The sequence below is a fragment of the Grimontia sp. THUN1695 genome, from assembly GCF_059704325.2.
In genome coordinates this window covers 403,701-461,371 of record NZ_AP046577.1, presented here as the reverse complement: position 1 = coordinate 461,371, position 57,671 = coordinate 403,701, and the positions used below count along the sequence as shown (strand labels likewise).

General features: G+C 50.2%; 51 protein-coding genes, 2 tRNA genes and 3 rRNA genes (1 of these 56 only partly in view). 25 read left to right on the top strand and 31 right to left on the bottom strand.

Features of this window, described 5'->3' with window-relative positions; genetic code table 11:
• Positions 1–6 precede the first annotated feature (6 nt).
• From cysK to crr, 4 genes are all read left to right on the top strand, one after another.
• Positions 7–975 carry a cysteine synthase A gene (cysK, locus tag AC6IB1_RS05635; RefSeq protein ID WP_497568166.1) on the top strand — a complete coding sequence of 323 codons (969 nt, stop codon included), beginning with the start codon at positions 7–9 and terminating at the stop codon, positions 973–975.
• Between the two features lie 318 nt (positions 976–1,293).
• Positions 1,294–1,551 carry an HPr family phosphocarrier protein gene (locus AC6IB1_RS05630; RefSeq protein WP_005506715.1) on the top strand — a complete coding sequence of 86 codons (258 nt, stop codon included), beginning with the start codon at positions 1,294–1,296 and terminating at the stop codon, positions 1,549–1,551.
• Between the two features lie 54 nt (positions 1,552–1,605).
• The gene (gene ptsI, locus AC6IB1_RS05625; RefSeq protein WP_497568165.1) at positions 1,606–3,333 is read left to right on the top strand and encodes a phosphoenolpyruvate-protein phosphotransferase PtsI; all 1,728 of its coding nucleotides are present in this window, start codon (positions 1,606–1,608) and stop codon (positions 3,331–3,333) included.
• A 42-nt stretch (positions 3,334–3,375) separates the two neighbouring features.
• Positions 3,376–3,885, top strand: a complete 510-nt coding sequence (gene crr / locus AC6IB1_RS05620) for a PTS glucose transporter subunit IIA (protein ID WP_005506717.1) — start codon at positions 3,376–3,378, stop codon at positions 3,883–3,885.
• Between the two features lie 88 nt (positions 3,886–3,973).
• On the opposite strand, the gene AC6IB1_RS05615 is transcribed toward crr, so the two are convergent.
• The 5 genes from AC6IB1_RS05615 to AC6IB1_RS05595 form a co-directional block, all read right to left on the bottom strand.
• Positions 3,974–6,415, bottom strand: a complete 2,442-nt coding sequence (locus AC6IB1_RS05615) for a beta-mannosidase (protein ID WP_497568164.1) — start codon at positions 6,413–6,415, stop codon at positions 3,974–3,976.
• Between the two features lie 293 nt (positions 6,416–6,708).
• Complete coding sequence (locus AC6IB1_RS05610; RefSeq protein ID WP_497568163.1) at positions 6,709–7,605, bottom strand: Dyp-type peroxidase; 897 nt, start codon at positions 7,603–7,605, stop codon at positions 6,709–6,711.
• Between the two features lie 108 nt (positions 7,606–7,713).
• Positions 7,714–8,109, bottom strand: a complete 396-nt coding sequence (locus tag AC6IB1_RS05605) for a hypothetical protein (protein ID WP_497568162.1) — start codon at positions 8,107–8,109, stop codon at positions 7,714–7,716.
• The gene (locus AC6IB1_RS05600) at positions 8,102–8,587 is read right to left on the bottom strand and encodes a DUF2919 domain-containing protein (protein ID WP_497568161.1); all 486 of its coding nucleotides are present in this window, start codon (positions 8,585–8,587) and stop codon (positions 8,102–8,104) included. The genes AC6IB1_RS05605 and AC6IB1_RS05600 overlap by 8 nt, the downstream gene beginning before the upstream one ends.
• Before the next feature lie 181 nt (positions 8,588–8,768).
• Complete coding sequence (locus AC6IB1_RS05595; RefSeq protein WP_497568160.1) at positions 8,769–9,089, bottom strand: heavy metal-binding domain-containing protein; 321 nt, start codon at positions 9,087–9,089, stop codon at positions 8,769–8,771.
• A gap of 122 nt (positions 9,090–9,211) precedes the next feature.
• Between AC6IB1_RS05595 and AC6IB1_RS05590 the strand changes: the two genes are divergently transcribed.
• The 3 genes from AC6IB1_RS05590 to AC6IB1_RS05580 are packed head-to-tail and all read left to right on the top strand — an operon-like array spanning position 9,212 to position 10,358.
• Positions 9,212–9,547 carry a DUF2956 domain-containing protein gene (locus AC6IB1_RS05590; protein WP_497568159.1) on the top strand — a complete coding sequence of 112 codons (336 nt, stop codon included), beginning with the start codon at positions 9,212–9,214 and terminating at the stop codon, positions 9,545–9,547.
• Positions 9,548–9,560: 13 nt separating this feature from the next.
• Positions 9,561–9,998: a DUF1499 domain-containing protein gene (locus AC6IB1_RS05585; RefSeq protein WP_497568158.1), complete on the top strand. Its 438-nt coding sequence runs from the start codon at positions 9,561–9,563 to the stop codon at positions 9,996–9,998.
• A complete protein-coding gene (locus tag AC6IB1_RS05580) occupies positions 9,999–10,358 on the top strand; it encodes an MmcQ/YjbR family DNA-binding protein (RefSeq protein WP_497568157.1) in 360 nt (119 codons plus the stop codon).
• 37 nt (positions 10,359–10,395) lie between these two features.
• Here the strand turns inward: AC6IB1_RS05580 and AC6IB1_RS05575 are convergent, their stop codons facing one another.
• The 4 genes from AC6IB1_RS05575 to AC6IB1_RS05560 all read right to left on the bottom strand — a co-directional run bounded on the left by AC6IB1_RS05575 (position 10,396) and on the right by AC6IB1_RS05560 (position 15,522).
• Positions 10,396–10,677 (bottom strand): winged helix-turn-helix domain-containing protein, encoded by a 282-nt coding sequence (locus AC6IB1_RS05575; RefSeq protein WP_005506730.1) that lies wholly within the window; start codon positions 10,675–10,677, stop codon positions 10,396–10,398.
• An 82-nt stretch (positions 10,678–10,759) separates the two neighbouring features.
• On the bottom strand, positions 10,760–11,821 hold the full coding sequence (locus AC6IB1_RS05570) for an efflux RND transporter periplasmic adaptor subunit (protein WP_497568156.1): 1,062 nt from the start codon (positions 11,819–11,821) through the stop codon (positions 10,760–10,762).
• Positions 11,818–15,165: an efflux RND transporter permease subunit gene (locus AC6IB1_RS05565; protein WP_497568155.1), complete on the bottom strand. Its 3,348-nt coding sequence runs from the start codon at positions 15,163–15,165 to the stop codon at positions 11,818–11,820. Before AC6IB1_RS05565 ends, AC6IB1_RS05570 begins: the two co-directional genes overlap by 4 nt.
• 51 nt (positions 15,166–15,216) lie before the next feature.
• Positions 15,217–15,522, bottom strand: coding sequence for an ArsR/SmtB family transcription factor (locus AC6IB1_RS05560; protein ID WP_497568154.1), 306 nt, complete (start codon positions 15,520–15,522; stop codon positions 15,217–15,219).
• 214 nt (positions 15,523–15,736) lie between these two features.
• Between AC6IB1_RS05560 and AC6IB1_RS05555 the strand changes: the two genes are divergently transcribed.
• The 5 genes from AC6IB1_RS05555 (at position 15,737) to AC6IB1_RS05535 (ending at position 19,468) form a co-directional block, all read left to right on the top strand.
• Complete coding sequence (locus AC6IB1_RS05555) at positions 15,737–16,087, top strand: ArsC family reductase (RefSeq protein WP_497568153.1); 351 nt, start codon at positions 15,737–15,739, stop codon at positions 16,085–16,087.
• A gap of 43 nt (positions 16,088–16,130) precedes the next feature.
• Positions 16,131–17,267 (top strand): succinyl-diaminopimelate desuccinylase, encoded by a 1,137-nt coding sequence (gene dapE / locus AC6IB1_RS05550; RefSeq protein ID WP_497568152.1) that lies wholly within the window; start codon positions 16,131–16,133, stop codon positions 17,265–17,267.
• On the top strand, positions 17,264–17,938 hold the full coding sequence (locus AC6IB1_RS05545) for a M15 family metallopeptidase (protein ID WP_497568151.1): 675 nt from the start codon (positions 17,264–17,266) through the stop codon (positions 17,936–17,938). Before dapE ends, AC6IB1_RS05545 begins: the two co-directional genes overlap by 4 nt.
• A gap of 2 nt (positions 17,939–17,940) precedes the next feature.
• On the top strand, positions 17,941–18,150 hold the full coding sequence (locus AC6IB1_RS05540) for a DUF2897 family protein (RefSeq protein ID WP_497568150.1): 210 nt from the start codon (positions 17,941–17,943) through the stop codon (positions 18,148–18,150).
• 214 nt (positions 18,151–18,364) lie between these two features.
• Positions 18,365–19,468, top strand: coding sequence for a phosphoribosylaminoimidazolesuccinocarboxamide synthase (locus AC6IB1_RS05535; RefSeq protein WP_497568149.1), 1,104 nt, complete (start codon positions 18,365–18,367; stop codon positions 19,466–19,468).
• A 64-nt stretch (positions 19,469–19,532) separates the two neighbouring features.
• Here the strand turns inward: AC6IB1_RS05535 and bamC are convergent, their stop codons facing one another.
• Together bamC and dapA are read right to left on the bottom strand one after the other, a co-directional pair.
• Positions 19,533–20,558 (bottom strand): NlpB/DapX family lipoprotein, encoded by a 1,026-nt coding sequence (gene bamC / locus AC6IB1_RS05530; protein WP_497568148.1) that lies wholly within the window; start codon positions 20,556–20,558, stop codon positions 19,533–19,535.
• Between the two features lie 18 nt (positions 20,559–20,576).
• Positions 20,577–21,455 carry a 4-hydroxy-tetrahydrodipicolinate synthase gene (gene dapA / locus AC6IB1_RS05525; RefSeq protein WP_497568147.1) on the bottom strand — a complete coding sequence of 293 codons (879 nt, stop codon included), beginning with the start codon at positions 21,453–21,455 and terminating at the stop codon, positions 20,577–20,579.
• A gap of 209 nt (positions 21,456–21,664) precedes the next feature.
• Between dapA and bcp the strand changes: the two genes are divergently transcribed.
• Positions 21,665–22,135 (top strand): thioredoxin-dependent thiol peroxidase, encoded by a 471-nt coding sequence (gene bcp / locus AC6IB1_RS05520; protein WP_497568146.1) that lies wholly within the window; start codon positions 21,665–21,667, stop codon positions 22,133–22,135.
• Positions 22,136–22,170: 35 nt separating this feature from the next.
• Here the strand turns inward: bcp and AC6IB1_RS05515 are convergent, their stop codons facing one another.
• From AC6IB1_RS05515 to AC6IB1_RS05505, 3 genes are all read right to left on the bottom strand, one after another.
• Complete coding sequence (locus AC6IB1_RS05515) at positions 22,171–23,667, bottom strand: FAD-dependent oxidoreductase (protein ID WP_497568145.1); 1,497 nt, start codon at positions 23,665–23,667, stop codon at positions 22,171–22,173.
• 108 nt (positions 23,668–23,775) lie between these two features.
• Positions 23,776–24,858: an AI-2E family transporter gene (locus AC6IB1_RS05510; protein ID WP_497568144.1), complete on the bottom strand. Its 1,083-nt coding sequence runs from the start codon at positions 24,856–24,858 to the stop codon at positions 23,776–23,778.
• A gap of 12 nt (positions 24,859–24,870) precedes the next feature.
• Entirely contained in the window at positions 24,871–25,092 is a 222-nt protein-coding gene (locus AC6IB1_RS05505; RefSeq protein WP_497568143.1) for a sulfurtransferase TusA family protein, read from the bottom strand.
• A 171-nt stretch (positions 25,093–25,263) separates the two neighbouring features.
• On the opposite strand from AC6IB1_RS05505, the gene bepA reads away from it, so the two are divergent.
• Genes bepA through AC6IB1_RS05485 form a run of 4 tightly spaced genes read left to right on the top strand, consistent with a single transcriptional unit; the run spans position 25,264 to position 28,113 of the window.
• A complete protein-coding gene (bepA, locus tag AC6IB1_RS05500) occupies positions 25,264–26,721 on the top strand; it encodes a beta-barrel assembly-enhancing protease (protein WP_497568142.1) in 1,458 nt (485 codons plus the stop codon).
• A gap of 36 nt (positions 26,722–26,757) precedes the next feature.
• The gene (gene arsC / locus AC6IB1_RS05495) at positions 26,758–27,102 is read left to right on the top strand and encodes an arsenate reductase (glutaredoxin) (protein ID WP_497568141.1); all 345 of its coding nucleotides are present in this window, start codon (positions 26,758–26,760) and stop codon (positions 27,100–27,102) included.
• Entirely contained in the window at positions 27,102–27,683 is a 582-nt protein-coding gene (gene wrbA, locus AC6IB1_RS05490; protein ID WP_497568140.1) for an NAD(P)H:quinone oxidoreductase, read from the top strand. Before arsC ends, wrbA begins: the two co-directional genes overlap by 1 nt.
• A 16-nt stretch (positions 27,684–27,699) precedes the next feature.
• Complete coding sequence (locus tag AC6IB1_RS05485; RefSeq protein WP_497568139.1) at positions 27,700–28,113, top strand: DUF2069 domain-containing protein; 414 nt, start codon at positions 27,700–27,702, stop codon at positions 28,111–28,113.
• A gap of 92 nt (positions 28,114–28,205) precedes the next feature.
• On the opposite strand, the gene AC6IB1_RS05480 is transcribed toward AC6IB1_RS05485, so the two are convergent.
• Positions 28,206–29,315, bottom strand: coding sequence for a DUF8605 domain-containing protein (locus tag AC6IB1_RS05480; protein ID WP_497568138.1), 1,110 nt, complete (start codon positions 29,313–29,315; stop codon positions 28,206–28,208).
• 265 nt (positions 29,316–29,580) lie between these two features.
• On the opposite strand from AC6IB1_RS05480, the gene AC6IB1_RS05475 reads away from it, so the two are divergent.
• The gene (locus tag AC6IB1_RS05475; protein WP_497568137.1) at positions 29,581–30,822 is read left to right on the top strand and encodes a uracil-xanthine permease family protein; all 1,242 of its coding nucleotides are present in this window, start codon (positions 29,581–29,583) and stop codon (positions 30,820–30,822) included.
• Between the two features lie 62 nt (positions 30,823–30,884).
• On the opposite strand, the gene upp is transcribed toward AC6IB1_RS05475, so the two are convergent.
• Positions 30,885–31,511, bottom strand: coding sequence for a uracil phosphoribosyltransferase (upp, locus tag AC6IB1_RS05470; RefSeq protein WP_005506791.1), 627 nt, complete (start codon positions 31,509–31,511; stop codon positions 30,885–30,887).
• Positions 31,512–31,702: 191 nt separating this feature from the next.
• Between upp and purM the strand changes: the two genes are divergently transcribed.
• Positions 31,703–32,746 carry a phosphoribosylformylglycinamidine cyclo-ligase gene (gene purM / locus AC6IB1_RS05465; RefSeq protein ID WP_497568136.1) on the top strand — a complete coding sequence of 348 codons (1,044 nt, stop codon included), beginning with the start codon at positions 31,703–31,705 and terminating at the stop codon, positions 32,744–32,746.
• A gap of 2 nt (positions 32,747–32,748) precedes the next feature.
• Positions 32,749–33,384: a phosphoribosylglycinamide formyltransferase gene (gene purN / locus AC6IB1_RS05460; RefSeq protein ID WP_497568135.1), complete on the top strand. Its 636-nt coding sequence runs from the start codon at positions 32,749–32,751 to the stop codon at positions 33,382–33,384.
• Between the two features lie 83 nt (positions 33,385–33,467).
• Here the strand turns inward: purN and AC6IB1_RS05455 are convergent, their stop codons facing one another.
• Complete coding sequence (locus AC6IB1_RS05455) at positions 33,468–34,289, bottom strand: class II glutamine amidotransferase (protein ID WP_497568134.1); 822 nt, start codon at positions 34,287–34,289, stop codon at positions 33,468–33,470.
• 9 nt (positions 34,290–34,298) lie between these two features.
• Positions 34,299–34,883: a D-sedoheptulose 7-phosphate isomerase gene (gene lpcA / locus AC6IB1_RS05450; protein WP_005506804.1), complete on the bottom strand. Its 585-nt coding sequence runs from the start codon at positions 34,881–34,883 to the stop codon at positions 34,299–34,301.
• A 324-nt stretch (positions 34,884–35,207) separates the two neighbouring features.
• Between lpcA and fadE the strand changes: the two genes are divergently transcribed.
• Entirely contained in the window at positions 35,208–37,658 is a 2,451-nt protein-coding gene (fadE, locus tag AC6IB1_RS05445) for an acyl-CoA dehydrogenase FadE (protein WP_497568133.1), read from the top strand.
• A gap of 69 nt (positions 37,659–37,727) precedes the next feature.
• On the opposite strand, the gene AC6IB1_RS05440 is transcribed toward fadE, so the two are convergent.
• Both AC6IB1_RS05440 and dnaQ read right to left on the bottom strand, forming a co-directional pair.
• Positions 37,728–39,011, bottom strand: a complete 1,284-nt coding sequence (locus AC6IB1_RS05440; RefSeq protein ID WP_497568132.1) for a TIGR03503 family protein — start codon at positions 39,009–39,011, stop codon at positions 37,728–37,730.
• Positions 39,008–39,751 (bottom strand): DNA polymerase III subunit epsilon, encoded by a 744-nt coding sequence (gene dnaQ / locus AC6IB1_RS05435; protein WP_497568131.1) that lies wholly within the window; start codon positions 39,749–39,751, stop codon positions 39,008–39,010. The genes AC6IB1_RS05440 and dnaQ overlap by 4 nt, the downstream gene beginning before the upstream one ends.
• Before the next feature lie 51 nt (positions 39,752–39,802).
• On the opposite strand from dnaQ, the gene rnhA reads away from it, so the two are divergent.
• Positions 39,803–40,270 (top strand): ribonuclease HI, encoded by a 468-nt coding sequence (gene rnhA, locus AC6IB1_RS05430; protein WP_497568130.1) that lies wholly within the window; start codon positions 39,803–39,805, stop codon positions 40,268–40,270.
• A 28-nt stretch (positions 40,271–40,298) separates the two neighbouring features.
• Here the strand turns inward: rnhA and AC6IB1_RS05425 are convergent, their stop codons facing one another.
• Positions 40,299–41,027 (bottom strand): methyltransferase domain-containing protein, encoded by a 729-nt coding sequence (locus tag AC6IB1_RS05425; protein WP_497568129.1) that lies wholly within the window; start codon positions 41,025–41,027, stop codon positions 40,299–40,301.
• A 32-nt stretch (positions 41,028–41,059) separates the two neighbouring features.
• On the opposite strand from AC6IB1_RS05425, the gene gloB reads away from it, so the two are divergent.
• The gene (gloB, locus tag AC6IB1_RS05420; protein WP_497568128.1) at positions 41,060–41,818 is read left to right on the top strand and encodes a hydroxyacylglutathione hydrolase; all 759 of its coding nucleotides are present in this window, start codon (positions 41,060–41,062) and stop codon (positions 41,816–41,818) included.
• 73 nt (positions 41,819–41,891) lie between these two features.
• Positions 41,892–43,463 carry a LysM peptidoglycan-binding domain-containing protein gene (locus tag AC6IB1_RS05415; protein ID WP_497568127.1) on the top strand — a complete coding sequence of 524 codons (1,572 nt, stop codon included), beginning with the start codon at positions 41,892–41,894 and terminating at the stop codon, positions 43,461–43,463.
• Positions 43,464–43,522: 59 nt separating this feature from the next.
• Here the strand turns inward: AC6IB1_RS05415 and AC6IB1_RS05410 are convergent, their stop codons facing one another.
• Complete coding sequence (locus AC6IB1_RS05410; protein ID WP_040529334.1) at positions 43,523–44,428, bottom strand: LysR substrate-binding domain-containing protein; 906 nt, start codon at positions 44,426–44,428, stop codon at positions 43,523–43,525.
• 219 nt (positions 44,429–44,647) lie between these two features.
• On the opposite strand from AC6IB1_RS05410, the gene focA reads away from it, so the two are divergent.
• Positions 44,648–46,105: a formate transporter FocA gene (gene focA / locus AC6IB1_RS05405; RefSeq protein WP_497568126.1), complete on the top strand. Its 1,458-nt coding sequence runs from the start codon at positions 44,648–44,650 to the stop codon at positions 46,103–46,105.
• A 39-nt stretch (positions 46,106–46,144) separates the two neighbouring features.
• Here the strand turns inward: focA and AC6IB1_RS05400 are convergent, their stop codons facing one another.
• From AC6IB1_RS05400 to purL, 9 genes are all read right to left on the bottom strand, one after another.
• Positions 46,145–46,984, bottom strand: coding sequence for an endonuclease/exonuclease/phosphatase family protein (locus tag AC6IB1_RS05400; RefSeq protein ID WP_497568125.1), 840 nt, complete (start codon positions 46,982–46,984; stop codon positions 46,145–46,147).
• 190 nt (positions 46,985–47,174) lie between these two features.
• A 5S ribosomal RNA gene (gene rrf / locus AC6IB1_RS05395) occupies positions 47,175–47,290 on the bottom strand.
• Between the two features lie 162 nt (positions 47,291–47,452).
• Positions 47,453–50,444: ribosomal RNA gene (locus AC6IB1_RS05390) — 23S ribosomal RNA — on the bottom strand.
• A gap of 254 nt (positions 50,445–50,698) precedes the next feature.
• Positions 50,699–50,774 (bottom strand) — tRNA-Ala (locus tag AC6IB1_RS05385).
• 104 nt (positions 50,775–50,878) lie between these two features.
• Positions 50,879–50,955: transfer RNA gene (locus AC6IB1_RS05380), tRNA-Ile, on the bottom strand.
• Between the two features lie 68 nt (positions 50,956–51,023).
• A 16S ribosomal RNA gene (locus tag AC6IB1_RS05375) occupies positions 51,024–52,575 on the bottom strand.
• The 16S, 23S and 5S rRNA genes sit together here with 2 tRNA genes alongside, the layout of an rRNA operon.
• 593 nt (positions 52,576–53,168) lie before the next feature.
• A complete protein-coding gene (gene glnB / locus AC6IB1_RS05370; RefSeq protein WP_005506829.1) occupies positions 53,169–53,507 on the bottom strand; it encodes a nitrogen regulatory protein P-II in 339 nt (112 codons plus the stop codon).
• Between the two features lie 92 nt (positions 53,508–53,599).
• A complete protein-coding gene (locus AC6IB1_RS05365) occupies positions 53,600–54,037 on the bottom strand; it encodes a GNAT family N-acetyltransferase (RefSeq protein ID WP_497568124.1) in 438 nt (145 codons plus the stop codon).
• A gap of 127 nt (positions 54,038–54,164) precedes the next feature.
• On the bottom strand, positions 54,165–57,671 hold the 3' portion of the coding sequence (gene purL / locus AC6IB1_RS05360; RefSeq protein WP_497568123.1) for a phosphoribosylformylglycinamidine synthase. Its footprint extends 402 nt past the window's final position; only the last 3,507 of its 3,909 coding nucleotides appear in the window; its start codon lies off the right edge, out of view; the stop codon is at positions 54,165–54,167.

The following is a 57,671-nucleotide window of genomic DNA, read 5'->3' as shown; positions in this document are numbered from 1 at the left end:
GAGAAGATGGGTAAAATTTACGAAGATAATTCAACCACCATCGGCAACACGCCGCTGGTGAGGCTAAACCGTGTATCTAACGGCAAAGTGCTGGCAAAAATTGAAGCACGCAACCCGAGCTTTAGCGTTAAATGCCGTATCGGCGCAAACATGATTTGGGATGCAGAAAAAAGCGGCAAACTGAAACCGGGGGTTGAGCTGGTTGAACCAACCAGTGGTAACACCGGTATTGCGCTGGCGTATGTTGCGGCAGCACGGGGTTACAAGCTGACACTGACCATGCCTGAGTCAATGAGCCTTGAGCGTCGTAAGCTGCTGAAAGCGTTGGGGGCAAACCTGGTACTGACTGAAGCTGCGAAAGGCATGAAGGGGGCCATTGCCAAAGCAGAAGAGATTGTCGCTACCGACCCAGCAAAATTCCTGATGTTGCAACAGTTCAACAATCCGGCAAACCCGGAAATTCATGAAAAGACCACAGGTCCGGAAATCTGGGAAGACACAGAAGGCGAAATCGACGTGTTTGTTGCTGGTGTGGGTACAGGCGGTACCCTGACCGGTGTAAGCCGTTACATCAAAAAAACCAAAGGGAAGGCCATCACCACCGTGGCTGTTGAACCTGCAGAATCACCCGTCATTACCCAAACAGTTAACGGTGAAGACGTGCAGCCTGCCCCACACAAAATCCAAGGTATCGGCGCAGGCTTTGTACCGGGTAACCTGGATTTGTCACTGGTAGACAAAACTATACTGGTCACATCAGATGAAGCAATCGCAATGGCACGTCGCCTGATGGAAGAAGAAGGCATTCTGGCAGGTATCTCTTCTGGTGCTGCCGTTGTGGCTGCTAACAAGATTGCAGCTTTGCCTGAATTCGCAGACAAAAACATTGTCACCATCCTGCCAAGTTCTGGTGAACGTTATCTGAGTACAGCCCTGTTTGCCGGCATCTTCACAGAGCTCGAAAACCAGCAATAACAGCTATCGGGCACCTAGACCCAATCATATGATTGACAACGATAAAGCCCCCTTTGGGGCTTTTTTGTTTGATTTTTTAAGCTTGCTCTAGTAAAAATTCCTCGCCCTTTATTTTTGGGCTCAAAAATAATGAGCGCCTCATCTGTAAGTCAGGTGTCGCTTTGATCGAAAATGTCACAGAAGTTTGACTTGGATTAAGCTAGGGCACTCAAATCTTGGTTAGTTTATCGTCCATCGATAGCCAAAACTGACCAATCAGTTTAAGCTAACCGAATATTTAATACATAAACCTAAATAAATAATGTATCGGGGTAAAACATGTATCAAAAGCAAGTAGAAATCACTGCTGAAAACGGTCTGCACACTCGTCCTGCGGCTCAGTTTGTTAAAGAAGCCAAGAGCTTTGATGCAAAAATCACTGTAGAATCTGGCGGTAAAGAAGCTAGCGCTACCAGCCTGTTCAAGCTGCAAACTCTAGGGCTGACCAAGGGTACTGTTGTTACTATCAAAGCGGAAGGTGCACAAGCTCAAGAAGCCGTTGATCACCTGGTTAAGCTGATGGACGAGCTGGAATAATCCAGCTCTATTTCTATCCATTAGTATTTCAATTGATCAATGTAGGATAAGGCTATGATTTCAGGTATCCTGGCATCTCCTGGTATTGCTTTTGGTAAAGCGCTGCTACTCCAAGAAGACGACATCGTCATCAACAAAAATCCAGTTCCAGCTGACCAGCTAGACGCAGAAATCGCACGTTTATACGACGCACGCGAAAAATCTAAACAGCAACTTGAAGTGATTAAAAACAAAGCACGCGAAACTTTCGGTGAAGAGAAAGAAGCGATCTTTGAAGGTCACATCATGTTGCTTGAAGATGAAGAGCTAGAAGAAGAAATCATAGCTTTCATTAAGGACAACAATGCTGCTGCTGAATACGCAATCTATAGCGTCATCGAAGAGCAAGCCACTACCCTAGAGTCTTTGGACGACGAATACCTGAAAGAGCGTGCAACTGACATCCGTGACATCGGCTCACGCTTTATCAAAAACGCACTGGGTATCAACATCGTTTCACTGAGCGCCATCAATGAAGAAGTGATCCTGGTTGCTAACGACCTGACACCGTCTGAAACCGCACAAATCAATCTGGACTATGTGCTGGGCTTTATTACTGATATCGGTGGTCGTACATCACACACGTCAATCATGGCCCGTTCTCTGGAATTGCCGGCGATCGTGGGCACCAACGACATCACTAAACGTGTGAAAAATGGTGACATGCTGGTGCTTGATGCCATCAATAACCAGATTGTGATCAACCCAAGTGAAGAAGAACTAAACAAATTCAAAGCGATCCGTGACACTTTCTTGGCTGAGAAAGAAGAGCTGGCAAAACTGAAAGATTTGCCAGCTATCACCTTGGATGGTCACCAAGTCGAAGTCTGCGGTAACATCGGCACAGTGAAAGACTGTGACGGTGTAAACCGTAACGGAGGGGAGGGCGTTGGCCTTTACCGTACTGAGTTCCTGTTCATGGACCGCGATGCGCTGCCTACTGAAGAAGAACAATACAGGGCGTATAAAGAAGTGGCAGAAGCTATGCATGGCCACCCTGTGATCATCCGTACGATGGACATTGGTGGTGACAAAGACTTGCCATACATGGACTTGCCAAAAGAAATGAACCCTTTCCTGGGCTGGCGTGCGGTTCGCATCAGCCTGGATCGTCGTGAAATTCTTCGTGACCAGCTGCGTGCCATCTTGCGTGCGTCGGCACACGGTAAACTCCGCGTGATGTTCCCAATGATCATCTCTGTCGAAGAAATCCGTGAGCTGAAAAAAGCGATTGAAGAATACAAAGCAGAACTGCGTGCTGAAGGTCTGGCATTCGACGAAAACATCGAAATCGGTGTCATGGTTGAAACACCTGCTGCTGCTGCAATCGCTCACCACCTTGCAAAAGAAGTTGACTTCTTTAGCATTGGTACAAACGACTTAACCCAGTATACTCTTGCGGTTGACCGTGGTAATGAGCTGATCTCTCACCTTTACAACCCACTGTCGCCAGCGGTACTGACCGTTATCAAGCAAGTTATTGACGCTTCTCATAAAGAAGGGAAATGGACAGGCATGTGCGGTGAACTCGCCGGCGATGAGCGCGCAACTCTGCTGCTGATGGGTATGGGTCTTGATGAGTTCAGCATGAGTGGTATCTCTATCCCACGCATCAAGAAGATCATCCGTAATGCTAACTTTGCTGATGTTAAAGCAATGGCGGAAGAAGCACTGGCAATGCCTACAGCAGAAGAAATCGCTGCTCACGTAGAAAAATTCATTGCCGAGAACACTGTCTGCTAAGATAGAGCAGCAAAGTATTGATAACGCTTAGGAGCAAACACTATGGGTCTGTTTGACAAACTGAAGAAGCTGGTTTCCGATGACAGCAACGATGCTGGCGCAATTGAAATTATCGCACCACTGTCTGGTGAAATCGTAAACATCGAAGACGTGCCAGACGTTGTTTTCGCGGAGAAAATCGTGGGTGATGGTATCGCGATCAAACCAGCTGGCGACAAAATGGTTGCACCAGTAAACGGTACCATTGGTAAGATTTTCGAAACTAACCACGCATTCTCTATCGAATCTGAAGACGGCATCGAGCTGTTTGTTCACTTTGGTATTGATACCGTTGAGTTGAAAGGTGAAGGCTTCAAACGTATTGCTGAGGAAGGTCAGACTGTGAAAGTTGGCGACCCAATCATCGAGTTTGATCTGGCGATGCTGGAAGAGAAAGCGAAGTCTACTCTGACTCCTGTTGTTATCTCTAACATGGACGAAATCAAAGAGCTAAACAAGCTTTCTGGTACAGTTTCTGTTGGTGAAACACCAGTACTGCGTATCAAGAAGTAACGCTTGTTGTGCAAGAAAAAGCGCAGCCCTCCCGGCTGCGCTTTTTTGTATCCAACAGTTGGGGGAACATCAACAGCCCAATCAGTTATCAGTATGAACCGGCCAACTGATATACATGAAGGCCAGCGTTCAACGCATCAATATCTGCACTGCCGATATAACTCACCGTCACTGGAGAACAAGGCATCAGGGTGAAGCTGCTGTCACTGAAACGCCCTTCTCCTTCATACTCAAGGTGGACAAAGAAAGCAGGCAGATCGCTTGTTAGTGTCACCAACAAACTGCCATCACACTCTGCCACATCCACGGTAATATCAGCCTTTGGTAACGGTAAGCGCTTGTAGATATCATCAAACCAGGTATTGGCAAAACGGGTGCCTTCCACGTCAATCTCGACATAGAAAAAGCCCTGATATTGGCGCTCGTTGATCACGTTGCGGTCACACTGCCACACCATCTGGTTGTCGTCTTCGCCCAAACACGCCTCTACCGGCCAGGTATCAATCACCTCACCCAGCCAGTCATACCAAGTCACCTGACCATTCACTTCACAACGGCGATGCTCATCGTTTATGAGGTGTAAATGCAGTGCATTGTCTTCTTCCACAAACACGGCAGCCTGTGGGGCAAAGAAACGCTTGGCATGGTAGTGAAGCTGTTTCCAGCGGCCGGTGTATTCGATGCTTGACCAGGAACTGACCGGCCAACAATCGTTAAGTTGCCAATAGAGAATGCCCCGGCATACCGGCTTATTGGCACGCCAGTACTCACTGGCGGTTTTGATTGCCAGCGCCTGTTGCACTTGGCTGAGATACAGCATTTGCGCAAAGTTTTTCGGAAAACGGAAGTAGCGGGTGAACATTTCGGTGATGATACTGTTGCCACGGCCGTTTTTCTGGTGTTGCTCAAATGTTGGCGATGTAACATTCCAATCTTCTTGCGGAGCAAAGATTTTCACTGTTGGCAGTGATGGCCAGGACTGATAACCAAACTCGCTGCAAAAACGTGGCTTGATGTTATGGTAGGCATCGAAGGATTTGCCGGAATGCCACACATCCCAGAAGTGCATGTCGCCTTTATTGTCATCATGCCAGGCATCACCGAAGTCTAGCTCGCCATTGCATGGCGAACTTGCCCAAAATCGGCGCGATGGATCTTCCCGCTCCACCACATCCTGCAACACGCGGTTGAGGCGATCGTAGTTAACAACGTATTTTTCACGGTTGGATTTTGATTCTGGATACCAGCCAATCGCACCAATCACTTCGTTGTCGCCGCACCACAGAGCCAGTGAAGGATGATCACTCAGGCGACGTACCTGATACACCACTTCCTGCTCAACATCTTTGATAAAATCAGGTGTGGAAGGATACAGGGCACAGGCAAACATCAGATCCTGCCAGACCATCAGCCCAAGCTCGTCGCAAAGCTCATAGAAACAATCACGCTCGTACATGCCGCCGCCCCAGATACGGATCATATTCATGTTGGTAGCTTTGGCATCTTCCAGCAAGCGGCGGTAACGCGTCGGCGTCTGTTTGCCCGGCATCGCATCCAGTGGGATCCAGTTGGCCCCTTTCGCCATGATGGCTTTCCCGTTTACCACAAAGGTCATCGCCGAGCCGGACTCATCCTGTGTGGTATCAAGGTGTAGTTCTCTTAAGCCTATATGTTTGGAGATCTGCTGACCATCCACCGACACAATAAGTGTGTAGAGCGGCTGGTTACCATAGCCTGCCGGCCACCATAACTCTGGATCAGCTATGGAAAACGTACATGCTGTCGTACCACGGGTAACATTCAAAAACTGTGTCCATCGCTCTCCGGAAGGCGAGATAAGCTCACAGGCTGTACTAACAGCATTAGAGGTCAGGGAGGAACAGTCGACAGACACTGCCAAATCGCACTGGCCATTGCTGTGCCATTGTTGGGAAGTCCTGATGTGATTCAACCGCACCTGATTCACAGGCTGAAGCCGAACTGAATCATAGATACCGCTAGCCAAAAGGCATATTCCCCAATCCCATCCTGCATGGCACTGGGTTTTACGCAGCGTATTCATATGGGGGATCTGATTATTGCCTTCAGCCCACGGCACAGGAAAAGGAAGACGTCCAGCACGCGCCTTGGCTTCAAGATCGGCGCGCTTTAGCGTCACCGTCAGGGTATTGATACCTTCATGGAGGTGATGACGAATATCTGTGCGGTACTCACGAAACATATTACTGCACAGCAGGACCACTTCTCCATTGATGGCAACAGAGGCCACTATATCAACCATGCTCAGGATAAGATCAACCCCGGACACTGCCAATAATCCGGTCTCCAGATTAAATGATGTTTCCAATTGCCAGTCGTGCTCACTGACCCATTGGACCAGACTTTCATTGCAGCCATAATAAGGATCGGGAATTCTCCCTGCCGCCAACAAAGCACTGTGAATATCTCCGGGGATTTGGATAGGAACAGAAATCTCCCCGTCCGTTAGGGATGTCAGGCGCCATTCACCATTAAGCAATATTTGGGTCACGCTATTTCTCCGCACGCAGTAAAAGAGAGCGCACGAAACGTTATGTTCTGGAGATGACAATCAGGGAGATTTCCCATCCAACGACTCTCTAAAAGGAAGAATAAGGCAGAGAACACCATAGAAGCGGTTATCCGTCGAGAGAAAACAGCAAGCCATGACGGGCAATTATTGATTCCAAACGCTGGCTCAAAGAATCGAAAAACGCGGTTTAAGCAAGGTCACAAATTGACAAAGAAAAAGCACCGGCCTGCAGTGCTTTCATTGTTATCAATACTTATCAAGACATTGAAATATCATATTTTTTCTAGCACATCCATTGGTGGAGCATAGAAGTAAGCGCCCGTTACCGGCGTGGTGAATCTAAGCAGCATATCGGTTTTGCCATCACGCTCACCAAACATGCTCTCCAACAGGGTTTTATGTACGTGTTGTGTGCGGCAATACGCCAGGAACAGCAAACCGTGCTCACCGGAAACAGAACCATAAGGCAGGCTGTGACGGACCATTTTCAAGCCTTTACCGTTTTCTTTGATATCAACACGGCCGACATGCGATTGGGCTGGCACATCGTCAAGCTCGACAGAATCCGCTTTGGTCCGACCAATCACTTTTTCCTGCTGCTCGACAGACATCGGTTCCCAGGCAGCCAGTTTGTGCACATACCGTTGCATCATGACCACGCTGCCACCGGCACATTCACCCTCTGCGATAATGGCCACATCACGACGCGCCTCTTCGCCTTCTGGATTTTCAGTGCCATCAATAAAGCCTGTCATATCCCGGGAGTCGAGGTAACGGTAACCATAGGTTTCATCTACTACATCCACCTGTGAAGCAATTGGCGACAGGAATTTACGAAGCAGAAAGAAGTTAAGATCATGGCGGGTGGAATGCGCATGCAAGAAGATATCGCAATCAGTGGCTGGTGCATAAGTATCACCCTCACCAAGCGGTCGAAATTCAGTAAAGTTTTCCGGTGTGGCAATCTTATTTGCCGCACAGAATGCAGGTGAGAAAGAAACGGCCGCTTTCAGATCTGCGCCAGGCTGCTGCGCATTGATCTCATCAACAAGAGTGTGAAGTGTACGACACTGTGCCAGGACATCAGTAATAGCGCCCGTCACTTTTAATACTGTATAGAGTGCAAAAGGCCCTGTTTCAGCGACAATTGCCGGTTGGGAAACCGCCATGTGTTACCTCCAAAAAACTATTTGTTCTCATTTTAGTGATAAGAAATAGCATATCACTGGTGAGAGTCAGAGGCTTTGTTTTAGATCGGGAAAGTAGGCTTTGTGTTCTTATACCGACATAATTTCAATCTTCAGAGAGGCAAACTCATCTAATTGCTCGTTACTTTGCTTGATGGAAGCGGGCGTATTTAACCCAGCGCTCACCACGGGGGACATGATGGTACGCCATCCACCATCATCACACTGCTCCTGAACCAAAAGGGAAATTTTTACTTCATCAGCCGTCACTTCCAGTAATTCAGCTTTCCCTACAATCGCCCTTGTCTCTTCACCATTGTCAAACAACACTGTTTCTTCACCCGGCACTAAAGAGACTGACGTCTGCGCACGGTGCTGTTTTCCTGCTCTATCCATCTCAAAGTTCACATCAACTTGCCAATCAGCGATGGCCAGCGGGCTTAGCATTGCACTGAACAGGACAAGCCCTTTTTTCCACTCATTCATTTTTTTCTACTCTTGATATCGGGGCTTTAAACAAAAACTGCATGCGGCGACTCCTTAGCAAATAAAAAAACAGCCAAGCCGCTATCAGTAACATCAGCGCGCCATGCCAGTGAAAGGCCCAATGTTCTACCATCAGGTGCTTTACCTGAAGTATCAGATCACCGGACAACGCCGCTAAAAGTATGATCTTCCCAGCCCGCCAAATCCGCCCGAAAAAAGGCGGATAACGGTGAAGGTTCCCTGCCACCAGCATGAGTGCAACCGCCGGAAAACCCAGTGCCAATCCGACATAGAGTACGTCATGGCTGGGATAAAACAGTGCGAGCAAATCCTTGCCTTGCTCACGACTGACTCCGGCAACCACAAACACCAGCCAGGATCTTGCCAGAAAAAAGCAAGTCAGCCAGAACATCAGGTTCGGCTTGGCATTGCCGTGTTTGTCATAGTCGTCTGGAGAGGGGTACAAAAGCGTGTTCATCAACTTATTGTCTTTAGGGTTATTGTCTGTGGCACCTGATGGTGACCAGATGCATTTAAAAAACAGTGTTCATAACCCTCCATGGCACTTTGTCAGTAATTGATAGGACAGCAAAGCCCTGGCTTATTATTTTGCGGAGTGGCGCAACAATTTTCAGCCAAGGTTTTTATCTTGCTCCCATTTATCTAATGGTGACGGCAGTGCCGCTGACACTCACTATCAGCATCCCACCATTCGGGCCGACGACCTCATAATCCAGATCGATACCCACAACGGCATTGCCGCCGACTTCCCGCGCCCGTTCACGCAACTCCTGAAACGCAATCTCACGGGCTTTTGCCAGCTCTTGTTCATAAGCAGCAGAGCGGCCGCCGACAATGTCGCGGATGCTGGCAAAAATATCTTTAAACAAATTGGCGCCAAGAATAGCTTCTCCTACCACTACGCCATGATACTGTGTGATTTCCCGCCCCTGCACTGTCGGTGTTGTCGTTAAAATCACTTATGCTTCTCCTTTTTAACTGGGTTATCGCTTTGACACGATTCTCAGATTTTGGTTTCGTGACAAACCGTTATCATCGGTATAATCCTTCACTACGTACTGCAACAAAAGATAAATTTACGATGAGTAATGCGTCGCCATCGCCGGAAACACAACAAGAAGCCATGAAAATTGCCAAGGCCACCCAAAAACCGGGGCAAACCAAAGAGCAGACCAAACTTATTGCCCAAGGCATTGAGAAAGGCATTGCGTTATACAAAAAACAACAAAAAGCCAAAGCGCGGGAACGTGATAAAGAACGGAAAAAACAGCGCAAACAGAAGCAATCTATTGTTGAGCCCGGCTATGATGTGAAAGACACCGAACACGCTTCGCCGACGTCACGCCACCTCCTACCATGGGCACTGCTGGTGCTCAGTTGGGCGGGATTTGCCATATTCGTATTGAGCAACCAATAACAGGGACATCGCCATGAAAAAAACGCTCTCTACCGCTATTGCCGGTGCCACACTCTTATTGATAGTTGGATGCGCACAAGGAGATGAAAGCGTGACTGATAAATCCCGAACCCCTTGCGGCGACAAGCCTAATTGTGTGTCAACACTGGATACCCGAGATGCATTTCGTGTCGAGCCCTTTGAACTGAAACAAGGAATGTCACTGGCACCGGTACTGGAGGTCGCCCTCAGCATGCCGGGCATCCGTCTGGGAACCCAGGAACCAGGTTACGCGCGTGTAGAGAGTGTCAGTAAGATCATGCGCTTTGTTGACGATTTGGAACTGCGCATTGATGGCAACCAGCTTATTGTGCGTTCTGAATCCCGCGTCGGGTATTCAGATTTTGGTGTAAACCGCAAACGTGTTGAAACCCTGCGAACGGCATTGAAAGAAAAAGGGCTTATCAAGTAAATGGATATCCCGGCACTCAAGTCCCATTGTGACTCATTGGTCGGTATCCGGCACGATGTCAAATGGGGCGGCGTTGATGTTTACAGCGTGCACCAGACCAAAATGGTATGTATCTTTTACGATGGTGGGAAAATGGCCTGCAAGGTGCCGGAAGATTTATTCATTATGATGGCAGGGATCCCAGGTTGTCGGCCTGCGCCACACCTGGCAAGGGCGGGATGGATAGAATTTGGCGAACACTGTCCCTTGCCAACCGACGAGTTACAAAACATCATCTCCCGTTCGTGGCATTTGGTAGTCAACAAGCTACCCAAGTATGTTCAAAACGCACTGAGGTCCGGAACACTCGACGCATCGTAAACGAGAAAACGCAGGCTTTCGTTACTGCGCTTTTGTTTCACACCGTCAGCGTGCCCATGATCTCCTGCTTGCGCTCCTCAACCCATTCGCGCTTGAATGGCCCCCAATCAGTCAGGCGATAATAACCATCATTATGGCGGCGTCCATCCTGAATAAAAGAGAGTTCAATACCTAACCCGGCCAGCGATTTGATCACATCTTGTATTGTACGGCGCGGCCAACCTGTGGCTTCAATTAAACGCGGAACGTTAGGACGTTCCATCTCTTCAACCAAAAAAGCGAGATACAGTCTTCTTGCAAAAACCGGATTCAGTTCCATTGAGACCTCCTAAATATGACTGTTTCCCATTATTCAATGAATTGCAAAGGAGATATTGCGCTTGATCAAACTGAATGCGCATTCATCTGGGCACGTGAATCCATTCTCCTTTATTCAAGCCAGAAAGAATTGTCACCCAATCAATATTCTCAAAGGTGAAACGCTCCCCAAGCCGCACAATCCGGCGTTCAAGAGCCTTACCATTGTCGGGTTTGACATTCACATAGCGAAGTTGACCACGGGAAACTACCGCGCTTTCAGGTACGGCCAGCACTGGCATCGGTGTCAGGGGAATGGCCACGCGGCCAAACATCCCGGGATAAAGACCGGACTTGTCCTCGAAACCAAACTTCACTGTAAAGCTTCTTGATGCGGCATCGGCTGCAGGCTCTATTTCCAGCGCTTGCGCTTTCCGGATCCATCCGTTGGCGTCCAGCACCACATCAAATACCTCAGATGCCTGAACAAAAGAAAGTACGGATTCACTGATTGCCGCTTCTAACCGCAGCGTGTTCGGGTTGTAAATAGACACCAGACTGGCCCCCACCGTAGCAATATCCCCCTGATCCACGTCCCGACTGCGAATGACGCCATCAAACGGTGCCGTAATAACGCTGTATTCCCGTGTCACTTCCGCCTCAGACAAGGACGCCCGTCGACCAGCCAGATCAGCATTTGCAGTCTCAAGTCGCATTTTGGCCGCATCACGTTCTGCAACGGGGAGCAATCCCCTTTCCACCAATTTTCTGACCCTCTCATCATTAAGCCGGGCATCATTGACGGTTGCCTGCGCTGACGCCAATGCCTGTTGCTGCTGGATCACCCTGGCACTCAAATCTTCATTCTCGAGCCGGATCAGGATATCACCGGCTTTTACCGAGTCACCGGCATCGACCAACACATCCGCGACCCGGGCATTAATGCGGGCGGAAAGGGCCGCAGACTGGTGCGCCTGCACCGTACCGCTGAACACCCGCTGTTGTGGCATAGACACCAGCGACACCTCGACATACCCCTCTTCGGGTAGTGGCACCACTTCGGCTTTCTGTTGTGGCAAGTCAGGCGCAAATACACCGGCCATGTAAGCAAATACTCCGGCCATAACAACGAGCGACAGGGTCAATGCGATAGCTTTTCGGATCATGGCGATACTCCTTGTTCGTCAGCCTCTGGCGCATGCTGCTTTCCGGAAGAATGAGAGGGATGGATCATGAAATACACCACCGGCACCACCAGCAGCGTAAAGATGGTTGAGGCGAGAATGCCAAAAATGATTGCCCAGGCCAGCCCACTGAAAATGGGATCTAAGGTGATCACAATGTTCCCCAGCATCGTGGTTCCTGCGGTCAGCAAAATAGGGCGCATCCTGACGGCTCCTGCCTGATAGAGCGCCTCTTTCAGTTCGGCACCTTCCGCCAGCGCCTGATGGATAAATTCAATCAGTACCAGGGCGTTACGCACCACAATGCCAGCGAGGGCAATCATGCCTATCATGGCGGTCGCAGTGAAAAGCACAGGATTGGGAATACCGTTAATGTCAGAGGTAAACACATTGAGCAGCCAGAAACCGGGCATAATGCCAATCATAGTCAGTGGAATCGCCAGCATGATCACCCCTGAAACGCCGGGTAGTCCGGTCTGAATCACCAACACGGCATACACACCCAGCAGGGCGACGGCAAAGGCGATACCGAGATCGCGAAAAACATCCAGAGTTATCTTCCACTCCCCTTCCCCACTCCATACCACGTTCAGGTCGGCAGGTAACCGCCAGCCAAGTCCTGCACCGTTTGAGAAGTAATGGCGCGATGACAAATCACGCCATTCGCCGGGGTCCTCGCCAAAGTCCACCATCATGTCGGCAATCGCCTCAGCGGGTACACGACCGGTTGTCTGCCCGTAGACATACACCACCGGCTTGAGGTTTTTGTGGAAAATGGTGTGTTCGACCGGTGCGTTAACAAACTGTCCCAGCTCACTGAGCTGTACAAGAGGACGCGGGGCCGCTTCAATACCGTGTTCAGTCAGTACCTGAGCAATGCCTTCCCTTCCACGCACATACAGCGAAAGTATCTGGTTCAGGCTGTCACGCTGACCGGCAGGTAATCGCATCGATATGGGCAGAGGTGACACTTCATCTGCCAATTGCATTTCACCGATTACAATGCCTTGAGTGGCAGCCAGAATGGTGTGGTTAATATCCGACACCGCAATGCCGGACAACGCGGCTTTTTCTCGGTCGACCTCAAACCGCCAGACCTCATGGGGATCCGTAGAGGATGTGGCCACCTCGGTCACAAAAGCCTCCTGGCGCATCCGCGCTGCCACCACATCTCCTGCGGCTTCAAGCGAGGCATACGGGGTAAAGGCATCACCATAAATTTCAGCTACCAAGGTGGCTATCACCGGAGGGCCGGGCGGAACTTCAACCAGCTGGATATCAGCCTGATGCTGTTTTGCAATGGCCTCCAAACCGTCACGCCAGCGGGTGATCATTTCATTCGATTGCTCGCGGCGCAGGGTCTTATCCAGCAACACAACGCGAAGCTCACTCTGGTGCGGTTCTGCTCGAAGGAAGTAATGACGCACCATGCCGTTAAAATCCATCGGGGAAGCCAACCCAACAAAGTGGGAAACCGACACCACCTCTGGCTGTTCCAGCAAATAGCCAGCCAGCGCGTGGCTCACGCCCGCAGAAGATTCAAGTGCCTGCCCTTGCGGTAAATCAATCACCACCTGAAACTCGTTTTTATTGTCATGGGGCAGCAATTTCAGAGGCACCATACGCAAGGCCGGCAAGGAGACAGCCAGACCAAACAGTACTGCGATCGCTACCAAAAACGAGACCCGCCGGCCCCGGGTTGCCAGTATGGCTGACAGTACGTTTTTGTAACCGCGATACATCAGGGTGGATTCCAAGTGGTAGTGTCCTTTGTCTGATGCCGTTTTCAGTAGCTTGAGCGCCAGCCATGGCGTAATAAAAAACGCCACAACGGTTGAGAACATCACCGCAACTGGCACGTTGAATGCCATAGGCGCCATATAGGGTCCCATCATGCCGGTGATAAAAAACATCGGCAGGAAAACAATCACAATGGCGACTGTCGACATCAACAGGGCGCTGCGGATCTCAGCCATCGCCAGCGATATTGCCTTCGTGCGTGACAGACCTTTACGGCGAAGGTAGCGATCAATGTTGTCAATCGAGGCAATAGGGTCATCGACAATCAAACCAAGCGCCAGGATCAGCGCAAACAGGGTCACCCGATTGATGGTGTAGCCGAAAAGGAGGTCGAGAAGCAGTGTCGCGCCATAACTGACCGGAATGGCAAGCGCCACCACCAGCGCAGCGCGCCAGTTAAGGAACAGCCCGACAAACACCACTACCGTCAACACAGCCAGACCCAGGCTCGACACAAGGTTGGTGACTTTGTCATCTGCGGTCTGGCCATAATTACGAATCACATCGATGTAAACACCCTGAGGCAGCCATTCAGCCTCAATGTCTTCAAACGCCGCCAGTACATCTTCAGCTACCCACACCGCGTTGGCACCTTTGCGTTTAGCAACAGAAACAAACACGGCTGGCCAGCTTGCACCGGGTTCTGCGTCAGGATGCGCCAATCCGGGAGAGTACAGGGTGTAACTGGAAGGGATCTCCGGGCCATCGGTAATGTCAGCGACATCCCTGAGGTAAACCGGTTTGCCATTCACCACATTGACAACCAGTGTTTCCAGCTCATTCGCCGACTGGAAGAACCGACCTGACTCCACGGTATACACCCGGCCGGATTCGTTAACCTGCCCCGCTTTTTGGTGAACATTGGTCACTGACAGCGCCCAGCGGACATCATCAACGGTGGTTTGGTAAGCGGCTAATGCGGTTGCATCAAATGCCACCTGAATATTGCGAGGAAGTCCCCCTGTCACCGTCACCTGATGAGTTTGGTCTATAGCTTTTAGCGACTGCGTCATCTCTTCCGCAAGGCGGCGCAAGGCGTAACTGTCAGTGGTGTCGGGGTTGGTCGAATAGAGCACGCCAACCACAATTGGCACATGATCAATTTCAATCGGCTTGACCACCCAGCTTTCTACGGAGCCGGGCAACATATCCTGGTTGGCATACAGCTTGGTGTAAAGCTTGGTCAGGCTGTCTTCGCGGTTCTCACCGACATGGAAGCGGACAATCACCACCGCTTTCCCTTTCATCGATTGCGAGTAGACATACTCCACCCCATCGATTTGCGATAATAACTGCTCAGCAGGTTCAGTGATCTGGTTTTCAATCTGTCGGGGGGACAGCCCCGGCGCAGAAATAATCACGTCTGCCATCGGGACAACAATCTGAGGATCTTCTTCCCGCGGTGTCATCATCAGTGCTACCGCTCCAGCAATCAGCGCCAGCAACATCAACACCGGTGCAAAACCGGTTTGCATAAACCAGCCCACAATGCCAGAAGGTGTATTGTTGTCCTTGTCTGCAATCATCCTTTACTCCCCTGTGCTGTCATCACGCTTTCTGCTGTCCTGCACCGTTTTTCAGGTGCTGGAAACATCACCACACCAGGCGCCCTGAATAGCGTTCACCAGCCCTTCGACACGGCTGTCACCAATGCGGTAATACACCGACTGGGATTCTTTGCGGGTAGCAACCAAACCAGCCTGTCTCAGCACAGTCAAGTGCTGGGAAAACGCTGACTGGCTCAAGGTGCTGTTTTGCAGCATCTGGGAAACATTCTTCTCCCCGTCACGCAATTGGCACAACACCATTAACCGTTCCGGGTGAGCTAGAATTCTCAGCACCTTAGCTGCTTCTGTTGCCTGTTCCTGAAGATTTTGCGCCATGTTCAATTCCCCCTGACCTGCACACCTTTACATTAGAGTTAACTAAACAAATAAATATTAGTCAAATCTAATACAGAATGTTTTGAATTATGCTTTCAGGATTCAGGCGACCTGCACCAAACCATTGTTGCTGACAACACCGCTGTGCCTTGCTTTCAGCACAGTGCAATGTCAATCTAGCAGCCTCAATGAAACGCGACTGAGGAAACAGTGAATGACCACAAAGGTTTACGGGATAAAGAACTGCGACACGATCAAAAAAGCGCTGAAATGGCTGGATGCAGAAGGCAAACCGTATACATTCCATGATTACCGTAAAGACGGTATCGACCAGGAAATGCTCAAGCAATTTGTGGAGAAACTGGGCTGGGAAGCGCTGGTGAACAAGCGTGGCACCACGTTCCGCGGACTTTCTGAAGAACAAAAAAACAACCTGGACGAATCAAACGCGATAGCATTGATGCTGGTGCATCCAGCCATGATCAAACGTCCACTGTTGGTGCACAACGACACCTATCACCTTGGTTTTAACGCCGAGGAATACAACGCCATTTTTAACCAATAACCCCGGGCCGATTGACCCGAAATAAGAAAGGATACGCGACACAATGACAGACAGTGCAGTATTGTCTCTGGCCAAGGAGCTGATAGGCCGTCCATCCGTCACCCCAGAAGATGCTGGGTGTCAGGAACTGATGATTAAGCGCCTCGAAGCGCTGGGGTTTAAGATTGAGCGCATGGTGTTTGAAGACACCACCAACCTCTGGGCTCGCCGGGGAACGGAAGCGCCGCTATTTGCCTTTGCCGGCCACACAGATGTTGTGCCTGCTGGGCCCGCAGACCAATGGCACACACCGCCGTTTGAGCCTACCGTGATTGATGGCTATCTGCATGGCCGCGGGGCTGCTGACATGAAAGGTTCACTGGCAGCAATGGTGGTGGCGACAGAGCGTTTTATCGCGGAACACCCTGATCACAAAGGTTCGCTGGCGTTTCTGATCACTTCTGACGAAGAAGGGCCTTTTATCAATGGTACTACCCGTGTTGTTGATACCCTGATGGCGCGAAACGAAATCATTGATATGTGTATCGTCGGTGAGCCAAGCAGCACCCATGCCGTGGGAGATGTGGTCAAAAACGGCCGCCGGGGCTCTATCACCGGAGACCTTACTGTGAAAGGGGTTCAGGGACATGTTGCGTACCCACACCTGGCCAATAACCCGGTTCATCAGGCACTGCCTGCACTGGCAGAGCTCACGGCGATGCAGTGGGATCAAGGAAATGAGTACTTCCCTCCCACCAGTTTCCAGATCCCGAATGTGGCAGCCGGCACCGGAGCCAGTAATGTTATTCCGGGGGAATTCCACGTTCAGTTCAACCTGCGTTACAGCACCGAGCTGACGGATGAAGATATCCAGCGTCTCACCCATTCGGTACTGGATGCACATGGTCTGGACTACGATATTAAGTGGACGTTTAACGGCAAACCGTTTTTAACCGATGCCGGATCTTTGCTGGATGCGGTGGTGGAAGCGGTGGATGAAGTTAACCACGAAAAGCCCCAACTGTTGACCACTGGCGGCACATCAGATGGCCGCTTTATCGCACAGATGGGCGGACAGGTGATAGAGCTTGGCCCGGTCAATGCCACCATTCACAAAGTGAACGAGTGCGTCAACGTGGCCGATCTCGAAAAGCTGACTGACATGTATCAGAAGGTACTGGAGAAAATACTGGCAAAATGAGTTGGACCCTTTCCTCCCTGACCGGACAAACCCAGAACCATCTGCTTTCACTGGCAGATGGCCTGTTGGTGCACCGCAATGTAAAAGCCGATTTCCTCAAACTGCAAACCGCAGCAGAAAACGCTGGTTTTGCATTAACCATAGCCAGCAGTTTCCGGGATTTTGCCCGCCAGCAGATGATTTGGGACAACAAGTTTCACGGTCTGCGGCCCATCCTTGACAGCGAGGGCCAGCCACTTGACACCACTCCACTCAGTGAGGAACAAAAGGTGCGTGCGATTTTGCGCTGGTCTGCCCTGCCCGGCGCCAGCCGTCACCATTGGGGCACGGATATCGATATCTATGCCTCAAACCTCTTGCCTGAGGGCGTAAATATCCAGCTGGAACCCAGGGAATATCTCTCTGGACACCAACGGCCTTTTTTTGAGTGGCTGACAGCCAACATGAAACATTTCGGCTTCTACCTTCCCTACCGGGAAGATCGGGGAGGCGTGGCTTTCGAGCCCTGGCACATCAGCCATGTTGCCACCACACAGGGCGCACTTGGCATTCTAACACCGGATGCACTGCGCACCGTGATCGCATCTTCAGACATCGCCGGGCGGGAAACTGTCCTTCACGCGCTGGATTGGATATATTCACAATACGTCTCCAACGTGTGCGAGGTCTGATCATGGACATCCTAACCAACCCGTATGTGATCATCTTTATTGTGGTCGCTGTCGTGGTCAGCAATATCATGGCGCTCAAATATACGGCCAACGCCAAATTCGGGATGAAACAGAAGCCCAAACCCAAAGATGAAGATCAGAATGGCGAGCAGAAAAAAGAGCGAAAACCTTATGACGATAAAGACAATGATGACAAATCTTCCTTCTGGTAATTCCTTCAAGGGTGACTGACTGCCGCCCTTCATCTATCCAGACTCCCAAAAAGAAAAAATTAAGCAAACGTTTGCGTTTTCGATAACAGGCCCGTTCGAGTTCTGGTATTATGCATGCGTTTGGAGGGTGAGAGTCAGGAGTCGCCGCTCTCACCGCATTGCAGTCATGCCCGTGACGACCTCCGTCCGGCAGCTTTTAGATAGGAATGCCTCAATGAGCCTTGCGGATCAAGTTCTCGCCATTAACGACGATCTTCCCATTCGTACCCATCAGCCCGTTCACAGCGGTAAAGTACGCTCTGTATATTGGCTGACCGAAGAAGACAGCAAACGTCTGATCCAGGAAAAGAAGTATGACGTAGCCCCAGACGCGCCGCTGGCTATCATGGTGATCAGTGACCGCATCTCTGCATTTGACTGCATCTGGCACGCGGAGGGAGGATTAAAAGGTGTACCGGGTAAAGGTGCTGCACTCAACGCTATCTCCAACCATTGGTTCAAGCTGTTTAAAGAGCATGGACTGGCCGACAGCCACATTCTTGATATTCCTCACCCTTTTGTTTGGATCGTGCAAAAAGCCAAGCCTGTCAAAATTGAGGCGATTTGCCGAAAATACCTCACTGGCTCGATGTGGCGCGCTTATGCCAAAGGTGAGCGTGAATTCTGTGGTATCGAACTGCCGGAAGGACTGGAAAAAGACAAAGCGTTACCAGAAATCCTGATCACCCCCTCCACCAAAGGCATCCTGAAAGGTATTCCGGGCGTGCCGGAAGCGGACGACGTGAACATTACCCGCAAGAACATTGAAGATAACTTTGCTGCGTTCAATTTCTCATCTGCCGATGATATCAGCCGCTATGAAACCCTGTTGAAAGAGGGGTTTGACGTGATCAGCCAGGCGCTGGAGGCCGTCGGACAGATCTTCGTTGATACCAAGTTTGAGTTTGGTTATGTCACCGATGCACAAGGCCGGGAAAAACTGATCTACATGGATGAGGTCGGCACACCAGATTCATCACGCATCTGGGATGCCAGTGAATACAACGCAGGTAATATCGTTGAAAACTCGAAAGAAGGGTTCCGCCAGTTCCTGCTGAACTACTTCCCTGACCCGGATATTCTGCTGAATAAAGACCGAATGCCTGAACGCGAAGCGCTGGCACGTGATAACGCCCTGCCCGTGGACGCCTTGATGGATATTTCCCGCACTTACATTGATATTGCAGAAACAATCACCGGTAAACCGGTACACCTCAGTGCCAATCCAAAGCAGGAAATTATCACTATCCTGAGAGAAGAATACGGCCTCATCGATTGATTGTTGCTGAAAGGAAAGACAAGAAGAGGACGCCTGAACGTCCTCTTTTTACATCCTACTGAACTTACTCATTGTTCAGACGTTCAATTGCTGCAGTAAATGCTGGTACCATCCCCGCCAGAACGTCTTCCTCCACAGGTTTGCCTGTGTTATCAGTCACGTTGATAGAGGTACGGTTCCCCAAATCCCCGAGCAGGATGTTGTATTTTTTCTGGTCAAGCTGCAACGGCAATACGCCTGTTTCTTCCCAGAACTCATCATCGGGCGATGTGAAATTCACACTCAATGTGCCTTGGGAACGGTTGCGTTCTTCAACAGTGAAACCCAGTTCATTAAGCATCTCAGGGAAACGCTCCCAGAATACGTCATAAGATGCACGAGCGATGATGACCGGCGAACCGCCACGGTCTTTGCCCAGACTGATTGGAATGTTTTTCACTAATTCAAGCGCACGTAAACGCGCTTCTTCGCGGAGGTCTTCGTCATAACGTGAGGTGATCATATTGATCATCTGCACATTGTAACGGTCGCGGGAAGCTTGAGTTAGATTGTCCGACGAACCGTTACGTTTCCATTCCACCATCTCAATATGAAACCCTGAGCGCCCACGCACCTGCACCGGTTTCACCACGTAGCGGCTCTCAATCACTTCTTCATCTTCATCAATAGCCCAGCGCAGCCAATCTGTCTCGATACCTTCAGGCGAAGAAGTGCGTACCGGAATGTGCGATTGGGCAACCATATCATCGATGGTTTGCCACAAACGCGCAGTCTGCTCTTCACGCGGCACCCAAACCGTTATGCCTTCAGCACTGCGCTCGTAACGCGCCCCCGGGATCAGCTCAAGAATTTGCTGCGGTGGACGGATATCAATATCCCGGCCCACTGGCCCCTGAAAATCTTTGGCTGGGATATGGTAGGCGTTGGAAAAGTCCGGTTGTTGATCTGGCAGGCTTTTCCAATCGGACAGTGGCGCTGCTTCAAGATATTTAAAATTACTCGACGCCTGGCGGCGCGAGTCAGCGCCCGAACAGGCCACCAGCATGGTAACCATCACAGCACTCAAGCCGAGCTTAAAAACAGGTTTCATTTAATCTCCAAAGAAGCGTTACAGCACGCCTGCATCCAACAGGGCCTGTCTTACTTTCGGCTGCAGCTTCGCATCCAAAGTGATCAGCGGCAGACGTAAAGTTCCATCCGCAATCAAGCCCATTTCATGCAGTGCCCATTTTACAGGGATGGGATTGACTTCGACAAAAAGATCTTTGTGCAGCGGCATCAACTTCTCATTGATCGAACGGGCTTCATCCATCTCACCTGCCAGCGCCAACTTGACCATTTTCGCCATCTGCGCCGCAGCAATATTATTGGTAACAGAAATCACACCATGGCCACCCGCTGCAATGAAATCCAGGCCGGTTAAATCGTCACCACTGAGTAAGATAAACTCTTCACCACAAAGTTCACGGTGAAGGCGAACACGATCTAAATCACCCGTTGCATCTTTGATACCGACGATGTTGTCGAGCTCGGCAAGACGCGCGACTGTTTCCGGCAATATATCTGTCACGGTGCGACTCGGCACGTTATACAGAATTTGCGGCAGTTCGCTGGATTCAGAAATCGCTTTAAAATGCTGGTACAGCCCTTCCTGAGACGGCTTGTTATAATAAGGCACCACACTTAAGCATCCTGCAATGCCTGAACCGGCAAACATTTTGCTGAAGGTGATCGCTTCATGCGTCGCATTGCCCCCTGTCCCGGCAATCACCGGTATACGGCCATCAGCGAATTCGAGAGTCTTCAGAACAATCTTGATGTGCTCTTCAACGGTGACAGTGGCTGACTCGCCTGTCGTCCCGACAGAGACGATAGCGTCAGTGCCAGCATCAACATGAAAATCAACAAGATTTTTCAAACTGGTGTAATCAACTTCACCAGAGCTATCCATCGGTGTGACCAATGCCACGATACTTCCTGAAAACATATCCATCTCCAAAAACGCGTTTTGTTCCATGGTACTTTTGGCGAGGGTCAAAAACAAGCTTGCTGACGGGGCTTATCTCCTGCGTTTGCACGGTTGATCACCGAGAAAATGAACGATATTGTTCCCGTGAACGTATTGTCTCTCGCAACAATGATTTATTACCACAAAGCGTGCACATCTGTTGCAACACAGAATCAAAAGGAAGAAACATGCAAACGCTCGAAGCTGGTGCACCAGCACCTGAATTTTCGCTGCCAGATCAAAACGGAAACACTGTCTCCCTGAGCCAGTTCAAAGGCAAAAACAAGGTACTGGTTTACTTCTACCCGAAAGCGATGACGCCGGGGTGCACCACCCAGGCTTGCTCGCTGCGTGACAGCAAGGCAGAGCTTGATGCATTAAACACCGTGGTGCTGGGTATCAGCCCGGATCCGGTGAAAAAGCTGAAAGGCTTTGAAGAAAAGAAAGATCTGAACTTCACCTTGCTCAGTGATGAAGACCACGCCGTGGCTGACGCTTTCGGCGTCTGGGGCCCCAAGAAATTTATGGGTAAAGAATACGACGGCATTCACCGCCTGAGCTTTTTGGTGGATGAAAACGGCCATATTGAACATGTGTTCAACAAGTTTAAAACCAAAGACCATCACAACGTGGTCATCAACTACCTGAAAGGCGAGTAACCGCCAGTAAAAGTTAAAGGCCGTCAGCTGATGGCCTATTGTGTTTTCAGGGGATTATTTTCCGGAAATGGAATGGCGAACGCCTCTGGGTATCCGCGTAATGCGGTTAGTTGCTTGGCCTTTTCCACCACGTTGTTTTCAGTCAGCGATGCCGTCAGGCTCAGTGATGGCCTATCCCAACCCTCTGGCAGTGTTACCCATCCCTGTTTCTCGAAATGTGCCAGGATCCGGTTTGCCGCCTGTAATGCCGACGAGGCTTTGACCAGCTCAATCCGCGCATAACGTTCACCTTCAAACGACGCATCAGCAGCGCGAAGGCTGGGATCATCACCTGGGATCTGCTGTGCACCGCACAGTGGCTTTCCACCCACTTCAGCTCGCTCAAACGCCGGCAGCCATCGACTGACATGGGCAATAGCACGTTCGGTACGCTCGCGGACTTCCGACCACGCCCAGCCACCATCAGCTTTAACAATCATATTCTCAGGCAAGGGTGGAAAGGCTGAAAACACATCGCTTTTCACCAAGCCGCCCTCAAACAGGGTAATGTCCTGTGTCATGCCATGCAGTTGGATAAAACCCTGCGGATAGGGGGTCAGTTGTGCCATTCCTTGAGGCGTACCACGCTCACCATGAACAATGACTTCCGGCCACTGCCCAGGTTGTGACGGCCAATGGGCGATATATGCAGCTTTGTATTCCACCCAGCGCTGTCTCGGTAATGAGGCCATATCATCAAGCTTGCCAGAGCGAAAACCCGCAGCATTGATAACAAAGTCAACCCGGTATGAGACCACCTCGCCATTGTCGTCAACCGCTTCAATCAACCAGCCATCTTGCACAGAGATCAGGTTGGTCACCTTGTGCCCAAATTTGATTTCACAATGTGCAGACTGTTCCAGCCCCAATGCCGCTGTTGCCGCCAAACGGAATACACTCAGACCATATTCCTGTACCACCACCAGCGGGTATTTGAAGCTGTCGTGTGGCATATAGTGCGCCACCGGGATCATCCATTCTTCCGGTGTTTGCGGGAAGGATGGCAAGGGAAGGCTAGCAAGCCGTTCCATGTCCTCTCGGCTGAACAGCGTGTAGTAATCGTCCGGTGATCCCAATACAGCATTATTTGGGTCTTGTTCGACAAGCAAACGGTAGTGCTCAGTGAGCACATCGAGGCGGTTTAGGAGGGTTTCCGGTTCACCGGGGTCACTGACAGGCACCGCGATAACAGTAGGACGCCGGTTGACCGAGTGAGGATACGCACGGACAGTCGCGATGGATTGTTCAAGCAGGGCAATGCATTGCTGCTCAGAAATTTCCCGGTACAGGTTACCACCGGCATGAAGGTGGCAGATAGGCGGGCCACTGACAAGGCTTTCACCAGCTTCAAACAACAGGGTTTGGATCCCCATGTCAGCAAGTTTCAATGCCGTCGTTGAGCCAGCAACTCCACCACCCACGATGCCAACGGTGAAGATTTTGTTTGATGCCAACACACGACCTTCAGCACACAAATCGACTCTATCTTTCATTCTAATCGCTTAACCACCACAGCCAGTCAAATGAACGCTGGCGGAAAATAAAGAGAGACCTACATTCAGGTCTCTAACAATACTTATTTTATCACGACCAAGATCATTTTAGTTGTTCGTTTCCGCCGTCACTTCCCCGTCAGGATCGTGAGACGGTAAAGCATGCCAAACCGCTTTCACCAGTGTCGCCAAGGGGATTGCAAAGAACACGCCCCAAAATCCCCATAGTCCACCAAACACCAGCACCGCGACAATAATAGCGACCGGATGGAGGTTGACCGCCTCTGAAAACAGGATAGGCACCAGCACATTACCATCCAGCGCCTGGATAATACCGTAGGCCAGCATAAGATAACCCAGCTCTGGGCTTATCCCCCACTGGAACAAGGCAACCACAAAGATAGGCAAGGTGACTGCGGCCGCGCCGATATACGGGATCAACACCGATAGGCCGGTTGCCACACTGAGCAACACTGCATAGCGCAGATCCAGAATGGCGAAAGTAATATAACTGGTGATCCCCACGATGATAATTTCTGTCACCTTTCCCCGGATGTAGTTGGAGATCTGCTCATTCATCTCCACACCGACTTTGTTGGTCAGGCGGCGGTTTCGCGGCAGCAGGGAGGTAAATGACCGCATCATTTCTTCTTTGTCTTTCAGCAAGAAAAATACCAACAGTGGCACCAGAATGAGGTACACCGCTAGTGTTGCCAAACTTACCAGTGAAGCAAGCGAGCTTTTAACCACTGTTTCGCCCATACCCAGCACACGGCTTTGCAAGGTATCAATAAAAGTGTTCACCATGTGTGGCTGGATAAGCTCCGGGTAGGCTTCCGGCAGATGTGACACATAGTTTTGGAAACCACTGAACATGGTCGGAATGTCAGCAATCAGGTTGATGATCTGGTTCCAAATAGTTGGCATTAACCCAAATAAGGCCAGGATCATTAAACCCACAAAAAGCAGCAGAACAAGAATCACCGAAAGGGTCCGGTTCAGTCCCAGCCTTACCATTTTTGCAACCGGCCACTCAAGCAGGTAAGCAAGCACAATGGCAACAAGAAGCGGTGCCAGTAAGTCGCCGAAAAAATAGATAACAACAAAACCAATGACAAGCAGCGCAATCAAACTGACCGCATGCGGGTCTGAGAACCGTCGTTTGTACCAACGGTTAATCATTTCTATCATGTATTTTCCTGTTTATAATTTAGTGACATTCAGCACCGTCGCTCCCTGAACAGATTGACACTCAAACACAAACCCATGTTTTTCCAGATAACGGGGGATGTCCTTCAACGCGCCACTGTCCGCGATGTATAGCGCTATTTGCTGTCCCTGCTTCAATGAGCCGCAGGCTCTTTTCGCCAGGAGCAACGCCATAGGGCAACGCTGCTCACGCAAATCAAGGGATTGAATTTCCATTCTTTCTCGCTGACCGCTATTATCGACGGCATTGTATACTCAAACAACGCGGATAAGTAGTTTGGGGATCTGGAAAACCTTACAATGAAGCTAAGAACCTCTTGCCTGCAACGTTGTCTACCTATTCTGTTCCCGTTTTGATTTCGCGTGCTGGAGGCACCCACGTCAGTCATGCAGCTTTTCAGAAAAGCCACAATCAGCCTTCTTGTTGCGTCGCTTACCCTGACTTCACCGGTGATGGCGACGTCGTACACCGATCTGCCTGATATCGGCACCGCAGCGGCAGGTACCCTGACTGTAGAGAAAGAAATAGAGTACGGCGATGCATATATGCGCACGCTCCGTGGCAACCTGCCTATTGTGAATGACCCGTTGCTGGTGGAATATATTTCCTCGCTCGGCGCATCACTGGTGGCCAACGCCAATGATGTGAAAACGCCTTTTGATTTTTTTCTGATACAGGACCGTGACATCAACGCCTTTGCCTTCTTTGGTGGTCACGTTGCCCTGCATACAGGGCTGTTTCTCCATGCACAGAGCGAAAGTGAGCTAGCATCTGTCGTTGCCCACGAAATCGCCCACCTGACCCAGCGCCACTTGGCGCGGGCTATGGAAGAGCGGGCAAAACAGACGCCGTTGACCATGGCAGCCCTTGTCGGCTCCCTGATGCTGGCAGTTGCGGCTCCCCAAGCTGGCATCGCTGCCGCACAAGCAACCGCGGCGGCCTCTATCCAGGGACAAATCAACTATACCCGCAGTAACGAGAAAGAAGCAGACCGCATTGGCCTGGAAACCCTGTCGCGCTCAGGGTTTGATGTTAATGCCATGCCAGCATTTTTTACCCGCATGGCTGATCAGTACCGCTTTGCATCCAAACCACCACAGTTTTTATTGACGCACCCCTTGCCGGACTCGCGCATTACTGATTCACGATCACGCGCTCAACAATACCCAAAACGTACGGTCCCCTTATCGCCGGAATACCATCTGGCCAGGGCCCGGGTCATCGCCCGTTTTGCCGGTATTGACCATGCTGCTGCACATAATTGGTTTGACCGCCAATTGAAAAACGCCTCTCCGGCGCGGGCACAATCGCTAAACTATGGCAAAGCCCTGGTCTACATCGGCACCCGCGAATTCGACAAAGCCAGCAAGCTGCTGGCACCACTTTATAAAGCGCAACCCAATAACCGCTTTTACCTCGATGCGATGACAGATCTCGATGTCGCGCAAAAGCGCTACGACTCAGCACTTAAACGCTTGGACAAAGCACTGGAAAGCCAGCCTAACAATGCCGTTTTACTGTTAAACCGTGACTATGTGTTGGTTGAAGCAGGCCGGTATAATGCGGCGATAAAAGGGCTGGTGAAGTTCACCCATGCTCACCCCAATGACACTAACGGCTGGTCATTGCTACGCAAAGCGTATGACAGTGAGGGGATCCGACACGGTGCACTTGCCGCACAAGGCGAACTGTATGCGCTTAAAGGGCGATGGCACAAAGCGATTAGCAACTATACACAAGCCAGCCAGCTTGCAGAGCTTGGTAGCCTTGATCAGGCTCGCTACGATGCACGTATTGATCAACTCAGGGTACAGGAAGCGCGTGGCGCAGAACTGAGTCTGTGAATCAACTACTTGATAACAAAAACTAAAGGAGCTTTCATGTCAGTCACTATCTACCACAACGCACGTTGCTCAAAGAGCCGCCAGACTCTGGCCTTGCTGCAAGAGAAAGGCATCGAGCCCGAGATCGTGGCATACCTTGATACCCCACTGTCTGCCGACACACTCAAAACCCTGCAACGCCAATTGGGTTTTGATTCTCCCCGCCAGATGATGCGCACCAAAGAAGACATCTACAAAACGCTAAAACTGGCAGATGCGACCGACGAACAACTGATTCAGGCAATGGTAGACAATCCAAAACTGATTGAACGCCCCATTGTGGTTGCGAATGGTAAAGCGGCCATGGGACGTCCACCAGAAAACGTTCTGACCATCCTGTAATGACAGACATTCTGGTTCTTTATTATAGCCGTCACGGCGGGACGAAAAACCTCGCCCGCCTGATAGCTCGTGGCGTGGAGTCCGCAGGCGCAGTGGCAAGGCTTCGCACCGTACCTGAGCTTGCCGTTGCCGGAGAGACAGTAGCGGAAACCATCCCTGACGATCCCTATGTTACCCTTGATGACCTCAATGCATGTGACGGGCTCGCACTGGGTAGTCCGGTGCGCTTTGGTAATATGGCGGCGCCACTGAAGCATTTTATCGACACCACGGCAAAAACGTGGCTGGCCGGCACCTTGATAGGGAAACCTGCTATGGTCTTTACCTCCGGTTCTATGCTCCACGGCGGTCAGGAAACCACACTTAACACCATGATGCTGCCCTTGTTACACCATGGTATGGTGATTGTCGGCCTGCCTCACTCTGAGTCAGCACTTCACACCACACAGGGCGGAGGCTCGCCCTACGGGCCATCGCACATCACTGCCGAACACCGGCGCCAACCGGATTTGGATGAGAAAAATCTGGCGATTGCGGGTGGTAAACGTCTGGCTGAGATCGCCTCACGTCTTAAAGATTGATAAAAGGAGTTATCTGTTGTTTTCTTCGAGTTCAACACTCAGGCCGCTGGCTCTTGGTGCTTATCTAGCGCTGATCGGCTGGGTGGCATTGTGGCATGGCGTGATTTCGCCCCATCCCCATGTCAATCCTATCGGTATTACGATAGCCTGGCTGGCACCGCTATTGTTCCCCTTAAAAGGTATCGTGACAGGAAAAGCCTATACTCATGCATGGGCAAATTTTATCCTGATGTTTTATTTCCTTCACGCCCTTACTATCCTTTGGGTGGATGCAGGCGAGCGCTGGCTGGCAACTATCGAATTGATACTGACTTCATTCTCTTTTGTCTGCAATGTGTATTTTGCCAAACGTAAGGGGCAAGAGCAGGGGTTGGGATTGAAAAAACTCTCAGAGGTCGAAAAAGAAGAAAAAGCACGTTTCGGACAATAACCCGGATTGAGATAAGGAATAAAAAATAAAATAAAGCAGGTGACCCCACCTGCTTTTCCACTTTTGCTTTTCTGATTTTCTTCCGGATACCGCTATCCAACCCACTCGTATTGGATAGCGTTTTCTGCCGGCACTGTTACTGAAGCTGGCTCAACTGGAATAATCACATCGTCCGCATTCTCTGTTACAACCGGGGTTTGTTCGACGACAGGAACTGGAACAACCTCAACACGGCGCAAGCGGCGATCAACCATCATCTCGTTATGGAAAATATCTTCAGACGCCAGCAAACTGATACGGAAAACCACTGCGCCATCCGTGATGGATTCCAGACGTAACGCCGCTAACGAGTTCATCGCTTTCAGGATCCGCTCAATCACAAAGAAATCTTCAGCATCATCCAGACCCGAGATTTTCAGTAACTTGCTACCGCTGTCCGCCGCCCCCAGGTTTACAGCCAAACGCTCCGCATAAAAATCAGCAATATCGTCAACCATGGCCGCAAATGCCTGTTCCGGAGAACCAGAAGCCCGACCTTCTACCGGCGCATCTTTACCAATGCCTGCAGCATTAGGGAATAACTGCCAGTTGATACGGTTGTTGTGTACCTTCACTACTGCGACGCCTGCTGGATTGTAACGGGCACTTGCTTCGGCAATAGGGCCGGTGAAACCACCCCAGAGATCGGGAATCGACACCGCAACAACATCATCAAAGTCCCCCACGGGGATCAGTACTGGCAAACCACGGCGCTCACCTTCTGATTTCAGTGTGTTAACCAATGGCGAGGCTGATTGCTCCCAAACCACGTTGCGTTGGGATCCGTTGTCTTCCACCAGCCAGAAAAGCACTTCCGGACGTGGCGTTCCCCAGTAGGTTGCCTGCGCCTGTGTCAGCAAGGTACGGACTTTTCGGTCATCAAAAGCAAGTAACAGCGCGCGCTGACCGTCTATATCACCATAACCAAGCTGGGTGATGTATTGATTTACCGTTGGCAACGCCTTCTGGATTACTGAGTTGTTACCCACATCAGACTGGCCGGATGCACGGATAAGTACATCAACAAACGCCGTCTCTTTCGCCGCCTGTTCCGTTGCTGTATCACTGTCATTCAATACCACTTCTGCACGGAACAATGAAGCGGCCACAGCACTGGTTTGCCCCAGTGCGAGCGCCAAAACGAAAATGAAAGTTCGTAACATAACTTTGCCAGATAACTCGATGTTTAAACGTTGATCATAAAGTGAAGCCCTACAGTCAGCAATGGCTAAACACTGAAATTGCGTCATCTCCCCAAAAGGCTGAGCCACTCCCCCATCTCACTTGTGTTTGTGACTGCGTCACCACTATTTCGACAGAAAGCGGGGGGGTCTGTGTTTCTCGTCGACTGTATGTAACAACTTACTGCAATGCCCTTGAAAACCATGATAGTATCCCGCGATTTTTTAAACTTCAGGAAGGTGCGTCATGATGCAAGTTTTACAAGGGGCACAAATGCTATTTGTTGCCTTTGGCGCGTTAGTGCTGGTTCCATTGCTTACGGGACTTGATCCTAACGTTGCGCTCTTCGGTGCCGGTATTGGCACCCTTCTCTTCCAATTGATTACCAAACGCTCTGTCCCCATTTTCCTCGCATCCTCTTTTGCCTTTATTGCCCCTATCATGTACGGCGTCCAAAGCTGGGGTATTCCAGCCACCATGGGCGGGCTCATGGCAGCAGGTGCGGTGTATGTTCTGATGGGCAGCATCATTAAAGTACGTGGTGCTGGTTTCATCCATAAGCTACTGCCACCGGTCGTAGTTGGCCCGGTGATCATGGTGATTGGTCTGGGTCTGGCACCGGCAGCCGTCAACATGGCAGTGGGCAAATCCGGCGACGGTGCCATCCAGTTGATTGACAGTTCCGCAGCACTCTGGATTTCGGCAGTATCACTGATCACTACCATTGCGGTGTCGGTGTTTGCGAAAGGCTTTTTTAAACTGGTACCGATTCTGGCGGGTATCGTTTCAGGGTATGTGGTCGCACTCTTCTTCGGCGTGGTGGACTTTTCGCCAGTACAGAATGCATCCTGGCTTTCCATGCCAAACTTCACAGTACCGGAGTTCAATATCAACGCTATCCTGTTCATGATCCCAGTCGCGATTGCTCCGGCAGTAGAGCACGTGGGTGACATGCTGGCGATTTCCCATGTTACTAACAAAGACTACCTGAAAAAGCCCGGGCTTCACCGTACCATGACTGGCGACGGCGTAGCCACCATGGCAGCTTCTCTGTTTGGCGCACCGCCAAACACCACCTATAGTGAAGTCACCGGCGCCGTGATGCTGACCCGCGCATTTAACCCAGCCATCATGACCTGGGCGGCAGTGACAGCCATTGTTCTGGCCTTTGTTGGCAAACTGGGGGCGGTTTTACAAACCATTCCTGTCCCTGTAATGGGCGGCATTATGATCCTGCTGTTTGGTTCTATCGCCACGGTCGGCCTGAACACCCTGATCAAAAACCAGATTGACCTTCACAAAGCGCGTAACCTGGCGATTGTAGCAGTAACACTGGTGTTCGGTATTGGCGGTATGGCATTTGGTATCGGCGAGTTCAGCCTTCAAGGCATCAGCCTGTGCGGTATCGTGGCGATTGTATTGAACCTTATCCTGCCGCACGACTTAGGCGAAACCCATGTTGTCGACAACGCACAGATGGAAGATTAACGCATTACGCGGAGACGAAAAAAGGCTTCCGGTTGGAAGCCTTTTCCATATCGTTAACTTGGTTATTTGGTACCGAAGATCTTGTCGCCTGCATCGCCCAGCCCCGGAACGATGTAACCTTTATCATTCAGTTTCTTATCGATAGCTGCGGTATACAGCTCAACATCCGGGTGCGCTTTTTCCAGTGCTTCAATACCTTCTGGCGCTGCGACCAGTACCAGCACCTTAATGTGCTCACACCCATGCTCTTTCAGCAGATCAATTGTTGCAATCATTGATCCACCGGTAGCCAACATTGGGTCAACAACCAGCGCCATACGCTCATTGATATTACTGGCAAGTTTGTGGAAGTAAGGTACTGGCTCCAGCGTTTCCTCGTCACGGTAGATCCCCACCACACTGATCCGCGCACTTGGGATGTGCTCCAACACACCATCCATCATACCAAGACCCGCTCGCAGAATTGGCACAACGGTGACTTTTTTGCCCTTGATACGATCAATTTCTACCGGGCCATTCCAGCCTTCAATGGTCACTTTTTCCGTTTCAAAATCAGAGGTCGCTTCATAGGTCAGAAGGCTGCCTACTTCTGTCGCCAACTCCCGGAAACGCTTGGTACTGATGTCACCTTCGCGCATAAGGCCGATTTTATGTTTTACCAGCGGGTGTTTAACTTCGACGACTTTCATGACAGACTCCTGAAAAAAAACAAATTCATGGGATTATACACAAGAAAACCCAATCGAATAGCTACAGACAACGGGTTGTGTCTTTTTCAGCCGAAGTCGCCGCTTTGAACCTAACGCAAACGTTTTCCTTTTTGAAATACCACTGTTAAAATGTCGCCGCTTTTTAGTCCACAACTCGGTAAGGATCCCCAGTGAGCGATAATAAGTCTTCTCTAAGTTACAAAGATGCAGGTGTAGATATCGATGCAGGTAACGCCCTGGTCGACAGAATCAAAGGTGTTGTTAAGCGCACCCGTCGTCCTGAAGTGATGGGAGGTATCGGTGGTTTCGGTGCACTTTGTGAACTGCCTTCAAAATACAAACAGCCAGTACTGGTTTCAGGTACTGACGGTGTAGGCACCAAACTTCGCCTGGCGATGGATCTGAAAAAACACGACACCATTGGTATCGACCTCGTCGCCATGTGTGTCAACGACCTGATTGTTCAGGGCGCCGAGCCCCTCTTCTTCCTCGACTACTATGCAACGGGCAAACTGGATGTTGATACTGCCGCTAACGTGGTGACCGGCATCGGTGAAGGGTGTTTGCAAGCAGGTTGTGCACTGATCGGCGGTGAAACAGCTGAAATGCCGGGTATGTACCACGGGGAAGATTACGACGTGGCAGGCTTTTGCGTAGGCGTGGTGGAAAAAGAAGACATTATCGATGGCTCGAAAGTAACGCAGGGCGATGCCATCATTGCCGTGGCGTCTTCCGGGCCTCACTCAAACGGTTACAGTTTAATCCGCAAAATCATCGATGTGTCCGGTACGGACGTGAGTGAAGAACTCGAAGGCAAAACTCTGGCTGATCACCTGCTGGAACCCACCCGCATTTATGTAAAACCAGTACTCAAGATGCTGGAAAGCTGTGAGGTTCATGCTATTTCCCACATCACCGGTGGCGGTTTCTGGGAAAACATCCCTCGCGTTCTCCCTGACGGCACCAAAGCAGTGATCGACGGTAACAGCTGGGAATGGCCCGCTATCTTCAACTGGTTACAGGAGAACGGTAACGTGACCGAGCACGAAATGTATCGTACCTTCAACTGTGGTGTTGGCCTTGTCATTGCGTTACCGGCGGAGCAAGCGCAAAAAGCGATTGATATCCTAAATCAGGAAGGTGAAAACGCTTGGTTGCTGGGTTCTATCGAAAAAGCTGTAACCGGTGAAGCACAGGTTGAGATCAAGGGGTAACCATGAAAAAGCTGGTTGTTCTGGTTTCTGGCAACGGCTCCAACCTACAGGCGATTATCGATCGTTGTCATGGACAAAATGGCGTTGAAATTGCCGCTGTGATTGCCAACAAGGAAGATGCCTACGGCCTGATCCGGGCAAAAGAAGCAGGTATTGATGCTGTGCTCGTTACCAGCAAAGGAATGCCAGACCGAAACCAATACGACAGTCAGCTGATGGCAGCTATCGATAAATACATGCCAGACCTGATTGTGCTGGCAGGTTTCATGCGGATTCTAACGCCAGCATTTGTCCGTCGTTATCAAGGAAAAATGCTGAACATCCACCCTTCGCTATTGCCAAAATACACCGGCCTCAATACCCACCAGCGTGCTATTGATGCCGGAGATAAGGAACACGGAACATCAGTGCATTTCGTCACCGAAGAATTGGACGGTGGTCCGGTTATCCTTCAGGCCAGGGTACCCATTTTTGATGATGACGACTCTGAAAGTGTGTCTGCCCGCGTTCAGGAACAGGAGCACCGCATCTATCCACTGGTGGTTAACTGGTTCTGTCAGGAAAGGCTCAAGATGACTGATGGGCGAGCCATTCTGGATGGTGAAACCTTAGGCCCGTCAGGCTACGCAGCCGATTAACGCCTTTTTTTCCGGATACAACACTGGATCCAAAAACGCGCCTTTTGTGAAAGCGCGTTTTTTATTATCTGGAAGCGTGGGGACTAAGCAGACCCACTGACCGCGTTTTCTGCCTGCGCTTCAATATCTGCGCGGTTGCAGGTAATCACCTCCCCCAAATGGAACACACAATACTCACCGGGCTGCATTTTATGCCAGGTTTCATTGTTGGTCAGAGGTTGAGTTGCAATCACTGTCACCACATCATTGGGCGTGGTTTCTTCCTGAAAATCAACCGTTACTTCCTCATCAATCAGGCTCGCTTTTCCAAACGGCGCACGACGGGTGATCCAGTGGAGGTTATTGGTGCAATAAGACATCACATAATCACCATCACTGAACAGCATGTTGAATACACCAAGTTCACGGAGTTTGTCACAACGGCTGGCAATAAACCGGAACACCTCCGTCATGTCTTCCGGTTTATCCGGATAGTGCCGTTCAATCTCATGCAACAGGTAGCAAAACGCCTTTTCACTGTCCGTTTCACCCACCGGCTTGAAATGTCCCGTTGGCAAGTCTTCATACCCGGTCAATTGACCATTGTGGGCATAGGTCCAGTATCGCCCCCAAATCTCCCGGGTAAATGGATGGGTATTTACCAGGCTGACTTCGCCACGATTGGCCTGTCGGATATGGCTGATTACGGCGCAGCTTTTTATCGGGTAACTCTGAACCAGCTCAGCAATTTTTGAGTCGCAACTTGGATTAGGATCTTTAAAGGTCCGGTACCCTTTGCCCTCATAAAAGACAATACCCCAACCGTCACGGTGGGGGCCGGTTTTCCCCCCACGCTGAATCAGGCCGGTGAAGCTAAAACAAATATCGGTGGGTACATTGGCACTCATGCCAAGCAGTTCACACATCCCTTTACGTTACCCTTGTTGTTCCATTTCTTTTTCAACCAGCTGGATCAGGATGTGAATGATCTTGATGTGCACTTCCTGAATACGGTCGGCATAGCCAAAGTGTGGCACCCGAATTTCGATATCCGCTAAGCCCGCCATTTTACCGCCATCTTTACCGGTCAGCATGATGGTCTTCATGCCTTTTTCTTTCGCCGCATCAATCGCTTTTAATACGTTGCCTGAGTTGCCGGATGTAGACAGGCCAAACAACACATCGCCTTTTGAGCCGACAGCCTGCACATAACGTGAGAACACGTATTCATAACCAAAATCATTCGACACACAAGAGAGGTGACTGGGGTCTGAAATCGCAATTGCCGCGTAACCCGGACGGTTTTCACGATAACGGCCAGTCAGCTCTTCGGCAAAATGCATTGCATCGCAGTGTGAACCACCATTTCCGCATGACAGCACTTTACCACCGGCTTTAAACGAATCGGCCAACAGCTTCGCCGCCGCTTCAATATCAGCGATATTTTTATCGTCACTTAGAAAGGCATTCAGCACCTGGGCCGCTTCGTTAAGCTCTGAGCGTATAAGATCTTGGTACATGGGCAATTCTCTATTTATGTTGATTGTTTCCCCCACCATACAACAGATACCAAAGGGGAGGAGTAGGTTGCAGGGCAAGCGCCCAGAAAAATTAGATGCAGTGTACCTGTAAAAGAATAAGGCTGTCGATAATCTGCCTCACCTTATGATTTCCCCAAAAAACAATTGCCTGAAAATCACACACTGTTTCTTTCTATGCTCCGATTAAGCGATTCGCACACTTTTATCGGTTTTCGTTTTACATTTTTGCAAAAACCTGCTTACAATTAAGTGGTATGACCTCTTACCATTTAAAGTTGGGTTGAAGGAAAAGGAGAACCGAAAATGGCGACAACCCTGTACCTGATAACGTTTCTGGCACTGATGGCGACACTGGCGTACCATCGTGCTGGTTTGAAACTGTTTACCGCTGTTGCAGCGGGGATGTTAATCGTCGGCTCTGTGTTGGGCATGGTTGGCCAGATCAGTTGGCTGGTGTTTATCGCCATCGCCATTCCACTGAATGTCCGCACTTTTCGTGAGTCCTGGTTAAGTAAACCGGCACTGAAAATGTTTAAACGCGTAATGCCGGAGATGTCCCAGACAGAAAAAGAAGCCATTGATGCCGGTACCGTCTGGTGGGAAGCCGACCTTTTCCGTGGTGCGCCTGACTGGAACAAGCTGCATGATATTCCCGCACCGCGTCTCAGTGCAGAAGAGCGCGCTTTCCTTGATGGTCCCGTTAACGAAGTGTGCCGGATGGTCAATGACTACCATGTCACCCATGAACTCGCAGATCTTCCCCCTGAAGTTTGGCAATATCTGAAAGACAACAAATTCTTCGCCATGATCATCAAGAAAGAATACGGTGGTCTGGAGTTCTCTGCCTACGCGCAATCGCTGGTGCTGCAAAAATTGACCGGTGTGTCCGGTGTGCTTTCGTCAACTGTCGGCGTGCCAAACAGTCTGGGTCCGGGTGAGCTGCTGCAACACTATGGCACCCAAGATCAAAAAGACTATTACCTGCCCCGCCTCGCCAATGGCCTGGAAATTCCCTGTTTCGCCCTCACCAGTCCGGAAGCAGGGTCGGATGCAGGTTCCATCCCGGATGAAGGGATTGTGACCAAAGGCATGTGGCAAGGTAAAGAAGTGCTTGGGATGTCAATTACCTGGAACAAGCGCTATATCACCCTGGCACCGGTCGCCACAGTATTGGGCCTGGCATTCAAACTGAAAGATCCAGATGGTCTGCTGGGTGACAAACAAGATATCGGCATTACCTGCGCCCTGATCCCAACTGATATTGAGGGTGTAGATATTGGCCGCCGTCACTCCCCGCTAAACCTGCCTTTCCAGAATGGTCCCACCCGCGGTGAGAATATCTTTGTACCGCTCGATTTCATCATTGGTGGTCCTGATATGGCAGGCCAAGGCTGGCGTATGCTGGTGGAATGCCTGTCTGTTGGCCGTGGTATTACCCTGCCTTCCAACTCAACCGGTGGCCTGAAAACGGCAGCCTTGGCAACCGGTGCCTACGCGCGTATCCGTCGCCAGTTCAAACTGCCTATCGGTAAGATGGAAGGGATTGAGGAGCCGCTGGCACGTATTGGCGGGAATGCTTACGTGATGGATGCCGCCAGTGCATTGACAGTCGCAGGCATCGATTTGGGCGAAAAGCCCTCCGTGATTTCAGCTATCGTGAAATATCATTGTACCCACCGCGGCCAACGTGGCGTGATTGATGCCATGGACGTTGTCGGCGGCAAAGGGATCTGTCTAGGACCGAAAAATTTCCTCGCCCGTGCTTACCAGGGTGCCCCTATCGCGATCACAGTAGAAGGGGCGAATATTCTGACCCGCTCAATGATTATCTTCGGTCAGGGTGCGATCCGCTGTCACCCATTCGTGCTAGAAGAAATGAATGCCGCTTACGAAGACAATGAACAAGAAGCACTGGCTGCATTCGACCAGGCATTGTTTGGCCACGTCGGTTTTGTTATCAGCAACCTGGTGCGCTCAGTGTGGCTCGGCCTGACCGACGGCCGCACGTCCTACGTGCCACGCAAAGATGAAACAGCCCGTTACTACCAGCAAATGAACCGCTATTCATCAAACCTTGCCCTGCTTGCTGACGTCTCGATGGCTGTCTTGGGTGGAAACCTGAAGAGGAAAGAACGCCTGTCTGCACGTTTGGGTGACGTGCTGAGCCAGCTATACCTGGCTTCTGCAACCATGAAGCGCTATGCGGATGAAGGATACCAGAAAGCGGACCTGCCGCTGGTTCACTGGGGAATGCAAGATGCGATGTATCAGGCTGAAGAAGCACTGGATGACTTTCTTGCCAACTTCCCGACACGCTGGGTTGCTACGCCGCTTCGCGTTTTACTGTTCCCGTTTGGCATCCGTCGCACCAAACCCAGTGATTCACTGGATGGAAAAGTCGCGGCAATCCTGCAAACGCCAGGCGACACCCGCAACCGTATTGGCCGTGGTCAGTTCCTGGAGGCGTCAGAACACAACCCAGTAGGTAAGATTGAAAAAGCCTTGCTGGATATTCTGGCCGCAGAGCCTATCTACCAAAAAGTATGTCAGGCGACCGGCCAGAAACTGCCCTTTATGTTTCTCAACAAGGTGGCAGACATAGGCCTTCGTGAAGGAGCTATCTCCGAGAAAGAGGCCGAGCTCCTCCGTATTGCGGAAGAAGGCCGCCTCGAAACCATTAACGTTGATGATTTTGACCCAGCGGAACTTGCCGCCGCAAGCCATACTCTGGACAAAGTCGTTCACGCGGCTTAAAACAAAGTGCACTAAACGCAAAAAGGAGAAGCCAGGTGCTTCTCCTTTTTTGTCTTTAGCCGTCACGCATTATGTCGCTTTATCCGGATCTTCAGGAGGTGGCGCTTCCAGCGCTTCTTCGGTTTCTGTCGCCAGCTTTTTACGTTTAAGTATACGCACCACAAACCAACCAGCAATGGCAAGCACCAGCAAGAGAATGTTGCCGCCAATAATGGTGATCAGCGCCATCTTGCGATCTGCCTCGCGCTTTTCTGCCGCAATGCGTTCATCTTCAATACGCTTCCTTTCAGCTTCACGCGCCTCACGTTCCTGCTTGGCCTGCTCAATGGCTTCATAATCAGCAACGGCAAACGTCTGCTCTGGCAGATGGAACGTCAAAGGACGGCCGGACAGCTTTTCTGTGCCGTAAATCCAGGCATGCCATTTATGACGGCCGGGCTCTTCAAAGTTGTCGATATCGAGCGTCAATGCAGCGTTTTCACCGTTCACCACGCCCTGATAAACGGAAGCTTTCCCTTTGGGATCGGTAAATTCGGAATGGATCGCAATCGATCCTGGCTCAACGCTCGCAATATCAGACTCCACCAGCAAGTTATGCGGCAGGGCTTTCTTACGGCTCTGTTTGAACGTGGCCATCAGTGGCGTGGGATAGACCAACACTTCCTGTTCAAGGGTGCGGAAAAACACCCCATTACCGGATGTCACCCGGGCCCGGTACTTACCGGGAGGCACATTGATAGGCAATTCAACAGTAAACACGCCATCACCAGCATATTCATCCAGTCCGGCACCATCATCTTTAAACTGCCCCAAAGAGACTGATTGCGGACGCTGGTCGACAGGAATGTCCTCAACACTTTCCAGGTACTCAGTGAATGTAACCGTCAGTTCCACACGATCAAGAAAGTCGCGGAGATTGAGTGGCTTATCCCCCTGCATCAAACGGGCAGTGAATTTGAGGGATTCGCCCTGATAAAGTCTATCCGGAAAGGTATCAACCTTCATGCTGAGTTCAGAGAGGATACGGATTTTATTTTCGGGCGTAACCCGGCCTATCGCTTGCCAGGGACCAGGCATTGGATTCATTACCGATACAATGTCCATATCCGCTTCCTGATGCCAGGAGACATTATCTGGATGGCGCCATGCATAGAGCTTGGAGCCATCTGGCTGAACAAGAATGACCGGTCTGCTGGGATTTTTACGGTAGATAACAAACGCGACCTGGGTGATGGTGGAATCGATGCGGAAACGGTTGTCCAACAACCGGATATCACGATTCGATGTCTGCTCCGCAACGGCATTGAACGCCGTCAGCATCATGAGCAGAAACCCAGCCCACCTTGTTTTCATACACTCTCCTGTTGCCTCCAAAGGCTGCTGCCTTTCTTTTCAATGACATCCAGCTGCGCTTCATGTTCTTTAAGTTCATCGGCAGAAGCCCGGATAATCTTTAGTTTTTTCGTGCCAGCTTCAATACGGCGGATGGTTTCTCCCCCGCTATCCTGATCGCTTGATTCGCTGCCGCCAAATTTGAGCGTAGTCTGGCCACCTGTCATCAACAGGTAAACATCGGCCAGGATCTCGGCATCGAGCAATGCGCCGTGAAGCGTACGGTGCGAGTTATCTATGCCATAGCGTTCACAGAGCACATCCAGGTTGTTTCGCTTGCCTGGGAAGATTTTCTTCGCCATGGCAAGGGTATCGGTCACCTTGCAGAAGTCACCTGTTTTACCGATAGAGGGGTCCAGCATCTGGAACTCATAGTCCATAAAGCCGGTATCGAAGGGCGCATTGTGGGCAACAAGCTCAGCCCCTTTGATGAATTCCAGAAACTCCGCATGAATATCGGCATAGGACGGTTTGTCCTGCAAAAACTCATCGGTGATACCGTGAACGGAGATCGCTTCCGGATCGATCTCTCTGTCAGGTTTGATATAGACGTGAAAATGACGACCGGTCAGTTTGCGGTTAATGATTTCCACCGCTCCAATTTCTATGATGCGGTGCCCTTCGTAATGCGGACCACCTTCACGGTTCATACCCGTGGTTTCGGTATCGAGAACGATAATTCTGTCGTAACTGGCTTTCATAGCGGCACTTGTGTCAGACTTAGCGATTAATTTCCACAGATACTAACAAATATGGTCAAGCAGGTAGAAATTTTCACGGATGGATCTTGTCTTGGGAATCCTGGTCCCGGTGGTTATGGGGTTGTTATGCGTTACAAACAACACGAAAAAGAGCTAAGCGAAGGCTTCTCGCTCACCACCAATAACCGGATGGAGTTGCTGGCGGCGATTGTAGGTTTAGCTAGCCTGAAAGAATCCTGCAACGTCACCCTGACAACCGACAGCCAGTATGTGCGTCAGGGGATCACCCAGTGGATACACAACTGGAAAAAACGTGGCTGGAAGACGGCGGATAAAAAACCGGTGAAAAATGCAGATCTTTGGCAACGCCTTGACCGCGAAACCCAACGCCACACTATCGACTGGCAATGGGTGAAAGGGCATGCAGGTCATCCTGAAAATGAACGTTGTGATGAATTGGCAAGATCGGCGGCGGAAAACCCGGTAGGAACCGACACCGGTTACCAACCGGACACCTGAATAGATCAATGAACCGTATAATCCCGCTTTAGTTGTCACCGACGCGATAATTCAGGCTAACCGGCGATAACTGCTTCTTAAGCTTCCATTTCGGTTTAATGGGTTTCAATGGGTAAGTGCGTTTACGGGCGACGATAAAGTACAACGACCCGATGACCGGCAGCAATTCCGAGCACGCGTTTTCAAACCACACTCCACAGGTTCGGTGACGCGTAGCAGGGAGTAGCCCAAAGCAGGACGTGTCGACAATTTCATAGTTCAATAGACTCAGCCAGTCCCTGATCCGAAATGGTGTGAACATTCTGCCATTCCAGGGCAACTTATTCTTACGCCAAGGGATTAAACGGCCGATCCCCATCAAACTACTGGGATTTACTCCTGAGAGGATCAGGTAACCATCGTCTATCATGACTCTGTCAATCTCACGCAACAGCCGATGGGGATCATTGGTGTAATCAAGCTGGTTAGCCAACACGCAAACATCGAACGCTTTGTCTACAAATGGCAGATCGTAGTTATCGGCCTCCATATTGCGCAGAGGGTTGAGCTTGTCAATACAGACCTGATGCTGGATGTTACAATGCCCAGTCACAAGCTCACAGCTAAGGCCACCTAGCTTTAGCATGTGGTAACCAAAAAGGCGGGGCAACCATTCATCCAGACGCGTTTGTATATGCGTGCAAACCCACTCGCCGTGTGCGAATTGGTCCCACGTATAAGGGTATTCCAGTGGGCGTTGGCTGCGTGCTGGCTTCATAGTATTTTTTAAGTTATAGCTGGAGAAATTCAATGCTATCTGTAACAAGCATACCTGCATTCAATGACAATTACATCTGGCTACTAAAAAATGATGACAATCACTGTGTTGTCGTCGACCCAGGCGATGCCGCGCCAGTTTTGTCAACCTTGAACCAAATGGAATTAACACTAGACGGCGTACTGGTAACCCACCATCATCATGACCACATCGGCGGTATTCAACAACTGCAAGAAGCGTTTCCTGACCTGACAATTTACGGCCCTGATAGTGATCGCTTTTCTATGGTTACCCATCCGTTGAAAGATGGAGACCGTTTTACCTTGTTCAATACCCTCTTCACTACCATTCAGGTTCCAGGGCACACTCTCGACCATATAGCCTATTACGCAGAAGGAATACTGTTCAGTGGCGACACCCTATTCTCTGGCGGTTGTGGCAGGCTGTTTGAAGGTACACCGACGCAAATGTACCAATCCCTGATTCGCCTGGCTTCCCTACCGGACGATACACAGGTGTTTTGTGCACATGAATACACACTATCTAACCTGGAATTTGCCCAAGCTGTGGAACCTAACAATATTGCACTTAATGATTATGTTATTGATGCAAAGAAAGTTAGGGCGAAAAATCAGCCAACACTGCCCAGCTCTATTGGCCTGGAAAAGCGTATAAACCCATTTCTCCGATCTCATATCGACAGTGTCAAAGACGCCGTAGTTCAGCGCGCGAGTGACCTAACAGATACCGAAACATTTGCCGCACTCAGACGCTGGAAAGATGAATTTTGATACAAACCACTTGTTAGTGAGAATTTGTATTGTGTATAATATTTGACCGTTTTTTTTGATAGTGCAGAGAGTGATGATGTTCCGTTACGTGTTAGCAGGATCGATGTTTATCGCAGGATGCCAAATTACCGGCCAAAGTGATGTCGCGACCACGACTAATACACAAAAGCAACAAACAAAAGCTCTTCTCACAACTGACAGTATGCAAACAACTGTCAGTACTGACCATGTCAAGGAGGTTGTGCCAGCCATAAACCCACAGGCGCTAGAAAATGTTTGGGAGCGGATTGCCATCCAGCTAAAGATGGAAATTCCTGAGAATGAGCGTGTGAAACACTACCGAAATTGGTATTTGAAGCACCCGCAACATATGAAGATTGTGGCGGAGCGTGCTGAGCCTTTTCTCTTCCTCATTACCGAAAAAGTGGAAGCGAGAGGTATTCCTCTAGAAATTGCTTTGCTACCTATAGTAGAGAGTGCTTTCGACCAGTTTGCCTATTCTCACGGAAGAGCTGCGGGCCTATGGCAATTTGTACCTGATACCGGTCGACGTTTCGGTTTGGATCAAAACTGGTGGTATGACGGTCGCCGCGATGTTGTTGCATCTACCGATGCTGCATTGGATTTATTGGAATACCTTCACAAAAAATTTGATGGTGACTGGCTTCACGCCTTAGCCGCTTATAACACAGGAGAAGGTCGGGTTTTCCGTGCAATTAGAAACAACAAAGCCAAAGGTCTACCTACCGATTTCTGGTCTCTCTCATTGCCAAAAGAAACCAGCGGCTATGTGCCAAAGCTGCTTGCTATCGCCGATGTGATAAGAAATCAAAAGCGCTACGGGGTAGCATTACCCGCTATTGCGAATAAGCCCGTTGTTGAACTGGTGGAACCCGGTGTGCAGATGGATTTGGCACTGGCAGCAAACTATGCTGGGCTCACCTTATCTGAGCTCCAAAACCTGAATCCAGGTTACAACCATTGGGCGACAGCGCCGGAAGGGGCAAACCATCTGCTACTGCCGAAAGAAAGTGTCACACGTTTTAACAATAACCTTGCTGAAAATAATAACCAAGGCATCAAAGTGACTCGGTACAAAGTTAAACGCGGTGATTCTCTGGGCCTGATTGCCCAGCGCCATAATACAACCGTCAAAATGATACAACGTGCCAATAGCATAGATGGAAGCAATATTCGTGTTGACGAGCACCTACTTATTCCAACATCGCTTGAAGATGAAAGTCTGTATACGCTGAGCGCTCCCCAGCGTTTGGCTAAACTGACCAGCCAAAAACGTGGTGACATCAAACTCACTCACACGGTACAAAAAGGTGACAGTTTATGGTCTATCGCTAGGAAACATGGCGTGTCCCACGCCTCTCTAGCACACTGGAACGGGATGGCACCGAAAGATCCACTGCGAACAGGCCAAGATCTGGTCATTTGGAAAAAAGCAGAGGAAAACGCACGTATCCGTACAGTTGTTTACCAAATCCGTGAAGGTGACTCACTGAGTGGTATTGCTGCGCGTTACAAGGTATCCGTTTCCGATTTGGTGAAATGGAATTCGCTGAAGAAGAACTCTTATATACAACCTGGGCAAACACTGAAGCTGCATATCGACGTGACGAAAGTCAGCGCATAACCTTCTTACTTCTGAAAAAGCGCACAGTGTATTCACCGTGCGCTTTTTTATTTGTCGGTTTACATTACCATCGGATGGCGTTTCATCATGCGAATCCCTTCTCGCTTAAAACAATCTACCAATGGATTTTCTGCCATGTCCGCCCGCCAAACAAAAGAGAGTGAACGGGAAATATCCAAGTCTGGCACCGTCAGCGCTACCAATTTACCATTATCAATATATCGCTCCACCTCCAAATAGGGGAGACACGTCAGATATTGTCCATGAGCAACTAAGCTGCGAATTACCGGAACATGCTCATACTCCCGCCACACATCCAGATCAGCAATATGTCCTGCGATAGCCCTTTCAAATGCCATCCGCGTCCCCGATCCATGCTCGCGGAGGATCCACTTCGCCTGCTCCAATTGCGCCATACTCACGCGCTCACATTTGGCAAAAGGATGGTGGGCAGCCGCAACAATAGTAAGATGATCAGTACACCAAGGTTCTTGATGCAGACGGCAATCATCAACACGTCCCTCGATAATCCCCAGATCATAACGGTAGTCCAACACACCTTGGATGATAGAACTGGTACTGTGCACTTTCAGGGAAATTCGAATTTCTGGAAAATCATTATCAATAATACTGATAAGGTCTGGAACCAAGTGCTCGGCAGGGGTTTGGCTCGCCCCTAGCCGGATCTCCCCACTCAACAAATGCTGGTCGTAAAAGCCCAGCTCAATTTGTTTGGCGTCCCGGAGCAGCCGTTTAGCCTTTGGGCGCAGCCAGGATCCCCAATGTGTCAGGATAAGGCGCTTTCCTTTTCGTTCAAAAAGAGGCCTTCCTAACATTTTCTCCAGTTGTGACAAAGACATACTGGTCGCTGATTGGGTCAAAGACAACATATCTGCAGCCTGACTGACACTGCCACAATCAGCCACGGCATCAAAAACTGCCAACTGCTTAAGTGAATAGCGCATCACTTCCCTCCCCGGAAAAGCAGCGAACGTTAAACCTCTTTATTATTATGGATTTATTGTACTCACTCTAAAAAAATCATCAATAAAACTGAATACAAAACAAAGGATTATCAATTGTACTACATGGCGTACCCTCATTTAGTCTTAAAAGGAAGCTAGGTATTTCGCCTGCCTCACAAAAGAAGGAATACACTATGAAACAAAACAGGAGGGGAAGCGATGTCAACCGCGTATTCTGATCACCACTTCGTCTCAGTAAAAGGATTTTCCGCAGCCGAAATGATGTCTGAGGCTGAAAGGTATGCACTGAAAAAAATCAGTAAACGCAGTAGTGCAACCATCAGTCTGGCCGTGCTGGCAGGCGCCTTTATCGGCCTTGCATTTATGTTTTACATCACAGTAACAACTGGCAATGACACTGCCAATTGGGGCACTAACCGTCTAATTGGTGGGCTAGCCTTTAGCATGGGGTTGATACTGATCGTTATTTTTGAAGGCGAGCTGTTTACCAGTACTGTGCTTTCCAGCATTTGTTGGGCCAATAACCAGGTTGGCATCACTAAACTTTTCAGTACCTGGGGCAAAGTCTATGTCGGTAACTTTATCGGTGCGATGATCATAATGATATTAGTAGCAGCAGCTGGACTATATCAGCTTGATGGTGGCCAATGGGGATTAAACGTACTGAATATCGCCCAACACAAATTGCATCATACCTGGCTTGAAGCGTTCACTCTGGGCGTACTCTGTAACATCTTGGTATGCACTGCCATTTGGTTAACTTTTTGCTCAGCAAACCCTGCAGTGAAAGCTGTCATGACCATGTTGCCAGTAGCGATGTTTGTATCAAGCGGGTTTGAGCACAGCATAGCAAACATGTTTATGGTGCCTTTAGGCATCGTCATTGCCCACACCTCGCCTGACGCGTTCTGGATGCAACTAGGTGTGGAAGCGTCGGCGTATAGCGATCTCACTGTGTCCCACTTTATCACCAATAACCTTGTTCCAGTGACACTCGGCAACATTGTAGGCGGTGCCGTCCTGGTTGGACTCGCCAACTGGGGAATTTATAGAAAACAACTACAACAGCCAGATATGCAAGCTGTCAACTCGCCAGTGACACTTCACGAAGCAAGTAAGGATTCCACTATGATGAATAGTATAAAAGTAAAAGACTTGATGAATACCACTCCCATCGTCCTGAAAGCCAGTGATCGCACCGTAGATGCTATTGATGTCTTGCTTTCCAATCAACTAACTGGGGCACCGGTTTGTGATAGCCAGAAACATGTGATCGGTTTCTTCTCTGTCCATGATGTGATGGTGAACCTATGGTGTGAGGATTACCTACCTGATGCATCACAATGCGTTGGCGACCTTATGAACGGGAAAGTCACTGCATTAAGCAGCAATGACAGCTTGGTGGACGTTGCAGAGTTTCTGGTGGTCGACAGAGAAACAGCGTACCCGGTATCGGACATGGGCATCGCAACCGGCCTTTCTTATAAGCCACTGAAAGAGCGGGTACGTGAAGCAAAAATCAGTAAGCCTCACATCCTGCCAGTGCTTGAGAATGATCGTCTGGTTGGTGTGATATCCCGTTCAGATGTGCTTAAGGCGATGCGCCCCCTATACAATATGGCTGACGTTTCCAACGAAATGTCGAGAGCTATCTAACCTCAAAAAGGCAGCGTTATTCGCTGCCTTCCTTTTCTTCTATTCAAAGACAAGTCTTGCTTCAATCTTTGCATGATCAGACGCATCTGTTGCTAATGACCTCGCGCTTTCCAACCGCATGCCGCGGTAAAAAAGATGATCCAGAGGATGATTGAAAACCCTCAGTCGTTGATCCGGTTGGAAACGAGCTTCCAATAACCCTAATGTGCCAAGTTTAGTCTTTACTACTGACAGTCTTTCATCGCTCCAGGTATTCAAATCACCAGCAACGATCAAGGGACCTTCTAGTGACTTGACAGCCTCAACTAAGGCATCCAACTGCTCAGAATAGTCTTTGACACCATAAGTAAAGTTGATACTGTGCAGATTAATCACTGACAAAATCTCACCATTCGACAGTTTGAAAGCACTGTAAAGTGCACTTTTTGGCAAACGCAGATATGGCTCAATCTTGGTGTAAGCACAAACGGTTTGCGGCTTAACCTTAGAAAGTGTCATTACTCCCGCTATCTCGCCATTAATTGCAAAGGCATAGGCTTGGTTACTGTGCCATCCGCCCTGCTCAATATACGAGATCATTTCAGGCCTACTCTGTGCTTCTTGAAGTAAAATCACCTCATTTTCTGCAGCCAGCGATTTCAATTCGGTATCCCAACCATCCAATTGCTGCTTATAAATATTCCAGACAGCAATATTCAATGGCATTGATGCATCAATAACAGAAGCATCCTGGTAATCATGACATCTCACTTTCCCATGCCCATGGGTCGAGGCAAGTTGTGGAGAATCAGGAACATCAATAAAAAAATAAGTAAACGCGATACCGCAAACAAAAAAGGCTAAGCAGAGAATAACCCAGAGATTACGTAATCGTTTCATTATGCAATCGGCCGCTCGGTATTTATTTAACAGGCAAAGTCAGGGAAGAATACACACAAACGGCCATCCGGGACAGCGTATCTTCCGTCAAATTTTTCAATGTACTTAACACAAAAAGGCCATCCTTTCGGATGGCCTTTTCGACGTACTTTTTGTCTTCACTTTTTCAAAAAGTGAAAGAAAATTAGACGCCTGGCGATGTCCTACTCTCACATGGGGAGACCCCACACTACCATCGGCGCTGCTCTGTTTCACTTCTGAGTTCGGCATGGAGTCAGGTGGGTCCAAAGCGCTATGGTCGCCAAGCAAAATTTTGTCAGGAACAAAATTTAACGCACCTCAGTGCGGCCCGTCAGGGTCAAATACACGGATGTATTTGATAAATTCCTTCCTTAAATCTTGGAAAGCTGTCTGTTCTCAACACATTCAATGTTCTGTTTGAGTCCGCCAAAACCCCTTGGGTGTTGTAGGGTTAAGCCTCTCGGGCAATTAGTACAGGTTAGCTCAACGCCTCACAGCGCTTACACACCCTGCCTATCTACGTCGTCGTCTCCAACAACCCTTCAGGATACTTTAAGTATCAGGGAGAACTCATCTCGAGGCTCGCTTCCCGCTTAGATGCTTTCAGCGGTTATCAATTCCGAACTTAGCTACCGGGCAATGCCACTGGCGTGACAACCCGAACACCAGAGGTTCGTCCACTCCGGTCCTCTCGTACTAGGAGCAGCCCCTCTCAATTCTCCAACGCCCACGGCAGATAGGGACCGAACTGTCTCACGACGTTCTAAACCCAGCTCGCGTACCACTTTAAATGGCGAACAGCCATACCCTTGGGACCGACTTCAGCCCCAGGATGTGATGAGCCGACATCGAGGTGCCAAACACCGCCGTCGATATGAACTCTTGGGCGGTATCAGCCTGTTATCCCCGGAGTACCTTTTATCCGTTGAGCGATGGCCCTTCCATTCAGAACCACCGGATCACTATGACCTGCTTTCGCACCTGCTCGAACCGTCATTCTCGCAGTCAAGCGGGCTTTTGCCATTGCACTAACCTCACGATGTCCGACCGTGATTAGCCCACCTTCGTGCTCCTCCGTTACGCTTTGGGAGGAGACCGCCCCAGTCAAACTACCCACCAGACACTGTCCTCACCCCAGATTATGGGGCCAAGTTAGAACATCAAACATACAAGGGTGGTATTTCAAGGATGGCTCCACGGCAACTGGCGTCACCGCTTCTTAGCCTCCCACCTATCCTACACATGTAGGCTCAATGTTCAGTGCCAAGCTGTAGTAAAGGTTCACGGGGTCTTTCCGTCTAGCCGCGGGTACACAGCATCTTCACTGCGATTTCAATTTCACTGAGTCTCGGGTGGAGACAGCGTGGCCATCATTACGCCATTCGTGCAGGTCGGAACTTACCCGACAAGGAATTTCGCTACCTTAGGACCGTTATAGTTACGGCCGCCGTTTACTGGGGCTTCGATCAAGAGCTTCTCCCTAAGGATAACCCCATCAATTAACCTTCCAGCACCGGGCAGGCGTCACACCGTATACGTCCTCTTTCGAGTTTGCACAGTGCTATGTTTTTAATAAACAGTTGCAGCCACCTGGTATCTGCGACTGCCCATAGCTCCATCCGCCAGGGACTTCACCGCGGGCAGCGTACCTTCTCCCGAAGTTACGGTACCATTTTGCCTAGTTCCTTCACCCGAGTTCTCTCAAGCGCCTTGGTATTCTCTACCCGACCACCTGTGTCGGTTTGGGGTACGGTTACTGATAACCTGAAGCTTAGAGGCTTTTCCCGGAAGCAGGGCATCAATGACTTCACTACCGTAGTAGCTCGACATCGTGTCTCAGTGTATAGCAAGCCGGATTTGCCTAACTCGCCCACCTACGCACTTGAACCAGGACAACCGTCGCCTGGCCCACCTAGCCTTCTCCGTCCCCCCATCGCAGTTATCAGCAGTACGGGAATATTAACCCGTTTCCCATCGACTACGCCTTTCGGCCTCGCCTTAGGGGCCGACTTACCCTGCCCCGATTAACGTTGGACAGGAACCCTTGGTCTTCCGGCGAGGAGGTTTTTCACCCCCTTTATCGTTACTCATGTCAGCATTCGCACTTCTGATACGTCCAGCATGCCTTACAGCACACCTTCAACCGCTTACAGAACGCTCCCCTACCCAATGTGCCTAAACACACTGCCGCAGCTTCGGTGTATCGCTTAGCCCCGTTACATCTTCCGCGCAGGCCGACTCGACCAGTGAGCTATTACGCTTTCTTTAAATGATGGCTGCTTCTAAGCCAACATCCTGGCTGTCTGAGCCTTCCCACATCGTTTCCCACTTAGCGATAACTTGGGGACCTTAGCTGGCGGTCTGGGTTGTTTCCCTCTCCACGACGGACGTTAGCACCCGCCGTGTGTCTCCCGGATACTACTTACTGGTATTCGGAGTTTGCAAAGGGTTGGTAAGTCGGGATGACCCCCTAGCCTTAACAGTGCTCTACCCCCAGTAGTATTCGTCCGAGGCGCTACCTAAATAGCTTTCGGGGAGAACCAGCTATCTCCGGGTTTGATTGGCCTTTCACCCCTAGCCACAAGTCATCCGCTAATTTTTCAACATTAGTCGGTTCGGTCCTCCAATTGATGTTACTCAATCTTCAACCTGCCCATGGCTAGATCACCCGGTTTCGGGTCTACGTCATGCAACTGAACGCCCAGTTAAGACTCGGTTTCCCTACGGCTCCCCTATACGGTTAACCTTGCTACATAACGTAAGTCGCTGACCCATTATACAAAAGGTACGCAGTCACCCCATCACTAAGCCACCTCTGCTTGATTGGGGAGGTTGACCAACGCGTCGCGTTGTTAACCGCCTTTCAAGTAAGGTACCTGGACCACTAAGTCTCAGTAACTTAGTGATGGGGCTCCCACTGCTTGTACGTACACGGTTTCAGGTTCTATTTCACTCCCCTCACAGGGGTTCTTTTCGCCTTTCCCTCACGGTACTGGTTCACTATCGGTCAGTCAGGAGTATTTAGCCTTGGAGGATGGTCCCCCCATCTTCAGACAAGATAACACGTGTCCCGTCTTACTCGTTTTCACTCACTGTGCGTTGTCGTGTACGGGGCTATCACCCTGTATCGCGCCACTTTCCAGAGGCTTCCACTAACGCACAATCAGCTTAAGGGCTGGTCCGGGGTCGCTCGCCGCTACTGCCGGAATCTCAATTGATTTCTTTTCCTTCGGGTACTTAGATGTTTCAGTTCCCCGAGTTCGCCTCATTAACCTATGGATTCAGTTAATGATACTGGCTTATGCCAGTGGGTTTCCCCATTCGGAAATCCGAGAGTATCGTGACTCTTACCGTCTTCTCTCGGCTTATCGCAGGTTAGCACGTCCTTCTTCGCCTCTGACTGCCTAGGCATCCACCGTGTACGCTTAGTCACTTAACCCTACAACCCCAAGAGGTTTCGTAGCTTTAAACAACCAAGGTTTGTCATCGTTCGATGACGATTTCGCCGGACTCAAATTCCAAGAACACTTGAATGTGTTTGGTGTTAACTCTTAAGAGTTAACATTTGAGAACTTTTACAAACAAGCTTTATCTCTTTCGAAACAAAGTTGTTTAGTCAGCTTTCCAGATTTTTAAAGAGCAAAGTGATGTTAAAACCACTTTTTAAATATTCTCGCAAGAACACTTAAAGAGTGGTGGAGCTATGCGGGATCGAACCGCAGACCTCTTGAATGCAAATCAAGCGCTCTCCCAGCTGAGCTATAGCCCCACATCGATACTTAGTTTGTGACCAACAGCTTTCAAAACAAGGCGTGAAAGGAGGACGTTTAGTTCACTAAACGACGAGTTTCACAACGCAGTGTTGGAAGTTGTTGGTGGGTCTGAGTGGACTTGAACCACCGACCTCACCCTTATCAGGGGTGCGCTCTAACCACCTGAGCTACAGACCCATCTAAGTAATGTTCTTTCTCTTTTTGACCGTAGCAATCTGTGTGGACACTCGCATTCATAGCTTCGTTAAGGAGGTGATCCAGCCCCAGGTTCCCCTAGGGCTACCTTGTTACGACTTCACCCCAGTCATGAACCACACCGTGGTAAACGCCCTCCCGAAGGTTAAGCTATCTACTTCTGGTGCAGCCCACTCCCATGGTGTGACGGGCGGTGTGTACAAGGCCCGGGAACGTATTCACCGTGGCATTCTGATCCACGATTACTAGCGATTCCGACTTCATGGAGTCGAGTTGCAGACTCCAATCCGGACTACGATGCACTTTCTGGGATTCGCTCCACCTCGCGGTCTCGCTGCCCTCTGTATGCACCATTGTAGCACGTGTGTAGCCCTACTCGTAAGGGCCATGATGACTTGACGTCGTCCCCACCTTCCTCCGGTTTATCACCGGTAGTCTCCCTGGAGTTCCCACCCGAAGTGCTGGCAAACAAGGATAAGGGTTGCGCTCGTTGCGGGACTTAACCCAACATTTCACAACACGAGCTGACGACAGCCATGCAGCACCTGTCTCAGAGCTCCCGAAGGCACCAATCCATCTCTGGAAAGTTCTCTGGATGTCAAGAGTAGGTAAGGTTCTTCGCGTTGCATCGAATTAAACCACATGCTCCACCGCTTGTGCGGGCCCCCGTCAATTCATTTGAGTTTTAATCTTGCGACCGTACTCCCCAGGCGGTCTACTTAACGCGTTAGCTCCGAAAGCCACTGTTCTAGACAACAGCCTCCAAGTAGACATCGTTTACGGCGTGGACTACCAGGGTATCTAATCCTGTTTGCTCCCCACGCTTTCGCATCTGAGCGTCAGTCTTTGTCCAGGGGGCCGCCTTCGCCACCGGTATTCCTTCAGATCTCTACGCATTTCACCGCTACACCTGAAATTCTACCCCCCTCTACAAGACTCTAGCCTGCCAGTTCAAAATGCCACTCCCAGGTTAAGCCCGGGGCTTTCACACCTTGCTTAACAGACCGCCTGCATGCGCTTTACGCCCAGTAATTCCGATTAACGCTCGCACCCTCCGTATTACCGCGGCTGCTGGCACGGAGTTAGCCGGTGCTTCTTCTGCCGCTAACGTCAAATTACGCAGCTATTAACTACGTAACCTTCCTCACGGCTGAAAGTGCTTTACAACCCGAAGGCCTTCTTCACACACGCGGCATGGCTGCATCAGGCTTGCGCCCATTGTGCAATATTCCCCACTGCTGCCTCCCGTAGGAGTCTGGACCGTGTCTCAGTTCCAGTGTGGCTGATCATCCTCTCAAACCAGCTAGGGATCGTCGCCTTGGTGAGCCTTTACCTCACCAACCAGCTAATCCCAACTGGGCCCATCCTGACGCGAGAGGCCCGAAGGTCCCCCTCTTTGGTCCGAAGACATTATGCGGTATTAGCCACCGTTTCCAGTGGTTATCCCCCTCGTCAGGGCAGGTTCCCAGCCTTTACTCACCCGTCCGCCGCTCGCCGCCCAATAAATCATCCGAAGAATCTTTATTGTCGCTGCCGCTCGACTTGCATGTGTTAGGCCTGCCGCCAGCGTTCAATCTGAGCCATGATCAAACTCTTCAATTAAAGTTTTTGGCTCGATGAAATACTGTATAAATTGACTGTGCCGATAACCCCGAAGAGTTTTCGTTTTGGTCACTCAGCTTCATCGATAAATCTTTTGTCTATCAATGACGAGTGCCCACACAGATTGCATAGGTCAAATTGTTAAAGAGCCTTCTCAGCTTCGCTGAGCGGAGTTGGATTTAAACGCAACTCTTTTTTTTAGTCAAGCACTTTTGCTTTCCTCCGGCCAGCAGGAAACTTCGCAGTGCTGACGAGGGGCGCATTATAGGGAGAAATTTTTTGTTGGCAATACCTTTCTTAAGAAAAATCACTTTTCAGCCACAAGAGAGTAAAACCTCACCACAATGAGCAAAAATACAACAAAGAAACATATCCAGTGATGTCTATAGCACCTCTCATACTGGATTTGTTACGTCATTCGGGGCAGTAAAATCATCAACTTCAATGACCCCATGAGCAAATATAAAAAATACCCTCGGTCTTTAAAGTACTGAGGGTATTGTTCATTATTAGTAGGATAACTTAATGGGTCGATGTGCTAGTTTGTTGGTGTTATCTCGCTTAAGAGCCTGTTGGATTTACAAAGGAAAAGGCTAAATCGCCTCTTCGTCTTCTTCACCAGTACGGATGCGCACTACACGCTCCACATCAGTCACAAAGATCTTGCCATCGCCAATTTTGCCGGTTTGTGCTGTTTGTACAATGGTCTCTACGCATTGCTCTGCTACGTCATCCGCCACCACAATTTCCAACTTCACTTTGGGTAGGAAATCCACCATATATTCCGCACCACGGTACAACTCAGTGTGACCTTTTTGGCGACCAAAGCCTTTGACTTCAGACACTGTCATACCCGTAATACCGACTTCAGCCAGCGCTTCACGCACGTCGTCAAGCTTGAACGGCTTGATAATCGCTTCGATTTTTTTCATATCGCATTCCCTTAAAGTCTGGATTAAGCAATCGTCTCAATACGTTAATTGTAACCTTACCGTACCCGGTTGGCGCGTTTTTCACGCATAATTTAAACGAGAGGCTTCTTCCATGCCATGCTGTTGGCATCGTTACAGGCAAAAGGAGGCTGATAGCCAGAGTTGGCCAACAACGCCTGCATCGGTCTGCGTCCAATCACTGCACCACAGTCCACTTTCAGTACAAATGTCACTGTCGATGCATATGCTTCCAACGCATTGAGCAGGGTTTTACCAATGCCCTGCAGGCGACTTGCCTGATCCACTTCCAGCAGAGTCAGCGTCGCTTCCTCGACCATGAGTCCATTGTGACGTTTTTGATGTTGAAGTACTGCCACAGCAACGGGTTCACCGTCTTTTTCAGCCACTAACATCGGGATCTCCTGAGTGACTTCAGGTGCATTCACTTGCGCCAGAGAAGGAAAACGGCGCTTTAGGGATTCCGGGACTTGTCCGGATGGAATAAGCGTAAAACTGATCGCACTGTCCATTGCATTTCTCTCCATAAAATTGCCGAAACACTTTACCCTCTCGCCAATACTGGATGCAATCAGATAAAAAAACCGCCACCAAAAGGTAGCGGCTTGTGTCACACGTTTAGATTTTAAACCATGCCTGTCAACCAAGCTTCACGCGGGCATTGCGGAACATGCGCATCCAAGGGCTGTCCTCTCCCCAGTTGTCCGGGTGCCAAGAGTTTGCCACGGTGCGGAATACACGCTCAGGATGCGGCATCATGATAGTCACGCGGCCATCACGGGTCGTAAGGCCAGTAATACCATTTGGCGAACCGTTAGGGTTTGCCGGATAAGACTGGGTCACGTTGCCGAAGTTGTCCAGATAACGCAGCGCAACCGTGCCGGAGGCCTCAATGGCGCTCAGGTGTCCTTCATCACGCACTTCCACACGGCCTTCCCCATGCGAGACAGCAATTGGCATGTGAGATCCTGCCATTCCACTCAAGAATAGTGATGGGCTGTCCTGAACCTGTACCAGACTGAAACGCGCTTCAAAGCGCTCTGATTCATTGCGGACAAAGCGCGGCCACAGATCCGCGCCTGGAATAAGCTCGTGCAGGTTGGACAGCATCTGACAGCCGTTACACACACCCAGTGCAAAAGAATCACCACGGTGGAAGAAACGCTCGAACTGGTCACGAGCCTGCTCGTTGAACAAGATAGATTTTGCCCAACCTTCACCTGCGCCCAACACATCACCGTACGAGAAACCACCACACGCTACCAGGCCGTTAAATTCGTTCAATTGAACTCTACCTGACAACACATCACTCATATGGACGTCTTTGGCATCAAAGCCTGCACGATCAAACGCAGCCGCCATTTCCACGTGGGAATTCACACCCTGCTCTCGCAAAATCGCCATTTGCGGACGTGCACCGGTGGCAATAAATGGTGCCGCGATATCTTCGTGTACATCAAACGTCAGGCTTGCAGAAAGACCCGGGTCAGCCACATCTTTCTTGGCGGCAAACTCTTGCCGTGCGCAATCTGGGTTATCACGCATAGCCTGCATCTGATACGTCGTTTCCGCCCAAATAGTGCGAAGCGCAGTACGGTTTTGCTCCAGAACCAGTGCACCACCGTTCCAGATGCGGACAGTATCATCGTCATTCAGGGTACCGATAACATGGCTGCACGCTTCCAGACCGTGTGCAGAGAGCGTTGACAGCACTGCATCCAGATCATCAGTGCGAACCTGCACCACAGCACCCAGTTCTTCATTGAACAGGGCTGCGAGTACATCGGTACATTCTCCGTCCTCCGCCAAGGTATTAATGTCTACTTCCACACCCACGTGGCCGGCAAACGCCATCTCTGCCAGTGTGACATAGAGACCACCATCACTGCGATCATGGTAAGCCAACAGTTTCTCTTCCCGCACCAGAGCTTGCATCGCATTGAAAAAGCCTTTCAACAATTCTGGATTATCAACGTCAGCAGGTTTGTCACCCAGTTGTTTGTAAACTTGCGCCAGTGCCGTTGCGCCAAGACGGTTTTGTCCCTGGCCAAGGTCTACTAATACCAATGCGCTGTCGCCTTTGTCGGTGCGAAGCTGTGGCGTGACTGTCTTGCGGATGTCTTCCACACGACCGAAAGCGGTAATAATAAGCGACAGTGGCGAGGTATTTTCTTTCTGCTCGCCATTTTCTTCCCAGCGGGTTTTCATCGACATTGAGTCTTTACCCACAGGAATGGTCAAATCCAACGCCGGGCAAAGTTCTTCGCCCACGGCTTTCACTGCTTCATACAAACCCGCATCTTCACCCGGGTGACCTGCTGCTGCCATCCAGTTTGCAGAGAGCTTGATACGCTTCAGATCGCCAATGTCAGCACAGGCGATGTTAGTGAGTGCTTCCGCCACCGCCAGACGCGCAGACGCGGCAAAGTCCAGCAGGGCAACCGGCGTGCGTTCACCCATGGACATGGCTTCGCCGTGGTAAGTATCATAACTCGCAGCTGTTACCGCACAGTTTGCGACGGGCACCTGCCAAGGCCCCACCATTTGATCACGCGCAACCAGACCGGTGACGGTACGGTCACCGATAGTAATGAGAAAGGTTTTCTCTGCCACTGCCGGTAAACGCAGAATGCGTTGGGTTGCCTCTTCGAGGTTGATACCGTCACGGGCGATTGCCTGACCTTCCACTTTCAGCGAAGTGACATCACGGTGCATTTTCGGTGGCTTGCCAAGCAGAATATCCATCGGCATGTCGATCGGCGTGTTGTCGAAGTGGCGGTCTTCCAGTGTCAAGTGACGTTCTTCAGTCGCTTCACCAACAACGGCATACGGCGCACGTTCACGCTGGCAAATCGCATCAAACACGTCCATGTTCTCCGGTGCAACCGCCAGCACGTAGCGTTCCTGTGATTCATTACACCAGATTTCCAACGGGCTCATGCCCGGCTCATCATTGGGCACATTACGCAGCTGGAATTTTCCGCCCCGTTCACCATCATTCACCAATTCCGGCAGAGCATTGGAAATACCACCAGCACCAACATCATGGATAAAGGCAATCGGATTTTGCTCACCAAGCTGCCAGCACCGGTCAATCACTTCCTGACAACGACGCTCCATCTCTGGGTTTTCACGCTGTACAGAAGCAAAGTCCAGATCTTCTGATGATTGGCCTGATGCCATGGAAGACGCTGCACCGCCCCCCAGACCGATATTCATCGCCGGCCCACCCAGCACGATCAGTTTCGCACCAACGGGGATGTTCTTTTTCTGAACGTGCTGGTCACGGATATTCCCCATGCCGCCCGCAATCATGATCGGCTTGTGGTAACCGCGCACCTCTTCGCCATTATGCGACGTAACTTTTTCTTCGTAGGTACGGAAATACCCCAACAGGTTTGGACGACCGAATTCGTTATTAAATGCTGCGCCACCCAACGGGCCTTCTAGCATGATATCCAGGGCATTAACGATACGATCCGGCTTACCAAAATCCGTCTCCCAAGGCTGCTCATAACCCGGAATTCTTAAATTAGAGACAGTAAAGCCTACCAGCCCCGCTTTTGGCTTGCCGCCAATACCGGTCGCCCCCTCATCGCGGATTTCTCCTCCCGAGCCGGTTGACGCTCCCGGCCATGGGGAAATCGCCGTTGGGTGGTTGTGGGTTTCCACTTTCATCAGGATGTGTGCATCTTCCTGGTGGTAATTGTACTGACGGGAGTCAGGATCGGGGAAAAAGCGACCAACCTTGGATCCCACCATCACGGCTGCGTTGTCTTTGTAGGCGGACAGGACATAGTCGCTATTGTGTTCAAAGGTGTTTTTGATCATCTTGAACAGGCTTTTTTCCTGATCGACACCATCAATCGTCCAGTCTGCGTTGAAAATCTTGTGGCGGCAGTGCTCAGAGTTGGCCTGCGCAAACATCATCAGCTCGATATCGTTAGGATTACGCCCAAGTTTGGTGAAGTTTTCCACCAGATAGTCAATTTCGTCTTCCGCTAATGCCAGACCCAGTTCAAGGTTGGCTTTCTCCAGCGCCTCACGGCCACCAGATAAAATATCAACCGCAGTCATCGGTGCAGGTGTCGCTTCCTTGAACAGCGTTGCCGCATCATTCATATCAGCAAACACCACTTCCATCAT

Excerpts from the sequence above, each read along its gene's own strand:
- bamC (WP_497568148.1), bottom strand. The coding sequence starts at position 20,558 with ATGAAACCTGTTTTTAAGCTCGGCTTGAGTGCTGTGATGGTTACCATG.
- AC6IB1_RS05570 (WP_497568156.1), bottom strand. The coding sequence starts at position 11,821 with ATGATCCGAAAAGCTATCGCATTGACCCTGTCGCTCGTTGTTATGGCC.
- AC6IB1_RS05630 (WP_005506715.1), top strand. The coding sequence starts at position 1,294 with ATGTATCAAAAGCAAGTAGAAATCACTGCTGAAAACGGTCTGCACACT.
- AC6IB1_RS05535 (WP_497568149.1), top strand. The coding sequence starts at position 18,365 with ATGAGCCTTGCGGATCAAGTTCTCGCCATTAACGACGATCTTCCCATT.
- fadE (WP_497568133.1), top strand. The coding sequence starts at position 35,208 with ATGGCGACAACCCTGTACCTGATAACGTTTCTGGCACTGATGGCGACA.
- AC6IB1_RS05400 (WP_497568125.1), bottom strand. The coding sequence starts at position 46,984 with ATGAAACGATTACGTAATCTCTGGGTTATTCTCTGCTTAGCCTTTTTT.
- rnhA (WP_497568130.1), top strand. The coding sequence starts at position 39,803 with ATGGTCAAGCAGGTAGAAATTTTCACGGATGGATCTTGTCTTGGGAAT.
- AC6IB1_RS05540 (WP_497568150.1), top strand. The coding sequence starts at position 17,941 with ATGGACATCCTAACCAACCCGTATGTGATCATCTTTATTGTGGTCGCT.
- AC6IB1_RS05455 (WP_497568134.1), bottom strand. The coding sequence starts at position 34,289 with ATGTGTGAACTGCTTGGCATGAGTGCCAATGTACCCACCGATATTTGT.
- AC6IB1_RS05425 (WP_497568129.1), bottom strand. The coding sequence starts at position 41,027 with ATGAAGCCAGCACGCAGCCAACGCCCACTGGAATACCCTTATACGTGG.
- dnaQ (WP_497568131.1), bottom strand. The coding sequence starts at position 39,751 with ATGAAAGCCAGTTACGACAGAATTATCGTTCTCGATACCGAAACCACG.
- AC6IB1_RS05555 (WP_497568153.1), top strand. The coding sequence starts at position 15,737 with ATGACCACAAAGGTTTACGGGATAAAGAACTGCGACACGATCAAAAAA.
- AC6IB1_RS05610 (WP_497568163.1), bottom strand. The coding sequence starts at position 7,605 with ATGGCGGTTTCCCAACCGGCAATTGTCGCTGAAACAGGGCCTTTTGCA.
- AC6IB1_RS05590 (WP_497568159.1), top strand. The coding sequence starts at position 9,212 with ATGAGTAATGCGTCGCCATCGCCGGAAACACAACAAGAAGCCATGAAA.
- AC6IB1_RS05510 (WP_497568144.1), bottom strand. The coding sequence starts at position 24,858 with ATGATAGAAATGATTAACCGTTGGTACAAACGACGGTTCTCAGACCCG.
- bcp (WP_497568146.1), top strand. The coding sequence starts at position 21,665 with ATGCAAACGCTCGAAGCTGGTGCACCAGCACCTGAATTTTCGCTGCCA.
- dapE (WP_497568152.1), top strand. The coding sequence starts at position 16,131 with ATGACAGACAGTGCAGTATTGTCTCTGGCCAAGGAGCTGATAGGCCGT.
- AC6IB1_RS05515 (WP_497568145.1), bottom strand. The coding sequence starts at position 23,667 with ATGAAAGATAGAGTCGATTTGTGTGCTGAAGGTCGTGTGTTGGCATCA.
- ptsI (WP_497568165.1), top strand. The coding sequence starts at position 1,606 with ATGATTTCAGGTATCCTGGCATCTCCTGGTATTGCTTTTGGTAAAGCG.
- upp (WP_005506791.1), bottom strand. The coding sequence starts at position 31,511 with ATGAAAGTCGTCGAAGTTAAACACCCGCTGGTAAAACATAAAATCGGC.
- AC6IB1_RS05475 (WP_497568137.1), top strand. The coding sequence starts at position 29,581 with ATGATGCAAGTTTTACAAGGGGCACAAATGCTATTTGTTGCCTTTGGC.
- glnB (WP_005506829.1), bottom strand. The coding sequence starts at position 53,507 with ATGAAAAAAATCGAAGCGATTATCAAGCCGTTCAAGCTTGACGACGTG.
- AC6IB1_RS05505 (WP_497568143.1), bottom strand. The coding sequence starts at position 25,092 with ATGGAAATTCAATCCCTTGATTTGCGTGAGCAGCGTTGCCCTATGGCG.
- AC6IB1_RS05600 (WP_497568161.1), bottom strand. The coding sequence starts at position 8,587 with ATGAACACGCTTTTGTACCCCTCTCCAGACGACTATGACAAACACGGC.
- arsC (WP_497568141.1), top strand. The coding sequence starts at position 26,758 with ATGTCAGTCACTATCTACCACAACGCACGTTGCTCAAAGAGCCGCCAG.
- AC6IB1_RS05575 (WP_005506730.1), bottom strand. The coding sequence starts at position 10,677 with ATGGAACTGAATCCGGTTTTTGCAAGAAGACTGTATCTCGCTTTTTTG.
- AC6IB1_RS05565 (WP_497568155.1), bottom strand. The coding sequence starts at position 15,165 with ATGATTGCAGACAAGGACAACAATACACCTTCTGGCATTGTGGGCTGG.
- AC6IB1_RS05560 (WP_497568154.1), bottom strand. The coding sequence starts at position 15,522 with ATGGCGCAAAATCTTCAGGAACAGGCAACAGAAGCAGCTAAGGTGCTG.
- dapA (WP_497568147.1), bottom strand. The coding sequence starts at position 21,455 with ATGTTTTCAGGAAGTATCGTGGCATTGGTCACACCGATGGATAGCTCT.
- wrbA (WP_497568140.1), top strand. The coding sequence starts at position 27,102 with ATGACAGACATTCTGGTTCTTTATTATAGCCGTCACGGCGGGACGAAA.
- AC6IB1_RS05365 (WP_497568124.1), bottom strand. The coding sequence starts at position 54,037 with ATGGACAGTGCGATCAGTTTTACGCTTATTCCATCCGGACAAGTCCCG.
- AC6IB1_RS05545 (WP_497568151.1), top strand. The coding sequence starts at position 17,264 with ATGAGTTGGACCCTTTCCTCCCTGACCGGACAAACCCAGAACCATCTG.
- AC6IB1_RS05480 (WP_497568138.1), bottom strand. The coding sequence starts at position 29,315 with ATGTTACGAACTTTCATTTTCGTTTTGGCGCTCGCACTGGGGCAAACC.
- AC6IB1_RS05440 (WP_497568132.1), bottom strand. The coding sequence starts at position 39,011 with ATGAAAACAAGGTGGGCTGGGTTTCTGCTCATGATGCTGACGGCGTTC.
- AC6IB1_RS05605 (WP_497568162.1), bottom strand. The coding sequence starts at position 8,109 with ATGAATGAGTGGAAAAAAGGGCTTGTCCTGTTCAGTGCAATGCTAAGC.
- gloB (WP_497568128.1), top strand. The coding sequence starts at position 41,060 with ATGCTATCTGTAACAAGCATACCTGCATTCAATGACAATTACATCTGG.
- AC6IB1_RS05580 (WP_497568157.1), top strand. The coding sequence starts at position 9,999 with ATGGATATCCCGGCACTCAAGTCCCATTGTGACTCATTGGTCGGTATC.
- purN (WP_497568135.1), top strand. The coding sequence starts at position 32,749 with ATGAAAAAGCTGGTTGTTCTGGTTTCTGGCAACGGCTCCAACCTACAG.
- AC6IB1_RS05415 (WP_497568127.1), top strand. The coding sequence starts at position 41,892 with ATGATGTTCCGTTACGTGTTAGCAGGATCGATGTTTATCGCAGGATGC.
- AC6IB1_RS05410 (WP_040529334.1), bottom strand. The coding sequence starts at position 44,428 with ATGCGCTATTCACTTAAGCAGTTGGCAGTTTTTGATGCCGTGGCTGAT.
- cysK (WP_497568166.1), top strand. The coding sequence starts at position 7 with ATGGGTAAAATTTACGAAGATAATTCAACCACCATCGGCAACACGCCG.
- lpcA (WP_005506804.1), bottom strand. The coding sequence starts at position 34,883 with ATGTACCAAGATCTTATACGCTCAGAGCTTAACGAAGCGGCCCAGGTG.
- crr (WP_005506717.1), top strand. The coding sequence starts at position 3,376 with ATGGGTCTGTTTGACAAACTGAAGAAGCTGGTTTCCGATGACAGCAAC.
- AC6IB1_RS05585 (WP_497568158.1), top strand. The coding sequence starts at position 9,561 with ATGAAAAAAACGCTCTCTACCGCTATTGCCGGTGCCACACTCTTATTG.
- focA (WP_497568126.1), top strand. The coding sequence starts at position 44,648 with ATGTCAACCGCGTATTCTGATCACCACTTCGTCTCAGTAAAAGGATTT.
- bepA (WP_497568142.1), top strand. The coding sequence starts at position 25,264 with ATGCAGCTTTTCAGAAAAGCCACAATCAGCCTTCTTGTTGCGTCGCTT.